Raw genomic sequence first — 55,703 nt, 5'->3', positions numbered from 1 at the left:
TATTGCGAGAAAATTGCTCACTATTGCTTTTGCTGTGCTTAAATCCAACCGACCCTACTCCTCTACCATTGCATTTCCTTCTTGACTGCGCCCTTTAACTGGCATACCGGACTTTGATCCGGTATCCAGCTAGGACAATGTGCCCCTTAAACTACAAGTCACTCCATAGTACTATTGTCCCTGCTGGATACCAAATCCAGTTTGGTATGACAATGGAGTAGAAAGTAAGTAGTTAAGCTAACTGGTCATCCATTGTTTACTGCGGAGGGTTGTTACGCTTTTTCACCCAAAACTCAAAGAGCTTAACTGATGTGGCTATTATTAAAGGGTACTAGTATCTTTCAATAACTAGTGTATTTTCTCATTATGAAAAGTCTTTATGTCTGAGAAATTTATCAACATTGCCAGTAAAAATATTCGAGATATTTTGGACTTATCAATTAAGTTTCCACGGGATGGTAGTAATAAGGCATTGGTAATCTATGATACCAATAATGGATTAACTAATATTTTGCTTACTGCTTATCGTCAGGTTTTACCAGAAGCAAAGTTTGTGGATTTTGATACTGTGGATAAACCGAGGATTATGGCTGAGTTTGATCAGCTACAGCCCAATGACTTAGTGGTAATGATTCAAACTTCTAATTTTAGATTGGATGATTTTCGTATTCGTATTCATCTATTTGCTAAAAAGTTGAAGGTGATTGAACATATGCATTTATATCGCAATGATCCGGCGGTATGGGATGTGTATGTGAACGCTCTAGAATATGATGTTAATTGGTTTTTGCCTATTGCTAACAAAATTAAGCAGCAATTAGAGCTAGCTAAAGAATTCAAACTCATCTCTCTTGATAGTGAGCTGATCGTTACCGGAGGCTTAGAGAGTCCTAAATTAAATGTCGGAGATTATACTGGTATGGAAAATATTGGTGGCACTTTTCCGATTGGCGAAATATTTACCGAAGCAAAGAACTTTGCCGCCATGAATGGCGCTTTTTATGTCTATGCTTTTGCCAATCAAGATTTTTCAATTAGTATGCATGAACCTTTTCGAGTAGATGTTAAAGAAGGTTTAGTCGTGGGAGTCGGGGACAATGCTCCTCAAGGATTTAGGGATATCTTGGAGTTAATCAAGCGCTTTGAACGGCCACTGATTCGGGAAATAGGTTTCGGACTCAATCGCGCAATTACGAAAGAGCGCTATTTAGGAGACATCACTGCTTTTGAACGAATTTATGGTATGCATTTGTCTTTGGGAGAAAAACACAGCGTGTATAAAAAAACTGGTATCAAGACCAATAAGTCAAAGTTTCATGTTGATCTCTTTCCCGTACTTGATTCAGCAAGCGCTGATGGCCAATTGATTTTTGTTAATGGTCACTATGTTCTGTAGTGAGCAGGACCAACCTGGCTGCTAATTTTTGTTTTCTATTTAATTACAGGGATATAGATTACAGTGATTGATCATAAGCTCTGTCAGGAGAGAAGGTTCTGTAACGGATTTTAATTAGTATCAAACAGAGCAAAATTAGTACTACATATAAGGCAGGATAGAAATAAAGTGGTAAAGAGTAGGTGTCGAGATTGACTCGTAGGTAAGAATTGAATAAGCGGAATACAGAAAGGCCTGTGAGAAAAATGAGCATAGTAATACCATCGGGTTGCTTCTTTTTTAACAAGCCAAAAGCGGCTGTGCTTAAGAGTATAGCTGCTACTAGTTCATAAAGCTGTGTGGGATGTACCGGGGCTACTTCGAAGTAATTACCTTGATCGGTGATTTGATCAATATGAGCTGGACTGAGAAAGGGGAATGTTATGCCCCAAAAGCTATCAGTTTCTTTACCGAAACAACAACCATTGAGAAAACAACCAATACGCATGGTTGCAATACTGAGGCCCAAAAAGGGAATACAGGTGTCCCCTAGCTTGTAGGTATCTAATTTGAATAGGCGACAGCATATAAGTCCACTGATGACGGCGAATACTATACCGCCATAGAGAGAGAATCCTGAAGCGGAAAAGGTTAACAATTTGCTTGGTTCCTGAATATAGGCTGATAAGTTTACTAAAGCGTTCAAAAGCCTGGCACCTATTACAGCTGCTAGCAGCATAATCAGTAATGTAATTGCCACTTTTGTACCATTGAAGCCGCGCTTAATGGCGAAGAATAGAGAGCCAATTACACCAATGATAGCTGCTAGTAAAAAGAATAAAGTATATGCTCCAAGATCAAGAGGATAATTGAAGGGTGAAAAATGAAGAGTAAAGGGAAACATGCTGGTATAGCTGAGGCTAAGGTTGGATTTTCTTAGCTGCTTTTGTGTTGCCAAAAATCTTTATCCCCTCACCTTGATAATTTATCTCTATTGGGCCGGAGAGTGAATAAGCATTGTCTTCTTGGGTAACATTCATACGGATAGTCGTTTTTGCTCCACTTTGTTCGAATGAGCCGCTGATCACACCGTCGACATAGGTAAATGGCACTACCTGAGCCTTTTTGTCTTTAGCCCCTTTCATAGTCATGGTGCCACCATGATCACTCGTAGGGGTTAGGGTTATACTCATAGGATTTATTTTACCTTTTTCTTCTTCGAGTAGGGCAATGTCGCATCCTTCCTCTTTTGCTGCTCTTCGTGCTTCTGGAGTGGCCTCTATTTCGGTGATCACCATTTGGCCTTGATCCCAACTACCAGCTAAATCTTTCAATTCAGGAAAGCCCCCGGGCAAATTGGTACCGTCAATATAGTCTTTGATTTTATCTTTCACCGCATTTTCGGCACCATCGCCTACGATATTGTCAAAGTAATCTTTTAAGATATTAAACCCAGCTCGTCCGCCTTTTTTAATCAAGTTTTCTGTAGCAAATGCTTCTAAGTCCTTAGTAAAGTATTCTTTAATAGAATTGGTGATAGCTTTACTAACAAAGTCTTTGTATGATTGGCCACCACTAGTTAAATTTGCGCCTAATGTACCAGCGGCATTTTTAGTGAAATTAGCAAACTTGGCTTTTAGTGCTTTGCTGGATTCTAGTAGCATGTTTTCTACTACCTGCCGGGCAATTGCTTCTAGGCGTAAATTAATATAGCGATCCAATTGTGCTTGGGTTAGTTCACCAAAGGCTTGTTTGAATTTCACTAAGGCAGCAAACTCTTCTTCAGCTCCTTTTTTCATGATTTTGTTAAAAGTGTTTTTCATATAATTAAGGCCTCCTTCGGCTAGGATTGGGGCAGCCTCAGCACCACCTGCTATCGCTTGAGAGCCTTTCCCGATTAGCTTAGAGCCACCGACAAATGACAGTCCTACATCCAATGTGCCTTGGACATAATCACCTGCGGTAGAGCTTTTATTAGCTAATTTGTAAATGCCTTTGCCGAAAGTAGTGAAGAGATCGACGGTGAGGCCGGCAGTTTTACCTACTCCCCAACTAGTCCAGCCCTTACCAAATACTTTTTCTGCCTTATTGGCAGCAGTGCTTTCCGCGCCTTTTTCCGGTGCCTCTAAATACTCTTTTGCTGTATTGAGTACGGCTACTCCTGATATCCCCTTTTGGTAATTGTCATAGATTTTATTCATGCCCTTGGCAAAACTAGCATTAATTTCTTTATTATTAACATTGTAATACATGTCTACGGCTAAATTCATATAGCCACTAGTTAGGGCATTGGCCATGTCTAGGGTGATGCCAACGGTGGTTTGAGCTGCGCCATAAACTTTTTTTGCTCCTTGCCAAGTCAAGCCAGCTACTTTCTTACCTCCTTGATAGGTTGCTTGTAAAGCTTTCTGGGCAGTAGCAAGGTAACTATTGCTATCGGCATATGCCTGGGGTAATAAAGAAGAATTGCTTGCCAATTGGCCAATGTCTAAGAACTCTTGCTTATCCATGCTTAAGGCTACTGTTTGGAGATCTTTGCTAAATGTTTCAAATAACCCAGCATAATCTTTGATGAATTTTTGGTCTTCAGTAGAGAGTTGAGCATTTGCCGGGATGGTCGCTATTTTCTCCTTCAGATCAGTAATATTTTCTTGGATGAATTGCAACGAAGCAAGGCCAGTATAATAATCCACCGTCTTGATTTGCTTAACTACAAAATCAATTGCTGTGATTTTCTCATTGATGCTGGTCAAAGCATTGTTGAGGTCAGCAAGCTTCTCTAATTGGCGCTCATATTTTGTCCAAGCAACGGTGATAGCTGTTTTACTAGATCCTTTAAAAAGTTCATGTAATTGCCAACTTGTGCTCATTAAGTAATCTAAGTCATGCACCAGGACGTCAGCGAATTGTAGGGCCAGTTCAGTTTTTTGATATTCAAATAATGCTTTAGCTAGGGGATTATCATCAGAACTAGTGATGCTCTGATAGCTCACTAATAAACTTTCTTCTTTTACTTGGTATTGGACATATTGTTTAGCGATATCTTTAGCAAAGTTTTTTAGTTTTGGTTCCTCTTTGAGTGCGCTATCAATAAATTCTAAATAGCCATTTTTGAACTCTTCTAATTGATTCTTTAGAGTTTCTGTTTGACTGAAAAGTTCATGAGTCAGTTTGATTGCTTCGCTTACTTTTGCTTTTTTCTGTTCATTCAAATCTTGCAAGCTGGGAATATGCAAAGGTTGGGCGCCAAGATAATAAGGACTAGCTGCTGCTAACGTGGCAAATGTATCATTTTGAGTGAATGGATCAGTCTGACCATAATCAATATCATAGTTAAAGCCGATTTGATCGGTCTTTGTTTCTTTAGGTGGTTGATCAGAACCACATCCTGTCAGTGCCACTAAAAAACTGCCCAGTAACACGGTGGCTAAGGTTTTTTTGATCATATACCAAATTGTTATCAACTTCTGCTCATAAGTAGCATAGTGTTGCTCACTACTGCAAACATTTTCTCTATACAAATGCTTGCTTTGGTATCGTTGAAAATTCTCTATTGACTTCTCACCATCGTCCTGTGTTTTAATTGGGTTAAGAATTTAAGCCAAGCTATGAATAGTCATGAAGTTGTTGCTCAAATAAAAGCGCTCAGTTTGGCATTTGGCCAGTATATTTTGGTCGGCGGTGGTGTGCTAGCTATCCATCATATTCGTGAAACTAAAGATATTGATATCGTGGTAGTACCAGCTCTTTTTGAGCAGCTAGCGATGACTTGGCCTTTAGATCAAGAATATGAAAGAAAATGGCAGAGAAAAAGATTGAAAAAGGGGGAGGTTGAGATTTACCCGGACTTATATTTAGAAAAACAAAGTTTATTTATTAATGTGGCAATATTGATCAAGCAGGCTGATATGGTTGAAGATTTACCACTACAACCGTTAGAACATTTAATGATGTGCAAATTAGATAGTGCCCGAGAAAAGGATTTGCAAGATGTAGAGTTGATTAAAAAGTATCTCGAACGAGTAGCTGCATGATGTGGTCTAGGTAAGTTTTAGCTGTTGGCAAAAATAGATTGCTTTTGTTTGATTGCTGATAGTAATCTGCCAATAAGTAAATTTGTTATGAATCGATTAGTTTCCTCAAACCCTTCCCAAAATTATCTTCCCCTTGGTGAAGTAGCAATCTCAACTCCAGAAGAAATTAAACAAAAGGTGGCAGCAGCCCATCGGGCTCAGCATCTTTGGTATGCATTGGGTGTGGAAAAGCGAGTTGAGATATTAGGCAAAGTAATTGCTCATTTTGCTCAAGATCAAGAAAGGCTTGCTCTCCTGATGGCTCAAGAAATGGGCATGCCTCTGAAAGAGGCGCGGAGTGATATGACTTCTGGCATAGCATATTTCAACTCTTATTTAGATACAGCAGCAGCCTATTTACAAGAATGCATTACCTATGAGACCGCAAGTGAAATTCATCAGGTTTATCATGAACCGTATGGAGTAGCCGCTGTTATTGTGGCTTGGAACTTTCCTTTCTCAAACTTTGTCTGGCAATGTGGTCAAAATCTCGTGGCTGGTAATACCGTGGTATTCAAATGTTCTGAAGAGACCCCTTTGTTTGGCAAGGAAATAGAAAAAGTTCTTACTGCTGCATTACCATTGGGAGTATTTAATGAAGTGTATGGTGACGGTATTGTCGGTGAATTATTACTGCAAGAAGATATTAATTTAATTTGTTTTACCGGCAGTTCTAAGGTTGGATGTTCTGTTAATCAATTAGCGGCACAACGCCTTATTTCCACTGTTCTTGAGTTGGGTGGTTCGGCACCAGGTATTATTTTCGCTGATAGTGATATTGATGCAATCAAAGATACGGTATTTCTCAATCGATTCACCAACTGTGGTCAAATGTGTGATGCTTTGAAGAGATTGATAGTGCATGAGAGTAAAGTGGCGGAAGTAATTGCTAAGCTTGCCGCTATTATCAATACTAAGCAGATTGGCGATGCTGCGAATGAGGAAACTGATATCGGCCCTTTGGTGGCCAAGCGTCAACTTGATTTACTAGAACAACAAGTGGCTGATGCGATTGAAAAAGGAGCAAATGTAATTGTTGGGGGCAAACGGCCTGAAGCTTTTGCTGGTGCTTATTATCAACCAACCTTGCTGACCAATATCACATATGAGATGCGAGTCTGGCGAGAAGAAGTGTTTGGTCCTGTTTTGCCGATAGTAACTTTTGCTACTGAAGAGGAGGCAATAGCCTTAGCTAATGATACGCCATACGGACTGGGCGCTTACCTATTTACTCAAGATTCTGCTAGATTTTTACGAGTAGCTCATCAATTGCAAACAGGTATGGTAGCTCAAAATAATCTGAGCTATGTCAATGTTCATAACCCCTTTGGCGGCTATAAGATGTCAGGTAACGGCAGAGAACATGCGCAGTTTGGCTTCAATAAAGTGACTCAAATAAAAGCAATTGCTAGGGAAAAATAAAGTAAATAGGTAATTAGTATTTTTAGCACCTAACTATTTATTATATGTACAAAGCGAAACCATGTTTGCACTGTCAAAATATGCCAACCTCAGATAGTGCCATAAAAGTTTTAGTGCTTAATGGCTCGTTAAAACATAGGCCTGAATTATCCAATACTGAAGAATTGGCGCAAGATGTGCTGAATTATATGGTGCCTTATCAAGTTGCTAGTGAGATTATTCGTTTAGCTGATAAAAATATTCCGGTAGGCTTAGGCTATAGAGAAAGTGATACTGATGAATGGCCAGAAATTGTTACGAAGATCAAAGCCAGCGATATCATTATTTTTGCCACTCCTATTTGGTGGGGAGGAAGATCTAGCTTACTGCAAAGAGTAATTGAACGGTTAGATGCTCTAGATGAAGAATATCATGCCGAAGGACGAAGTGCTTTGCTTAATAAAGTAGCCGGAATAGTGATTACTGGTAGCGAAGATGGGGCGCAGGCTACTTTGGCTGCAATTATGGAAGTGCTTACTTTTATGAATTTCACTTTGCCACCTGAGTGCTGTGCATATTGGGTGGGGGAGGTGGGCCAATCACCAGCAGAAGATCGGGCAAAAAGAATGGCCAACAAAGCAACTCAACATATGGCTAAAAACCTGGCTAGGAATCTTCTTTTTTATGCTCAACTACTCAAAAAACAGCCCATGTTACTAGGATGATAGGCAATGAAATCTTTTTAACAAATAAGTAAACGACTAGAAAGATAGGACAATGTTGATTCTGCACCCTCATTGAGATTTACTCCATGCTTTCCTAAGCCATCATAACAGCCACCGGTAACTTGATCATAAATTAGTTGACCAAGGAGATTTTCTCCTAAGAACCAATGAAACGCTCGATTGCATAGTTCTTGATAAAGCTCAATTTGGCTAATGGTATACATTGTTTTCAGCGCCTCAATCATGCTTGCTGTATCTTCTGGTTGTTGATCAAAAATTTGTCTTTTCCCTCCTCTTTGAAACCAGCCGTGTTGGCCAATTGGCATGTACATATTGTTTTTAAACGTATGAGCAATCAAAAAGTCTAATGTTATTTTTCCTATTTCCCAGTATTCTGCATTCTGAGTTACTGTGTAGCCACATAGTAGGGCTTCGGACAATAAGGCGTTTGAATAAGTTAAAATGGGTTCAAACCATTGCCAATCCGCAGTGTGATAGGTTTGGTATAGTTGGAGCAAATAGTCACAGTTAACTTGCAGTTGTTCAATCAGTATTGGATGAGGATGAAACTGTATTTGTAAGACTAAACTTTTGATCAAGAATGCCTTAGCTCTAGGCGATGTAAAAGCGTCAGCTACTAAGAAACTTTGTTCATACATTCTTTGTGCTTTTTTTTGCACCAGGGGACTCATATTGCTGCTAGTACCTGCGACAGCTAATGCGTAGAGAGTTCTCCCATTGGCATCATCAAGATTTTCTTGATTATTTTGTTGGCTGCTAAGTTCCCGATTTTGATTTACATAGTTCTCAAATTTATTATCGCTTTTCCGAACAAAGAGCAGAAAGTTTAAAAAAGTTAAAGCAGCTTCAAGAGTCACTGCTGACTTATTTTGTTGATAATGACGAACAGTGACAATCAAAGCGCGGGCATTGTCATCGACTGTATAACCAGAACTAATATCCGGCTCAGCCAATTGAGCGAATTGAATTATGCCAAAGTCATCAGTGAGTTTCATCAGGTGGTCTAGTTTGATTTCAGGAGCATGCTGCTTGTATTTATTTAAATAGATCGACAGCTTTTGAAATGTCTTCATGTAGGCAGTAGCAATATTGGGCCAAGTCATGGATCTGGTCTTAAAGTAAGCAGTTTTCCCTAGTGCTATTTGTTTCAGCGGATCTTGGAGCAGCGTTAGTAAAGCTGCTGTAATCTGCTGAGATTGCTTAAAGTCTACTAGTATACCTATGTCCGAAGTTATTGCCTCTTTTGCTTGTGCAAATGCAGTAGCAATTACTGGCCGTCCAGTTCCTAGTGCATAAGATAAGGTTCCTGATACCGCTTGATTGGGATTCAAGGGAGTAGCTAAATAAATGTCAGTGGCATTCAAAAACTGCAAGAGCTCATCAGTGGCTAAAAAGTGATTATGAAAAGAGACATGTTTTTCCAGACCAAGTTCTGTGATCTTATCAATCAGAAAGTTGCGATATGATTCACCTTCTTCTTGCAAAACTACAGGGTGGGTAACGCCAAGAATAAGATAATGGGTATTAGGAAATTGGGCGATAACTGCTGGTAATGCATCTAGTACATATTCAATTCCTTTGCTTTTGCTCAGTAGGCCAAAGGTGCTGAGCAAAACTCTATCTAAAGGTATTTGCAGTATTTTTTTCGCTTTACTACTAGCAGCAAAGGAGACTGGGTGAATGCCATGGGGAATAACTACAATCTTTTCTCGATCAATACCATATACTGTCTCTAATATATTACGGGATACGCTGGTCATGACTATTATACTTTGAGCCTGGTTAGCTAGGGTTTGGACTACGTACAAGAGGTGCTCATCAGGTTCAGGAAGTATCGTGTGAAAAGTAATAACTAGCGGTTTTTGTAAGATTTGAGTGAAGCGAAGGAGATAATCACCATACTTGCCGCCGAATAAACCAAATTCATGGTGAATGCTAACTAACTTAACCTGAGATAAAGCATTTAACTTTTGGGCAATTGCTGCATAATCAGCCTGCTGATTTTGGGCCAGTTGGTAAATAACTTTATCTGAGTAGCTCAGCTCGGGAGTGGATTCACTAGTCATGGCAATCACTTTTGTTTGTAGTTCGGGTGCAAATAATTGATCGAATGCTTGAAAGAGATCATTGCTAAAAGTAGCAATGCCGCAAGCACGTGGTGGAAAAGTGGTCAACGTGACTATCCAAGCATCACTTGATGGTTCTGTACGCATAGTAAATGTAAAGAGTAAATTCCCGGAAAATGTGAAACATTTACTCTCTGAGACAAAGCATATTACCATAAATTATGGTGTTGTGCTTGGTATTTAGGATATCGACTGAACACGCCAAAATTAGGTTCAGATAATGTATCTGATTAGTAACGATGCTCTCTATGCTTTCTGCGATTGATGATTTTTAGCCTGGTAAGAGATTTCATCAGCTCTCCTTTAGCATACATAGTTTCTTCTGCGGTTTGGACTGAGGACAATTCTTCGTCAGCTTGTTTGTAAGCCAATTCAGCCTGTTCCTGATTAGTCTGAGCTAGGTTTTCTGCTGTGTCAGCCAAGATATATACGGTATCATCTTTCACTTCTAAAAAACCACCACCAATAAAAAACTCTTTTGTTTCTTGGCTGGTATGGATACTTACTATGCCAGTGATCAGCAAGGCAACTATTGGTTGATGATGGGGAAGCACCGTCATTATGCCCTCTTCAGTTGGTATAGAAATAGAAGTAGTAGCACCTTCATAAATTGTTTCATCGATAGCAAGAATATGCAGATTCATAAGAGGCATTTACTTTTTCCGGGCATGAGCCTTTTCTTTTGCCATTTCAATAGAGCCGACCATATAAAAATCTTGTTCTACCAAGTCATCATGTTTGCCCTCAATAATTTCTTGAAAGCCGCGAATGGATTCGCTCAAGGGGACATATTGGCCACTAATTGAGGTGAAGGCTTCAGCAACAAAGAATGGTTGGGAAAGGAATTTCTGAATTTTTCTGGCGCGAGAAACTACTAATTTATCTTCGGCTGAAAGCTCATCAATACCGAGAATGGCGATGATGTCTTGTAAGTCTTTATATCTTTGCAGAATTCTTTGTACCCCACGGGCTACTTTATAATGATTTTCACCAACAATTTGGGGATCGAGTTGACGAGATGTTGAATCCAATGGATCTACTGCAGGATAGATACCTTGTTCAGTAAGAGCACGATTGAGTACTACTGTAGAATCAAGATGGGCAAAAGTAACCGCAGGTGCTGGATCTGTGAGATCGTCTGCTGGCACATATACCGCCTGTACTGAGGTAATGGAACCGTTTTTAGTGGAGGTAATTCTTTCTTGTAATTCACCCATTTCATGAGCAAGGGTTGGTTGATAGCCAACGGCACTAGGCATGCGACCTAATAATGCTGATACTTCTGAACCAGCTTGGGAAAAACGGAAAATATTATCGATAAAAAGTAACACATCACGCTTTTCAGCGTCTCGAAAATACTCAGCTACAGTAAGACCAGTGAGAGCAACGCGAAGACGGGCACCAGGTGGCTCATTCATTTGACCATAAACTAAAGCAGTTTTGCTCAATACTCCCGACTCTTTCATTTCCATATAAAGATCATTACCTTCTCGAGAACGTTCTCCTACACCGGTGAATACCGAATAACCACCATGCTCTTGGGCAATGTTGCGAATCAATTCTTGGATCAGAACAGTTTTGCCCACACCGGCGCCGCCGAAAAGGCCCACTTTGCCTCCTTTGGCGAAAGGACAGATAAGGTCAATTACTTTAATTCCGGTTTCAAAAATTTCAGTGGATTTATTTAAACTAATGAATTCTGGAGCTGATCGATGAATTGGCCAATGTTCTTTGCTTTTGATAGGGCCAGCTTCATCAACTGGTTCACCTAGAACGTTCATAATTCTGCCTAACGTTGCTTCTCCTACTGGTACTGAAATAGGTTTGCCAGTCGATTGCGCTTTCAGGCCACGTTTCAATCCTTCAGTACTGTCGAGAGCAATACCTCGAACAATGTGATTGCCAATATGTTTGTATACTTCTACACCAATACTTTTTTTATTGTGAGTAATATAAACAAGGTCAAACAATTTTGGTAAATCTTCTTCAGAGGGAAATTGAATGTCTATTATGGGACCAACAATTTGGCTAACTTTTCCAGTATTCATAGGAATAATTAATGATTATGGGAAACAATTTCAGCGAGCTCAGTGGTAATCGCTGTTTGTCTTTGCTTGTTGTAATCTTGAGTCAGTGCTGAGATCAGGTCATTGGCATTAGTTGAGGCTTGTTCCATTGCTACCATGCGAGCACTTTGTTCTGAGGCAATAGCGTCGAGAAGTGTTTGATAGAGGATTAAGTTTAGGTAATGGGGAAGCAATGACTGTTGTACTGCAGTTTTCGTCGGTTCGAATACATCCTCATGGGTTCTGCTAACTTTCATTTCTTTGGGTAATTGCAAGGGAAATAAAAGCGTTGAGTGTGGTGTTTGTTGAAACGTGTTAATAAACTTTTGATAAACCAGTACCACTTTTTCGACTTTGTACTTTATGAAACTGTCTTTGATTACTTGAACAATTGGTAAAATATCTTTGATAGTTGGTTTGTCCGAAAAATTCTGGAATGAAGCAATAATATCGTACCCCAGTCTTTTTAAAGTGGTGAAGCCTTTTTTCCCAATAGTGATGAGATGATGGCGAGGATTCGGCCCAGGATTAGCTTCAACAAAATATTTAATTAAGTTAGTATTATAACTACCACAAAGTCCTCGATCAGAAGTAAATATAATTGAAAGGGTGATGCCGGGTGAATAAATAGGAAATTCTGGTGGCTGTATTCTGTTTAGGCCGGCTTGATACATGAGGGTAATTAAATGTTCACGATAATTTTTAGTAGCCTGGGCTCTATCTTGGCTACGGCGCATTTTTGACACAGAAATCATTTGAATTGCCCGAGTGATTTTCCTCGTTAGTTTTACTGATCTGATGCGTCTTTTGAGATCACGTAAGGCCATAATTAACTATTAACAACAATAAAAGATTCACTTATCTCTAGTATCGCTTTTCTGAGAGTTGCTTCAGTAATAGTGGTGATCTCTTTCTTTTCTCGGATCTCTTTGAGTACGTTTGGCTGATTATTAGCTAATTCACGTAATAATGCTGCTTCAAATTCGCTAATCTTTTCTACTGAAATAGCATCCAAATAACCTTCATTAACGGCAAAGATAATTACTACCTGCTTTTCGGCAGTAAGTGGCGCATATTGTGCTTGCTTCAATACTTCAGTCAGTCGTTTGCCCCTTTCTAATTGTTTCCGTGTGGCAGCATCCAAATCAGACCCAATTTGGGAAAATGCTTCCATCTCGCGGTATTGGGCTAAATCTAGGCGCAATTTGCCAGCTACTTTACGCATAGCTTTAATTTGGGCTTTACCCCCTACTCGCGATACAGATAAACCTGCATTTACTGCTGGTCGAACGCCTGCATAGAAAAGGTCACTTTCTAAATAAATCTGACCATCAGTAATCGAAATAATATTGGTGGGGATATAGGCTGACACATCGCCACCTTGGGTTTCTACAATTGGTAAGGCTGAAATGGAGCCACCACCAAGAGCATTGGATAATTGGGCAGCGCGTTCCAGTAAACGGGAATGGAGATAGAAAATATCTCCTGGATAGGCTTCTCTTCCTGGGGGGCGTTTCAATAAAAGTGAGAGTTGACGATAAGCAACGGCATGCTTAGAAAGATCATCATAAATAACTAAAACATCTTTACCTTCCAGAGCAAAATGTTCGGCCATGGTGCAGCCAGCATACGGGGCTATGAATTGCAAAGAACTTGAAGTTGAGGCACTAGCATTGACAATAATGGTGTACTCCATCGCCCCACTTTCTTCCAAATGGCTGACGATACGAGCAATAGTAGAATCTTTTTGGCCAATAGCGACATAGACACAAATCATATCTTGGCCTTTTTGATTGATAATGGTGTCAATTGCGATCGCTGTTTTTCCAGTTTGGCGATCACCAATAATTAATTCTCTTTGTCCGCGACCAATTGGTATCATACTGTCTATTGCTTTGATACCCGTTTGTAAGGGGCGGTTAACTTCTTTGCGGTCAATAATACCCGGTGCCTTTACTTCTACAGCTCGATAGACTTTTGTTTTCACTTTTCCCTTGCCATCTAATGGTTCACCCAATGGATCGACGATACGGCCAATTAGTGGGGAGCCAACAGGTACGGAAAGTACCGTTCCGGTAGTTTTGACTTCGTCGCCTTCTTGCAAATTCTCGGCACTACCCAAAACAGCACAACCAACATGGTCTTCATTGAGATTTAAGACAATACCGGTAATACCATGAGGAAATAGTACTTGCTCACCAATCATTGCTTCTGAAAGTCCAGAAACTAGAGCAATACCATCGCCAACTTCTAGTATTTCACCGATATTGGCTGGCGCTTTATCGAGTTTGAGTGAGCTAATTGCTTGTTTTAGTTCTTTACTGATGCTTTCAGAAGAGATCATAATGAAGAGTCAAAGGTAGTAGAGGTGAACATTTGTTTAAATTGATCGAGTTGTTTTCTAACACTGTAATTCCAAGTGAAATTTTCTTGAGCGATGATAATTCCACCCAACATATCAGGATCAATATGGTATACAGCATAGAGGGACTTCTTGCTTTTTAGTAGTTCTTTATTGATGAATGCTTCGAGCTGTTTTTGTACTTTGCTACCGAGAGATTGTGCCAAAGTGATATCAATTACGGTCGTTTTGCCACTATTAGCCAGGATTTCACCGGTAATCCTAGCCTCAAGAGAAGTCCGCAAAATTGTCTCTTCTGCCAAAGCACTGGCTAAAAATAGCAAGGCGCCTTTAAGATATGCCGGACCTTTTATTTTCTTTAAAGTACGCAATTTTGTCTGTATGGGTATATGCTTATCACTGAGGAAAGAAAAAACTTTCTGATCATCAAGGACGGTGAAAATTATTTCTATATCTTTGATTGTTATCTCAGGAAAATGCTTCACGCATTGTTTTGCTAAGTCGCTTACCTTTAGCATAGTATTCAATGAATCTTAGTAGCTAATTCTTTCTCTAAAAGTTGAATTTGCTTTTTAGGCGTGCTGAGTTCTTGCTGTAACACTTTCTCAGCCAGCATTACTGCAAGCTCTGCGGTTTCTTGGCGAATGAGCGTGATTGCTGTGGCTGTTTGGCTTTGAATCTTAGCCTCAGCATCTTTAATTACTTTATCAGCCTGAGCTTTGGCCATTTCTATCATTTCACTGGCACTGCGACTGGCTGCTTCTTGGGCATGTTTAATAATGTGATCAGCTTCCTTTTTGGCCTGAGCGATATTGGCATGATACAGCTCTTCAGTAGCTTGTTTTATTTGCTCTATTTCTTGCCGTTCTTTTACCAGCTTAGCAATATCAGCTCTGCGAGTAAGCAGCTTACTTTGTAAAGGTAGAAAAAGAAAACGGCGTAAAAGTAGAAATAAAAGCAAGAAATTTACTAACTGGGCTATCAATAATGTCCAATTAATACCTAGCTTACTAAGTAATTCAGCCATAGTTACAGTTGGTATTAAGTGAATTTAAGGATCAGTGAGACAACAAGACAATAAATTGCTAATGCTTCAGCAAAGGCGAGAGCGAGCATCATACTGCCTTGTACTTTTGAGGCTGCTTCAGGATTTCGCCCAATAGCTTTCATGCCATTGCTGCCAATAAGGGCAATAGCTAAAGCTGGGCCGATTACACCAATGCTCATAATTACTGTAATTGCCAATTCGTCTGCCATAAATCAATGAGTTAAGATTTGGAGAGATTAATCTCTCTACTGCGAGTACTTGTTAAAAATACGCGCGGTAGAAGTATTAATGGACGTGACTCTCGGTGGCGGTGCGTAGGAATACTACAGTTAGCATGGTAAAGACTAATGCTTGAATCAAACCGGTAAAGAGCTCCAACCCTAAAAAGGGAACAGGTGCCAAAAAGGGAGATAGACCAGAAACAACTATCAATAATACCTCACCGGCGAAAATATTGCCGTAAAGACGAAAAGCAAAAGAGAATATTTTTACTATTTCTGAAAGTAGTTCAAGCAATCCGACAAAAGTATAGATGGGATTAGAAAGATTGAAAAACTTCTTGAAGTACTGGAGGCCTTGATATTTAAATCCATACCACTGAATAGCAAAAATAGAAATAAACCCTAATACTATTGTTTGATTAAGATCACTATTGGAGCCTCGGAGGAGGGGAATGAAGGTGTTGTGGCCATCATGCATTTCATAAATCCCAATAGAGCCGATTCCCGGTACCAAGCCTAACCAATTGCTGGTGACAATATAAACAAAAAAAGTGGCTACTATAGGTAGTACATCTGAGATCACTTTTTTATTGTCAATTACTGACTCGACTAAGTTGAGTAATTGTTCATATACCAGCTCGCAAAAATTTTGTAATTGTTCGGGAATATAGCTAGTTCTCTGGGGGAATAAATAAAGCATGCTGAGCAAAATAATAGCCAGGATAACATTTGTTAGCAGGGCATTGGTAATAGCGAAGCTACCCAACATAAAAACAGGTTCGGCTGCTAAGGAAATTGGCAGTGAATGGTCCATGACTTTGTTACTTTCATCGCTATTATAATTGATGAAAATTGATTTGCAATGTAAATAATCGCTGAAAGTTGCCTCAGTGTCCACAATAGGTTGCGCTACATTGAGTTTTTATGTACAAGAGCTTGTATTGAGAAGTGACATTACTTTCTTGTCTGATGTTGCGTGTTTTTAACTGAGTATTCTCTTGAGCAGGTCACGCCATAAACTAGAATCTTTCGGTGTACTAATTGGTACATCCATAGATTCCAAATCTTCAGGAGTCATTTCTCTTTGTATTTTCTTTATTGCCTGGCGGACATACTCAGTGTCCGCTGTAATTGGGAAATAGCGTAATTGAAAGTATGGCTGGTCAGTGATTGCGTATGTGACCATGATACCTAATGGGTGCTTAAAGTTAGGAAGCTGATTTTTTTGATCTGTTATACCTCGTTCAATGTTTTGTGGCTCAACATGAATACTGAGGCTTGTTTCCCCATCTGATAGTACTAAAGCTATACTGCCGATAACATGATCTCGACAAAATCTTTTTAGCTCATGACTTTGGCGGAGAGCAAAACAAAAAAGTGCTCGTTGTTCTGGGGGGAGTTGTTCTATTTGTTGAATTATTGGTGGAGGCAACGCTATTTCTAGCATAAGCTCTCCAGGTTGCTTGCGTATATTTTTCATAGGCTCCTTTTATTATACATTATTGACTCATTGGTATTAATCCCCTATCATTCAACCGTATGGTTAAATATGATCTCAATCTAGATTCCATTTTTAGTTCGCTTTCTGATCCCACTAGGCGAGATATTTTACAAAGGGTGGCTGATCGGGAATTGACAGTTGGCGAAATTGCTCAGCCGTATCAATTGTCATTGGCTGCTGTTTCTAAGCATCTCAAGGTGTTAGAGCATTCGCAGCTCATTGTGAAGCGACGCAAGGGGAAGAAACAATTGGTAAAGTTGTCTCCTCTAGCGCTCAAAAATGCAGCTCACTATTTACAAGAGTATCAAGCTCTATGGGAAAATCGATTAGATTCTTTAGCACAATTTTTAAACACTAACTAAATAATTGTATGGCAGAAAGTACAGGCGGTTCGCAGGCACTTGTTATCTCAAGGGTGTTCAATGTTGCTCGGGACAAAGTATGGCAGGCCTGGGCTGATCCTCAGTTAGTGATGCGCTGGTGGGGGCCGAAAGGTTTTACTGCACCAGTATGTAAAGCAGATTTCCGAGTGGACGGTAAATATCTCTATTGTATGCGTTCTCCTGAAGGAAAAGATTTTTGGAGTACGGGCATTTACCAGGAAATTGTACCGATGGAACGGATTGTATTTACTGATAATTTCGCTGATGAGCAAGGTAATGTGGTACCGGCTTCATATTATGGCATGGCAGATTTGCCTAATGATTTAGTGGTGACTATAACCTTGGAGGAAATAGAGGGAGATAAAACCAAATTCACCTTACGACATGAGGGGCTACTTGAAGGTGAAATGAAAGAGCAAAGCGCCGTTGGCTGGAATGAGTTCTTGGACAAACTTGCTGAAATTTTGAAATAGTTCTATTAGTTTATTGTTGGTTTATTTCTAATGAACTTTCTATGACACAACTCAATCCTTATTTGGCTTTCGCTGGTAATTGTCGTGCAGCTATGAACTTTTATAAAGAATGTCTAGGTGGTGAATTAATCATACAAACAGTGGGTGAGTCGCCAATGGATCAGCAAATGCCGGGTATGACTAGCAACAATGTGATGCATGCTAGTTTGACCAAAGATAGCTTAATTCTTTTAGCATCAGACATGATGGGCTCCGAAAAAGCGGTTCAAGGCAATACTATTAGTTTATGTCTCAATTGCAGTAGCGAAGAAGAGATTAATACTTTTTTCAAAAATCTCTCCGCTGGTGGTACAGTAACGCAACCTTTAACTGAAGCATTTTGGGGGGCGACTTTTGGCATGCTTACTGATAAGTTTGGTTTCAACTGGATGTTGAATTACATGAAAAAACCACAGTAGTAATCTCTAACTATGAAATACACAGGTAGCTGTCACTGTAAGCAGGTGCGTTTTGAGGTCGATGCCGAAATTGAAAAAGCGATGGCGTGTAATTGTTCAATCTGTGCCAAGCGCGGTAGTTTATTAGTCTTTGTTCCTGAAGAGAAATTCTCTCTCATATCTGGAGAAGATGTGCTGACTGATTATCAATTCGGCAAGCGTGTTATTCATCACTATTTTTGTTCCCTTTGCGGTATTTTATCTTTTGGTGCTGGTAGTGATGCTGAAGGGAAAAAGATGAGAGCGATTAATGTGCGTTGTTTAGATGATATTGATTTGGATCAAATTTCAATTCACCATTTTGACGGCAAAAGTCTTTAATTATTGAAAAGTACTTTGAGGAGTAAATCTGAAAGAAGATTTACTCCTCAGCAAGTATTATTTAATTGCTATTAGCTTTCGTTCTCGATTGTCTCCAGCTTTTGGCATTGTTAGTTGCAAGACGCCATTTTCATAATGAGCATCAATTTTATCTTCAGCTACTTTGCTCGGTAAGGGTATCCATCGTTCTATCCCACCGCTGCTAATTTCTCGGTGATAATATCTCTTCTTCTTTTCCTCTTTTTGTTCTTCTTTTTTGGCTAAGAGATGGAGAGCATTATCATCCACATCAACTTTTATCTGTTCTTTATCAAAACCAGGAATATTGATCTTGGCCATGATATTGTTGCCTTCTTCATAAATGTCGACATCGGCTGTGCCATTTTGCCAAGTTAAAAAGGGCGAATTATCAAAAAATTGACTAATATCTTGGAAAGGGTCACGCGTAATCAGTTTCATATTTTTTCACCTCCTTTCATAGAAAATGAAATTATATTTAGTTTCATTTTCTGCCAATGTTATTTTTGGGTCAACCAACTTTGGACGACATTGCTCCATGGCGATTTTGTTGATAATGTAGTTTACTAATTATTAGTAGTATGGCATTTGACTCTTATGAACATGTTGATAAGCCTCAGTCCTGGGATCAAGTGATGGCAGGATTGAAAATAAAAGTTGGGCAATATCCTCGGCCCAGGGGACCGCAACTACCTATATCGGCGCCAATTGATGAAGATACATTCAAGGCGATTTTTACTTTGCATGACGAAATTGTTGGCCAGTTAAGATATACAGAATTAGCACGGTTACTCTGGGAGAGAATGATCGTTCCAGACCAAGCTTTGGGTGCAGAGGTTTATGAAGATTTCCGTAATGGCATTGTTACAGGCTTGCGTCGTATGGCAATCAAAACTTGCGTGTACCCTGAAATGATTGAACATTTGGCGGAGTTTGTTGCTAGACATGGGACCACAATTGAAGAATTAGTGCTGTGGACGACTGGGGATATTGAAGCAGGTATACAGGCAGCAAAAGTAATGAACTCTAGGTTACCAACACATTTGGGTGCCATTTTGGCCAAAAATAAAATGGCTTTTCCTAAAGGTGTCAGTAGCATTATAAGCGCTCAAAAGCTTGATGCTTTGGGCGCTTATATGGATAGGCTGTTGGCTGAAAATGCTGGCAAGATCAAGTTGGTGGTAATTGAAGATTCTCGTAAAAATCTAGAGAGAATTAATAAGAATGTATTGCGGGGGCAAGGGATGCTCGATGCAGGTCATGAAAGATATCTTATGAGACAATCACGGATTCAAGTTGTGCCAGTATTTGCTTTGTATAGCGCTGAAGGCCAGAGGGCTAGAGAAGCTGCAGTTGAAGCAGATAATTTAATCGAATTTGAGCAGGAAATGACGTGTCTTAATGCCATTAACTCTCTGGGCGATTTATTAGAACCGCGTTTTGATGATATTTTAGCAGGTTCGAGACTACTGGTTGATTTTGATGGTGTTATGGTACGGAATGGACACGGAATGGATGGGACGCGTTTGCTTCGCGCTCAAGCTGTTTGGCCAGTTATAGTTCGGGCTTGTATGCAAGTACATGGATTCACTCAAACTGCTGCTGCAGCTTATATTCAGTTTTCTGCCAGGCGAATGCTTATTGATGTTGTGAGTAAATAGACATGGTTGTTGCTATGGCTCTTTTATTGTATATTTCTCATTCTTTGCACTAACTATGACAGCTGAAGACATACCAGTTTTTGAGGAACTACCAGAGGCGGATGAAGGACCTACACGGATAATGCTTATTCGTCATGCTCGTAGTGCTTGGAATGCCTTATCTCTTGATGGTAGGGCGCTTGCTGCTAGTGTTTTGGCTGAGCTTGGTGATGTACCTGATTCTGAAATTCCCTTAACAAGCACAGGTATAACTGAAGCATTACAAACAGGAAGAAAACTTTTCCTGGTAGCTACATTAGGTAAGTGGGATATTGCTGACGCTATACTGTATCGCTCCGACACCACACGAACAAGAGGTACTTTGCGTGAAATCCTCAATGGTTATTATGAAATGGCTGGCTGTGATATCCCCGATACCATCAAAGCTGGGGTAAAAGTTGATGATGGAGTAGCGGAGCGAGATTTTGGGGAAACAAAATCGTGGTCGATAGAGAGGATTCTGGCCACATACCCTCATTTTGAGGATGAAAGAACCAGAGATGGGCCATTCTTTTTTAGGCCTCCTTTAGGCAAAAGTATGGAGGATGTTGGTATTACCCAGGTTCGGCCTTGGTTATTAAGAGTAATGGAGCAACATAAAGACAAAACTGTTATTGCTGTTACTCATGGTGGACCTATTCATGTGGCTAGAGCTATTCTGGAAAGATGGACGAGAAAAGAAGCTAATGAAAGGCTAGAACCGTCACCTCCTAATTGTAGTGTGACTACCTATATTCATTCACCACAAGAGAAACGGTATGTGCTATCAGGTCTTCCTGAACAGGTTTATACCAGGATTGCAGTCTAGTTTGTAAAATAGGTATAGTGTGAACAGCTATTTCTAATTATTATGCCTGTAGTAATTATTACTAAAGGATTGCCGGGATCAGGGAAGAGTACTTGGGCAAAATCTATGCAAGCTCAATTTCCTGGTAAGTATATCCGCACCAATAAGGATGAGATTCGGGCTATGCTCCATCATACCTATAGAACAGAAGCCTCTGAGGCTATGGTGGCCAAGACACGTAATTGGTTAATATTAGAAGCATTGGCTCAAGGAAAAGATGTTATTGTCGATGATACTAATCTCAATCCAGAATATGAACGTACTATTAGAGCTTTAGTAGTAGGCAAGGCTACTGTAGAGATCAAAGATTTTACTCATATTTCTCTTGAGGAGTGTTTAGAAAGAAATAAAAAACGTGATCGTGTAGTAGAGGAAGAAGTAATCCGTAATATGTACGAGAGATTTATGCGAGATTCTTCTCAATCAATTGATTAAACAAGATTTACCCAATGAGGATTTTCTTGTTCTATCAAGTTTGCTTTTTTGTTTCTACTCCACCGTTTCAATTGCTTTTCTCGAGCAATAGCATCTAATGGTTGCTGGAAAAGTTCGAAATAGACTAATCGATAACATTTGTATTTTGCAGTGAATGAGTTTGGATGATAATTAGTTCTATGTTCCTCTATTCGATGATTAAGATTGTTGGTAACACCTATATAGATTACCCGTGATTTGCTGGCAATGATGTAAACGTAGAACATAAAGAAAGAGAATACTTTGAATATTTTAACAGATGGAAAATGAAAATCTGCATTTCCATCAGATCTCTCCACAAGGTCGAGATGACAATCGAGTGAGTTTGTTTAATCAACAATTTTGTCAGTTTCTGTTTGATAGAAAAGAACTTCTGGTTAGTTTTTAACCATTAGAAAATAATTGACAAATCAGTTAGGAAAACAATCTTGCTCCCACCGTCATCCCGACCTCGTGGAGGGATCTGATACTGATGGAGTCCATAAACAGACTTCCTTTAACACTAACAATGAACCATTCCCTTACCCAGCTGCTCCATTTATAAACTTTTTTACACAAGCCACTATCTCCGGAAATGTCTCCTGATGAATAAAATGTCCATTGGTCTCAAGTTCACATACCTCATCAGGCTGCAACTGCTTTTTGATATGCTGGAATTCTATTTGCGGGATAAGCTCATCGTTTTTTGAGTAAAATAGAGCAATCTTTTGCTGATGTTTTTTGATTTTCTGCCAATTCCATGGTTCATCATAAAAACCGCTAATCTTTTCCGACTCTAATCCTAAGTCTGTGTAACAAGGTGCAATCAAGATAGAGCCCCAGACTTTGTTGTATTCCGCATATCTGAGGGCGGCAACAGCTCCTGAAGACCAGCCAATCAATAGACTATGTTCATCCGCTTTGAGATAGTCTTTTAAGAAAGATAACCAGTATTGTTTCCTTGCTAATATTGAATCCGGAAAGGTTTCGAAAGTAGTGTGAATGTTTAGCTTGGTTAACTCAACTTTTAACCAAGGGGTCCAAGCAAAAGACCAATGCATTGCACCATTGCCATGGATGAAAATGATTTTGTTTGGCTTCATAGTAAGACTTTAAGTTACTACTTTTTGATAACACTTTTCGCAATAGATCCGTTCTGGTTGATCAGGAGCATAAGGTGTTTCAAATTGATGCTCACAGCGAGCAGTATGATCATGACCACTTTCTAGGCAATCACATTGTCTCGGCCAGAGCCGTCTTGGTAAACGTAATTTTAGTCGCTCTTGATAACGCACATCATGGCATACTCTGGGTAAGGGGATATTATGGGCTCGGTAGAACTGTAATTCTTGTTTCGTAATTTTGAAGAGTTTTCCTGAGCTAGCACATTGAACCACTTGTTGTAGTATTTCGTCTGTGACTTCTTGGATTGAAGCTGGCAATTGATTGGCTGTTAGTACTTGAGTGGCACTGGGCTTGGGAGCTTCATAGTCATTCCAATTAGCGCTCATTGTTAATGCCTCTGCTTTCGTTAATGGGAAATAATCTACAGCCAGAGATTCATTATACCCGTGCAAAGATACTGACATAGGAAAGAATTCTCCCCATTCACCAGTTGTTTTCATGTGCTCAATAATTCTGGGCACTAATTCTTCATATGCTTCCTTGCTATATTTTTTATTGAGAATGCAATATTGCTGATTCTTAATTCCGGCACAGCCAAAACAGTTACTGGCGGCGGAAGCTAGATAGGAATAAAAAATATTCTGACTATTAATGGTATAGAATGAGAAAAGGTTTTGATAAATGTTTGTGGCAGCCATTACTTCCAAGCACAGCTCAGCATTATAAGTATGTTCAATATCATAAGTGTCACGAATGCCGGTGGTGGAAATAGTATATTTGCTATCTTGATTACCATCACAGTCAAAAGCGACATGCGTATTGTGTGATCTGACCACAACATTTCCCGTACAATTCTCACTACCCATGAGAAAGGCATATTCTCTTGGTGCTGCTTGTATCCTTACTAAGAAGTCTTCTTTAAGTCTTTGGTAAGTCTCATAATTGCCTAAATCTACTTTTGCTAGCCGTTTTTCGAATTCTTCTTTCGTCAGTTGCTCATTATACCAACAGTACTCTTTATGTCGTAAATTGTAGCAACCAAAGCAATTGCTACAAGACTTACAGGCATACAAAAAAGCACTGTCTCGACAGTTATCACAATTGAGTAAAAACTTACTGTTATAACAACTCAATGAACCGATTAACTCATAGCCCATTTCCGAGCCAACTACAGCGGTGCAGTCCACACAATTTTTGGAACTATTGATAATATTGCTGTAATAACAATCTTCTGAGCTACCTGCATCAGAAAGCATATAACAGTTTTTGAGGCTAATCGTGCAATTTACATAATCACTATTTTCATTGCTCAAGGCATCATTAAGTAAATTAGGATGAGGAACTGCTCTCAATAACTCAGCATATTGGGCAAAAAATGGTCGCGAAAAATCAAAGTCACGGCCATATTCAGTACCGTCCCAGCTCTTATCCCACCATAGCTTTTGTTCATAAATAGTAATCGGCAAAGTGGGGGGAAACATAGCGACTAAAGGTTTACCTGTTTTAGCACATTTATTATTATAAAGAGCATGCTCATTACGAAACACCCAGCGTTTTCGCAATCTCTCCTCTGGAGATAGGCTTGGCGGCGGGATAAGATACTTCTTGCCATTAATCACAGGGCTCACTTTTTCATAAAAGAAGAGATCCTGCTCAGTGAGCGAGAATGGCTTTTTGCTAACTCGGCATTGTTTTTCCATAAATACAACTACTTTGCCTATAAAGTAGCTGTTACTTTTTCAACAAGCAACTGAAAAATATTATCAATGATCGGATTTTATGTTGATTTGGAACCTAGTCTATTTCTTCTATGGTAACGGTGCGGAAAATCCCTTTAATTGGGTATTTCTGCCACTTGTCGCTGCTGAGAGTTTCTACGAGTACTAATTCTCCTTCGGCACGAATCTTTTCACCGGTCATTAATTGAATAATGTTTTCTAATGGCGCTAAATCAAGAGCATAATAAATGCTATCAGAAGATTTGATCCCTTCCTGACAACCGATCTGTTTAGCTGAAGAATCTTTCAATGGCAGACATAGATACTCTCCTTGAATGGTTGTTTCTCGTTTTGCTTTAGGTATCTCACTTTGTTTGAGTGTACCTAGGATTGCGTCGATGTCATTAGCAGTTGTTATAGGCTGGTTAAGTCGTTTGCTAATATTAGTTAGTAATCGCTCTAGGCCAATTGCTGAAATGCCTTTGCTATCACTTTTTCGTGGCTTACTCCGATCTGCTAAAAAGTTTACTGTATTATTAGTTACTACATACTTTCCTCCATTCGCTTCTACGCCAATAAAATCTTGTGGTGAAATATTAGGAAAGGCCTCTTGCACCATGGCTGCCTCGAGTCCATTGACTGGCTGTTTACCTGAATGCTGAAAAATACCATTGCTTATTTGTTCAGTGAAGTAACTGGGCACGGGGGAATTTGATGAATCGGACCCAAAATCCCACAGCACTATCGCAATAGTACCAACAAAAATGAAGATGAACTCAGCAATGAAGAGGTATTTTCGATTCATAGTATGATGAGATTAAAGTTTCTTTTTCTGTTTTTTTTCAGGAAGTGTCGCTGCTATGCTTAATAGCAGCGCCGAAAGCTTCGAAGCATGGGAAAGTAAATATTTATTAGCAATATAGTGAGCCTTTGCTCCTGGATACGGCGAGCCCTTTTTGCCTACTTTTTCTAATGCACTACTAGCCGGCACTATCTTAACGTAAAGGATATCGTCACAGATCAGGGCAACTACTTTATTATCGGCATAGAGAGCATATTCGCCAAACATGGCGCGAGTAAAAAATCTGTCGCTGGGTACAAGTCGGTTGAGAATATCCTGTATGGTTTCTTTTTTTGTAGCCATAAAATATTCAATAGTATAATGAAGATGCCAATACTTTCATGATTGTTTAAGAACCAGTTGCTAGGCTAACAAGTATTATGTTTGTAGGCAATACTTAGGATATTGTGAAAGAAACAGATAGATGAAATCTATTGCCAGACTTTCAGTTGGCGTACTAAGCTGCTTCAGTTTTAAGTTTTTTTATTATGCAAGAATCTATAGTATTTACTGGTACAGTTGGTGAAGTAGTTCATATGCGCCAAGACAATGGCAAAGTATTTGAACAGTATCGTCGTTCTCCTGGAACTAGATTAATCATCGTTTCACCTGAAGGAAAAGTATTGCTTACGAAAGAGAAACGTCAGGAAACAAATTCTATTGATTTGCGCCTGCCTGGCGGAAAAGTGTGTGACACTATAGATCAGTATCGTGAGTTGCGGGCTAGCGGACAAGACATGGTGGCAATTGCAAAAGTTGCTGCTCAGAAAGAAGCTTTGGAGGAAACTGGTTTACACATTCAAAATCTTGCATTGGTGACCAGAGCTAGGGCTGGTGCGACAGTTGAGTGGGATTTATATTATTTCTTAGTGAGAGATTATGGTGTTACTGAGCAGGGACAAAAACTTGAGGAAGGCGAAGATATTCAAGTAACTTGGCTATCGGTTGCTGAAATTAAACTCGCTATAGCTAGTAACCAAATGCAGGAATGGCGAAGTGTGGGAGTTCTCCTGGGTTTGGTACTGCCTAAGCTTGAGACTGGTGCTCTTGCTAACTAAACAAGGCTATTTGCCTGTGGTCCATGGGATCAAAGACGACAGCAAATTTGTCACCAATGTGAGGAATTTTGACTCGAGAGACTAAAGTTTCCAAGCTGGTTTCGAAGGGAGGCTGTGTTTGAGAAGTTATTCTCACAGTTAATCGTACTATGTATTTAATATCTCCAGCGCTGACGCCGGTATCTTCAATGTTGATAATCTCTGCTTCTCCTTGCACACCACCATTTTGTAAAAGACTGTTGGCATCCATCGACTTCGGATAGACTAAAAGTTTGACCAAAATTAATACTAAGATGATAAAACCGATAACGCTGAAAATGACAATGTTTTCCTTTTCTGCTGGAGCTATATCGCTGTATTCTAGTCCAATCATGGTCGCACCATACAAAGCTGCTACCATGAGAATTACTAGAATGCCAAAATTGGCATTGGTTTTCATAAGTCAGGGGAATTATAGATAAGACATGGATCTAGATCATACTATAGCATCGATCAATTTCGATTATTCTCTATGGAACAATATGTGAACAGTCAACAATATCAGAGGCAGAACGGGTGCCAGCATACATCCCACTAGTGACGTAAACATATACAGTTGCTCTAGTCATAAACGGATTAGGAAAGGCACGATGATAGGAAGGTAAATCAAATGTTCTATGCTCGGGAACGCTGTCATCTATACCGTGATAATACGTGTAATACATATCGGGAGTGAATGTGCCATCCCCAAACTCCCAATAATAACGAAATTGCATATGAGAATTGTCTTCCATACCTTGCTGTATCCACACTTTTCCTGAATAATCTAGTCCTTCATTTCCTGTGTTGAAGTTGCAGCGTAGAGTGGGATCAATCACACTAATTTGTACATTTTGTGCTGGTGTTGAAACTACCGGTAATGGTGTGCTGGGTAGGGTGAAGTCAGGAGGAAAGAGAAATGGTGTTGTCGGACTGGCTGTTGGTGTTGATATCGCTGTTGGTGTCGGTGAAATAATTGCAGTGGGGGAAACAGTTGGTGTTGGCATCGAAGATGCAGTGGGCAGAACTGTTGGCGATGGGATGGCCACGGCAGGTAAAAGATCTGGTCTGTCACGATAGAAACGATACACCATTTCAGCTACTAATCCGCGATTGAGTAATTCATCTCGACGAATTGTATTACCTGGGAAAGCGTCTACTAATCCATGATCTAGCGCATATCTTGCGTAGGGGACATACCATGAGCCTGGTACAATATCAGAGTAACTGCTACCACTTGGTAAGGCATTTGTATTGATATGATTAGCTAACAAGAGCATCTTTAAAGCTTCAATCCGACTTACGGTTCTATCCATTCTAAACAGACCATCATCATAACCTCGCACTATTCCTTGTTGGACAGCCGCTTGGATATAGGCGGCAAAAACATGATTACTTCTCACATCAGGAAAAGGATCACCACTAACAAATGGTAGATTGGTCTCGCCAGCGGCGCGCATTAATATCTTCAAGATTTCTCCTCGAGTCACCGCATTTTCAGGACGATAAAGCCCATCAGGAAAGCCACTAATTACTCCGCGATCACGAAGAAAAGCAATGGCTGTGTAATTAGGATGGGCAGAAGAAACATCAGGAAATAATGCTGCTGATGATTGGGGAACAATACTGATGATAACCAGAAATGCTGTACACCAGCTCAACCATTTTTTCATACTTGATTAAGTAATTGAGCTTACCATAGCATGAGAAAAATTTACCCCCTATTGTTGTTTCCCTATTGTTGTTGACAGTAGCTTTTTCCTTTGGTCTTGGTAGTGAAATTGCTATTTAGAATTGATGGTAATTTTTACATCAATGCCCTTTTCTAAGTAATAAGCTCGCAGTGTTAGAAAACTCCAGCCCGCCATTAAACATGAAAGTATAATGGTAAGAATGACAACATATATTAAATAATCAGCTAACAATTGACCATAACGTGATATGCTAAAACCAAAAAGTAAGGCAGACCAACAAAGAATAAATAGTATGAGACGAGTCACTACTGGCCAGATAATATTATCCATAGAAATAATTTTTTATTGCATTAATGCTATCACAAGCTAAACCTGCTTGCCTAATGATGAAGAGTATAGGGGGGCCAAACACACATGTTGACTCTACAGATTGGTCAGTTATTAGTAAAAAACTGACCAGACTGTCTGCTGAGCATACTCACTCACTTGTCATCTCGACCTCGTGGAGAGATCTGATGGAGATATAGCCAATAAGCATTATCTCTGAAGATTATTTTGTCTCTCCCACTTCACACCATTCCCAACCAAGGTAAGTAGCTTCCAATCTACTAACTTAAAAATGAAACTTACTCAATTTTAACTAACGGTTTGAATGAATGTGCTGTGCAAAAGTAATGAAAATAGAAAGGCGGCTATCGGTAATAGAAAAAATAATTTACTTGGTTTGAATACTTTGGCGCCAAAAATATGGTAGTGATTATTGAGTTCTAAAGCTGTAATGATGACGCTGAGCCAAGATCCTCCGACCAATGCACTGCCCAAAATATCACTAGGATAGTGGACGCCAAAGTACATACGACTGAAGCCTACTAAGCTCACGGTGATGATATAGCCTAAGATATTTATTGCTTTTGACCAAAGCTTTTTGCTTGAACGTATCAAAAGATAGGTGATTAAACCAAAGAGCACTGTAGCAGTGAGCATATGTCCGCTAGGAAAACTAAAGCTATTTTCGGTAATGAATTGTAAAGCAATATCAGGTCTCTGGCGGCCGATAAGATTTTTGAGCCAAAAGATACTTTCCCCACTACCCAATAAACCAATAGCAAAAATTAGCGTAGTAAAATATTGTTTGGTATAGAGGCACAATAAGATTGTGAGTGCCGATAAGAAGATGGCAGTTTGAGAATTAGCCAAGAAAGTAATGAAGCTGAAAAAGAGTGTGCTATAAGGATTTCGCCACGGTTTTATCGATTGTAAGACGGTATTGTCAAAAGTATCCCAAGTGCGGTGCAAAGAGACATGCTCACTGAGTTCCGCAAAATATAAAAGGCCGATGAGAGCGAAAGATAGTCCTAAAGTGAGATAAAGACCTATGGGCTTTTTGGCGGATAACAACCATTTCTTAAGCTTTCGCATATACTGGTAAATAAGCATAGCTACCTTACCAAGAAATTCTATGGATGATAATTATTATGTTCGACTGTACTGACGCTGAATAGCTGAGATCACTCTGTTTGGCGGAACAAATAAAACTACATTAGCAGTTTTTTTTTCAGGCAAGTAGCCCTTTTCTTGTGCTCCCATGAGTGCTGCTGTGAAGGCATCTGGATTATGCGCTAATCTTTTTGCTGCCGTTGTTTCGCCCAGTATGCGCATGACTAGTGATCTGCAATCCATGGTGCTTCCTAGTACCGCAGCAAGTCGTTTCGAATCTAAGTGACTTAAGTTAAGTATAGTAGCAAGCATTACCACATCATCCAAAGTTTTTGCTGGGGAGGATAGATAACTTGTCTGACTAAGCTTTTCTGCCAATTCCGCAGGGCCAAATCCCTTTAGTAGGGCCCACACGTCACGTTCCGTGGTATCAGCTAAATGCGGTTGTAATTGATCTTGCAATTGTTCTTCATCAAGATCGCCACGATACATAAACTTCCCTAAAGTAATTAATTGACTCTCTACCTCTGCTCTTTCTTCGGCCACCAATATCCCGCCAATTACATCCATAACCGGATCTGATATGTCCGCGTCATTTTCCAGAAGAAACTGATCTAATTTGTGACAAAGTTCAGGTGAGAAAATACTTTCAAAGTACTTTTTCCAAAATAAATATGCCACGCTTACGCCCGCTAGGCCCTGTTTTGCTAATATTTCTTTTTGCCAAAAGCGATGAAAGGAGGAGAAGGTTGTTTCTCTATGCTCTTTCTTCTGATCTAGAGGTAAATGATCCCATAAAAAGGTGTTTGCACTATGGAGCTGATCTAATAAATTCCTATGAGCTTTCCTAGTAATCAGTCGCAAACCTTGGCGACGAATAGTGCTGAGCTCTGTTCTAGCTAGGAATACAGCAGTATCAATGACAAATGCTGGATCTTGTTCTGCGACCGGAGGCGGGACTTCAGTTAGCCCCCACTCATGTTCCAAGACATGGTGTATATGCCATCTTACGTCTCGGCTAATTTGGAAGTGGCGTTTTTTAAGATTAGGAAATTGAGGATATTCAGTTTGGATATCGCGCCATAAGGCTGGTACAGCAGCTTTTACTTGTCTTTGAACTGGGCGGAACCAGTAGGCAATATTATCAATTAAGTCACGAGTGTCGACTAATTTATCTATCTCATCTCGATATACAGACCTCATAAGTAATTAATACAATAAGGCGAGATCATAGCCTAATACTATCTAAATACAAGTAGCCAGTTATTTTTTTGCGGTGGCATTCCAAAGCATAAAGAATATTGCCTTGAGCATTTGAGTGATATGCTGATCCTCAATTAAAATTGCCAGCTTGGCTTTTGGCTGCCAGAAAATAACTTTGTTAGCGAATATGTGAAAGGAGCTAATAAATGCGCTGTCAGTGTCCAGTATTCTGGTGTCACGTAACTGCTTTTTATCATTTCTTCTCAGTAAGTAAGCCTCGCTGCTTTCTAAAAGCAAGGCCTGAATATGGATACCTGCCTTTACCCTTGCTTTCATCCACTTTTCTTGATTGGTCCACGTGACGCATTCAATAAAGTCTTCAATAGAGCCAAAGTAAAGCATAGAGCGCTTTTCTTCTTCGGCAATTGACATTAAGAGTTCGAGAAATTCATCTGAGCCACTAACCATTTTTACTTTAGCTCCACCATTTCCTTGATCAAACTGACTGATAAGCTCAGGAAGTACCTTGATAAAATCGTGTTCAATGGTAGTGATGGTGTTTTTATTGTCGCGTACCTTTTGCAAAATAACTGAGGGGGAATTGAGCTGTATCCGTGTGTCACCAGTAATTGCTTTTTCAAAATGTAACAACTCGTGTTCTTCCAGTTCACCAATGAGCTTATAAAGGTGGGGGCGAGAAATGGAAAGCTCTTTTGCTATTTGACTTAAGTTTCTATCAGCTCTTTGCAAGAGTTTGAGATAGACTGCTCCGGCAACAGTGGACACTCCTAGTAAGTTGAGAGCGAGCAGGATGCTTTTGGGTTCGGTCATTATTCTTGAGTGTAAACGTACTCTTTACACTATAGCTTAAAATGACTTGTAAATAAACAAAGGTACTGCAACATGTGCCCATTTGAGCTAGTATGAGATGTTAATGATTAATCTATGATAGAGCTTGTTGATTGCCATGTTAACTCATTGCCACTATTGGCTAAACCCGATACCGAAAGTGCGCTAGTTTATTTAGAGGGAGCTTTTGTGGATCCCACAATTACTAAAGAGAAGTTATTGCGACTACAGCAAATGGCAGGAGTAGATATTATTGGGGTTACTGGTCGCAATGCACTTAGAGATGGGCGAAGATATTGGTGCAAAGTTGAAGCTGAGCTTAAAGATTGGCGGCCAGCCCCAATGCCACTGAATGAAGCTGATATTGTGGCAGCAATTGAGGCTGTTCTTGGATTAGAAAGTAAATTGAGAAAGGTGTATCGCAAATCTGTTTGGCTCGGCTATAGCCAAGGAGCGATAGTGGCTTTATTGGCACAAATGGAGGCTCCGAATCAACTAAGCAATGTTGTTGCCATTTGTCCTGGTACCGTTACTAATAGGCATTTTCATCGGTGTGTCGGTTGTTTTACTTCACTCGTTGTTGCTGATGAAGACTTATATTGTGATGGCAAGATGCGTGAAGAATTGGCAAGTAGTTTGGGCGTAGATGCTATTTTAGTAAATCAACATAGGCATGCCTGGTCTGAAAGACTTGCTTGTGTGGCTGTGAAAGAAGCTGCGCAGTATTTGAACCACAAATTATGATCTATCACTATGACCTTGAATAGCGACGCAACTAGGGTGAACTATAGCTTTCTCATTTAATAGTGCCGCCCCATAAATTCACGTTGTTATCTAAGTACCTTAGTAAGTGTTTATAGGTACTGCAGGTCGTCTTGAGTTTGAATCTTAGTAATTACGACTTCCATCGTCTATATGCTCGCGCAATACTCTTTCTGATCCTGCGTTGAAAGACTGTGAAGTAATGGCGAAGGCTATTCGTATGTACTATGTCGCAATATGTTTGCATGCTCGTTAATTGTGGGTGGGATATAACAAAATGTGGGATTTCTCGAGATAGAACATGTTGATTTCGGGCGGCAACTTGTAGTTGGGCGATATTCATCTGAGAAGCTGTTTGCCAAGCATTTTTTTCATCTTCATAAATATCATACATAGTTGCTCGTACTATCCCTATATATGATTCATCAATTCCAGGTAACAGAGCCTCTATTTCTATTTGTGCTTCTTGCGGAGTAATTACTAGTGTTAAGGCATCTTTTGCATTGATGACAATTTCTATTTTTAGACCACAGATACATTCTAGTTTGGGTAAGGCTAGTCGAACCATATAACAAATTCCCAGGTCTAATCCTGTTGGTGCTACTGGCATGGGTTTTCTTTGTTCTTCTAATATTTGTTCAATTACTTCCTGGAGACAAATGGGCAATTCCCCAATTTGTCTTTGCATATCTGGCGGCAGCAAACTCTCAATGAGTGGATAACATTCAATAGCTTCTTTTGGCTGTTGCGTCATATCAGGAAAAGACTTTAAACTTAGCTTTTGTAATAATATTGCTCACATCGATCCAATAAATATCTTTGTTTTCAGCATTGATATACACATCCATTGTCTGGGGTAAGTAGTCTTGCGGATCTTGATGTAAGACAGTGCTTAAGAAAGTGTAAGTACGCTTCTTTTGCGCATCAAACCAACTATATTTTATTTGATAGCCAATTTCAGTTTCAAAAGATTTACTTGTATGGCTGATTTGTTCAACGCCAATAACTTTCGCTAATACTTTTTGTTTTTTGGCGCCCAACCATATTGGCAAGTCGAAATGTTCTTTGCCCCAGCCATGGACAAAAACACTGATCAGTAAAAGTCCACATATGCTGCCAAAAAACAGCATAAGATAAAAGTTCTCAGTGCTGAGCGGGAGCATAAAGTAGAGAGATTAGAAGAATCTGGTCAATGGTCTATGCCTATTCTGTTTTAAGGCAATCATTAGCCGCAGCCCGTGCTTGTAAAGAGCCTAACAACTGATCAACATATTCAATACATGCTCGTAATACCTTGCTGCTAGTTCTTATTAGTACCACATGTTCGCGCTGTTTGACTGGGATTGCGGCATTTTGTTGCTCACGAAGTTCAGCTAGTTGTAATTCAACTTCAAGTTTTGCACGAGCTTGCTGTAGATCAGTAATGTCTCTCACATTAACATATCCAATAGCGTCCATAAGACTAGCATACCTTGGTGCTCGCGCAGAACGCTCTACTACTGCTCGTACCTTGGCTCTGATTTTTCCGGGAGAAACTTCCGGTGTCGTTCTTGGTTTGGGAGATACTACAGCAAGTTTTGTCATAAACGATGTTACTATTTCGGTTATACTCTGAACTATCTTTTTGCTCAAGTTAAAAAATGGACTTATCTGTTTCGCTCTATAGCATCAATAATTGGCACACCTATTCTATCTGCAGTGTCCGCGCATGATTTAGCAATCAATCCTGTTCCTGCAATACCCAATAATAATGCTAGGGCAACTCGCACTCTTCGTTGAGTTGGTGTTAATGAAGGTTGTCTATCTATAGTTGTTGCTAAGGCAGGCAGTGTGTATTGTGCTGGTTGAGGTGGCTTTTGGCTACTACTATCTCGCTCATTCTGCATGGCTACTTCGTACCAAGGAGCTTCTGGATGTGCTTGATGATATGGCGTTTCAATTGATGTCGCATCGAGAGCATCATCTGGTCTTCTTGCTGGGCCCTCGCTCTCTACAGCTAGAATTCTTTCAGCTAATGCATCAGGAGTGCCATTCAGCCAACTTCCATCCCTTATGTTTTGTCTGGCTAAGGTCGACCAGGTAACATCTGGATGTGCTGTGGCATCAGCAGTTTGCACGAGAGTGGCATCAATGGCGTCAGCACTCCTATCTCTAGCGGCTTTTTCAAGTATAGCAGTAGCAACGTTCTCGTCTAATGGCGACTGTTTTACTGTTTGATCAGGAGTGTGCATAGTGTTTGCAGTATCAATAGCGCCTCCAGTGAGTGCAGCTGCTCTAGCCCGAGCTTCTGCTTCACCATGATCAGGAAACTCTCCCTCAGCATAGCCTACTTCTTCAAGCACTGTGAAACCATCATGGTCCTCAGGTCCGCCTTCCTGCAATCGACTAGTCATAGAGTTTTTAGATAAAATGACAAGGCACTATACCCTATTTCTCAAAATCTGACAAAAGTCCCCAAGCGTGTATCACTCTCATATTACTTCTCTAAGTTATTGGCCCTAACTCTCAATTTCTGCCTCCTGCCCTCTGACTTCTGCCTTCCCCAAATTGTCTAAACTACCAAAACTCACTACACTTGCTCTGATCTAATAGTTGCTATGGCTTCACTTTTTCGGCATTTCCGGTTACTTACCCTGTTATTTTGTTTAGGCAATGTAGTACTTGCTCCAACAGCAATGGCGGCAGTTTCTTATACGCCCCAAATTACTGTTGAACTCCAGGAAAATGGTAAAATCAAACTTACCGAAAAGTTTATTCTTGATGGTGCTGGTACCCGCATATTGCCTACATATTATGAAGTGAAAGGGAATAAAAGAAGTGACATTATTATTACTCCAATTGAAGTTACTGATGCTCAAGGAAATAAAGTACCTTTTAAAAGTAAGACAGACATTATTCGTAATGCTAAGCAGATTGACATTGGTCCAGCGACTAACAGTAAAGATATTACTCTCACCTATACCGCTAGCTTTTCGGGGCTAAATAGCTCGGTTGTCAGAGATTTTGTTTGGCCGTTTTATCAAACTAATACTGCTGGAGATCTGCCTCGATCCACAGTAATTATACCGCAAACTTGGCAAGAAAAAGGTGCTAAGGCTAGTGTTGAGCAATTAGGCAGCGGTTTATCCTTAAAAGTATATATTCCAGTTCTAGCAGACAGTCTTGCTACTACTCAAAAGCCAGCGGTTTCTGCGGCTCCAATACTAAGAAAAGTGGTAAGCGATTGGTATATCAAAGAATATGAAGTGCATTACACCTTAAATCCAGATGCTTCGCTGCATGTAGAAGAAAAGATTCTGGCTGACATTGGTAACGTGGCAGATAAGCATGGTATCTTTAGAGTTTTGCCTACACGTTATCGAGCCCAAGACAATCAATTTATCTCTGCTCCGGTTACTTTGCAGTCAATTACTGATTTTGCTGGTAAGGCTCATCCTTATACCACTATTACTAATTGGGATGATCATACGGTTACTTGGCAAATTGGTGATGCCAATGTGGCTGTGCAAGGAGAGAATCAATATAAAATTGTTTATGATGTGAAAAATGTGATTCAAACTCAGGATGCTAGTCATGATGTATGGCAATGGAATATTGCTGGGGCCTTTTGGGATTTGAAAATCGATCATTTCAAGGCCTATATTAATTTTCCTGCAGGAATTTCTCAGGCTAATGCGCAAATTAGTGCTGAATATGTCAAACCTAATGCTACTTTGCCCGCTAGTATGCAGCAATTTCTTACCACTACTTGGGAAGGTCCGCAGAGATTACAAGTGGAATCAAAAACCCAATTGGTGGAGCGTACTGGTGTGGCCCTAAAAGTGACTTTGCCAAAGCTGATTTTTGTTTCTTATCAGCCTTCTTTATGGGATACATATAGTTCATATATGTTTTGGTTATTACCATTATTGGCCCTAATTATTGCTTTTTTACTGTGGTATACATGGGGCAGAGATGATGCAGTGAATAAGTCTCTTATGGTGGAATATAGCCCGCCAGAAAACTTGTCTCCTGGTGAGCTGGGACTGCTTGAGCATCGAGGAAGATGGAAAAATCATTTTTTAACTGCCAATATTTTGCAGCTAGCAGCTAAGGGGTATATCACGGTATCTGCCATCGGTGAGAAACATTGGTGGAGCAAGCAAAAGGTATATATGGAAAGGACTGCTAAGAGTGGCAAAGCTACTATGACTTCTCAGGAAAGTGCCTTAATTGCTGATTTGATGAGTTGCCGTGTGGCCAATGAAATTGGCCCAGGGGTTACATCTGATGAATTGGCTTTAGGTTTGCGCACAAAATTATCACTGATTGAGGAGCGTATGTTGAAATCATTAGCAACCAAGAAATATATCAGTGCCCAAAAAGATAATTTTAAGCTTGCTTTTTTGTTTGCTGGTATTGCTTTGATGGGGCTGGGATTGGCCATGCTTTATTTCCATTTGTTTATTAGTGTCGGTCTACCACTTCTAGCTGCTGGCGCTATCTTTCTGCTCTTTAGTCCTTTTATGGTACAGATTACCCCTGAGGGGGCTGAAATGCTCTATCAGGTAAAAGGCTTCAAGCAATTTATGCTTCAGGCTGAGCAGTACCGTCAAGTATTCCATGAAAAAGAAGGTTTGTTTATGGAATTATTACCTTATGCAGTGGTATTTGGTATTACCAAGCTTTGGTTAAATAAATTCAAAGAGATTTTTCACGATACTAATCTCCCTTATTATACAGCCAGTGTCTTTGGGGATTTCAGTCATATGAATAGTGTAATGGGTAATATCAACTCTATTAGCAGCTCTATTTCTAGCAGCATTAGTTCTGGTAGCGGCGGATCGGGTGGAGGCGGGGGCGGAGGTGGTGGTGGAGGCTGGTAAGAAAGAATTGGGCTTTATTCTTGCTAGCGATCTATTAGATCAACTTTTCAAAAATACTGGTCGATCTTCATTGCTAATTCCTAGGCCATCTAATCGTCTTACAATATTTGCTTTTTGTACTAAAGCTCCACCAGTAGTTAAGGGGAAAGAAGATATACCTAAAGCGCGCGCAATATTGATAATCGTTCTTCCTTTCGCATCCTCAAGACGTTGGTGGAAGGCCCTTTTATCTCTGGGTGGAGCGTTCTCAGCTGGTTTAATCATATTGTTTTCTAACTGTCTTGCTATACCGAGAACTGCCATTACTTGGCGTAAAGTTTGTTCTCTTATTGATTGCTCAGTCTCAGTTTGTTTTCTTAATGCGTCAGCTCTTTGTGCCTCTAATGCAGCCGCTGCTGCAACTACTGCTGCAACTACTGCTGCTTGGGGCTTAAGAGGAGTGTTGGGCCTGGAAACTACACTTGGTGCTGATGGCCTTGCATAGTAAGTAACTGGTGAAGTGCTACGAGGATGTGTTTCAGATGATACTATTGCTGGGGCTGATGGGGTAGGGGAAACCGCAGGGGATCTTTCTGTTGCTGCTTGCTTTGAAGCTGTTTTTGCTAATTTTTTTCTCTTGCTTTTGCTGAGAGCTGAAGATCCTTTAGTTACGGCTAGAACTTGTCCTTCTGTAATGGGTGTTCCAACTATCTTTACTTTTGGAGAATCAATTTTTGGTTGTTCAGGTTCAGCAATAATTTGGGGTGTTGAGGTATCTAATGCAACACTTTTGTTCATGCCAGTTGGAGCTGTTGTCAGTGGGAGCGGGGAGGCCTCTGCTGGAACTTGGTTTTGTGGAGGTTCTGGTAGCGCTCTTAATGCTCGTGGCTCAAATGACAAAGCTTGGATTGCCGCTCTACGAACAGGTGCTGCACTACCACTGCTCAGTGTGCTGATTCCTTCTACCGATCTACACATAAAATAAAAAGTAAGTTAATAGGCTATCAGAGCTGTATCAGTCTGGCAAATGCTGCGCGGTCTTCACGAATAATTGCCGTTCTTGTGGTTGCCATTGCATGCTCCAATCGCCCTATAGCATCGCGCATCTTTCCAATGATGCCTAAGTCAGCAAGCTTGGTAGCCTTAGCATACTCTCCGCCCAAAGTTGTTAGCATTGCTTCATGTTTTGCTACACCACTTTTCCAGTTACGATCACCTTGGTGTTCATCATAGATCCACGTTGATGATCTGATTGTATCTGTTAATTCAGATTCAGCTATAATTGCATCCACTCTTTTTCTAAAATGAGCAAAACTGTTATGCCATCTACCATGGTATACATAGTGTGTGGCCCCTGTTCCGATCACCTGATACAGATCGAGATCTCCCAAATGACGGCGACCTTGCATGTCAGTTCTGCCTATTGCTCTGGGCATATCGTATGGCAAGTCTCCAATCTTTCCTCCAGCATCATAAAGCATCACTCTGCCACCAGTCTCATCATTATGTGATTTGGTCATAAATGCTCCTGGTTTTAGATCAGGACAAAACTCGCTACCAAAAATCATTGCCGTCCCTACAGTGCGGGCTATTTCCTCTGGCCATCTGCCAGAAATAGTTATTTGTAAGTCGTAATCATTGTCATCAATTATTCCTTCAAGTTTCAGATAAGTAAGGAGAAGCTTGATGTCGATAGGACATCCTGGTGGAATTACTAGCGTTTTATTAGCATTATGCAAACTGAAATGGGTGCTATCGATGTTGAACTTTTTTTGCAAAATCCTGATGATATCGGGCGATAATTCTTTAAACACGTGTAGTTTCGCTCCCACAGGTAACCGTCCGGCTTTTTTCTCTCGTTCTAAGCGAATCTCACGTAAAGTCTTTTGTATGTTTATCGCGTTTGGTCTTGTACCTTGAGCTTGAATGAGCCGATGTAAAAGCACTCTATTTCTATTGGTAATACCAGTGAGTAATGCATGTACTCTTAAATTTTCTGTTATGGTTCTATTTAGATCAGTTATGCTAATAGGATCTTTTCCCTCTGTGTATGCCTCTATCAGTTGGCAAGCAATATCTGTTACCCCACTTGCTGTCGCCAACTTTTTACAGTCTGTCCTGCTAGTTTGACTTTTTACCCCATTACAAATGAGGGCCGTTGTGAAAACCGGAAGACCAGCCTTTTCTATCAATACAGAGGCAACATCAGCTAATGGATCATCTCCATCTATTGGCGACATTGCTGCAAGTTGAGGGAATCTTTTTTCTAGAGTGGCAAAATGCTTGGTGTCGGGCAAAGTTGTAGCTAGAGCTTCTCCTGCGGACATTTTCCCTACCACAACCAATTCGCGAAATACTAGATACCGTGCTCCCAATGTTACCATTGCTGTGGGTTCTAGTTTATCTGGTACTGCGTTATTGTCAGTGACCAACTCTTTGGGTTTTCCTAATATGTCATCAGGGGGCAGGCTAAATACTGTAGTGATATCGTCTCCAGATGCGATGCCAATGGAGAGGAGAACACGATAAGCACGGTATAATGTGTTGCGTAGAGGATGGGCGGCAATTACCCCCAAGACCCTATGATGAGCGGAATGTTCAGGAATGCTGCCCTGGTTATCAGGGGCAGTTTTCCTGACAAAAAGTTCAACGTATGAATGGGTAAATAGGCTCAAAGCCTGATCAACACCGGCAGCATCACACTTGCTTTGAGTTGTTTGGTCCAGAAGTACATCCATTGCTTTAATTATTTCAGCAACTGGTTTACTGGTAGCACTGATACAACCATATTCAAAAAGCTCTCGGGCTCTTGATGGTGTCATCTGGGCAGATCTACTTTGCAAATACTCTCCCCACGCATCAACCCAGTTAAGTATTTCAGGCTCTTGGCTAGCTAATACATAACCATATCTGTCTACTTCCAACCAGAAAAGATTGGGATTAATTAACTCAGGAAACTTTTTATGCCAGCGGGCAATATTGGCCATGTAGACGCGCCCTGAATAACTGGCCCGATATTGAATATTGTAAACACGAGAGATTGTCTTGACTGCAATCTCTGGAGGTAAACAAGCATCACCAATATCTTGAATACATTGTCCGACCCCGCTTTCATAGCGTTCGTCCAGGTAGTAGCTATGTTTGAGTATTTCATAGAGTGCAATTCCTAATTGGGGATACCTTCGGTAACTAGTTAAAAGCTCTCTGATTGCTTGGTCACTATATCTTCTTGCTGTGTGGCGCAGATCACAAACTATACTGCCCAGTGGATGTCGTCTTTGTTCATAATTATTCTGTCCAAATGTAGGACAAAAGACTTCTTCATTAGAAGGCTCGTGATTTTGCAATAAATAGGTTGTAAGTTCAATTAAATCCGTATCAAAGGTTTCACAAGTGCGCCCCCCAATAACTTTAATCTCATATGCCATATTTCGGTAAAAATTCTCTCGTATTGGCCCAGCTGGCAACTTTTCCGTATATGCTTTACAGGAGATAGTAAAGTCAGCCAGTGCTCTGGTCCTTTTTTTGAGAGCATCGGGACTTCTATCGATATCATCAGGACTGAAATGATGATCAAACGCCTCGGCAAGCATATGCTGAGTTAAAAAGAAGCAGCACTATACGGCTCTTCATCGGCCAGGTAAAGACCTGTTTAGCATTAGCTTTTCCTCTTGGCATGGTCAATCAAGTGAATTGCATGTTCAAAATCCATGGCTTCTTTCACATGACCACCATTGATAAACATAATAGTGTCTGCTGCTTTGATCGTGTTGAGACGATGAGCAATGATTACTTTGGTAGTACTTGAGGGGAGTTTTTCGATCAGCTGATTAAGTAATTGTTCGGTAACTGTGTCGACATTGGCAGTGGCTTCGTCGAGAATAAGTAGTTCTGGTTTCCGCAAGATAATACGAATAAATGAAATTAATTGTCTTTGGCCAAGGCTGATGTTTTCAGTTTGAATAGTAGCGTCCAGACCCTCAGAAAAACGGTTGATAAAAAGTTGCAGTCCTTCAGCTGCTAATAAATCTTGTAGCGCTTGATTGGTGACATGACGCAACTTCTTATTGCCATAGCGAATATTGTCGCCCAAAGTGCCGCTAAATAACAAAGGTTCTTGAAGGATAACGCCAATGATTTCAGCAATCTCATCAGGAGTGAAGCTGCGAATATCTCTACCTTTGAGATAAATAACTCCTTCAGTGGGATCGTAGAGCCTAGTCATTAGGCTCGCTAAGGTACTTTTGCCACCTCCAGTAGGACCGACTAGAGCATATGTTTTCCCTCGGACTAGCGCGAAGCTCACATTTTCTAGTACTTTTTGTTCTTCAGTATAGCCAAAGCTGACTCGTTCTACCTGCAGTATTGTGTTGTTACTTGATTGGGACTTTATTTCTGGCAGTACTTTCAGGTTGCTTTCTAAAATAAGAATGGCATTTACCCTTTGCCAGGAAGCTAAGGCTACCTGGATGTTGCCAATAATAGTGCCGAGGATACGTAAGGGATCATAAAACTTTTGAGCGTAGTTTAAGAAGGCAATTAGCACACCAATAGTGATGGTTTGATTGTTGATGAGGATGAGACCATAGACTAGTACTAGCGCTTGAGCGATGATGCCGGCACTGTCATAAATTGGCTTATAAATACTATTAGCAAAGCCCGCTGTATTGCTAGTAGTAAATACATTTTGATTAAACTCATTGAGCTTGTCGATAAAATATTGTCTTTTGTTGAAGGCGACAATGACTTTGAAATTACTGAGGCTTTCTTGGATTTGACCAGAGAGAGCACCAGTAGCAGCAGCACTGCCTTTATTATGTTCTTGTACCCAATTTTTAAACAGAGTGGATAAACCAATAATGAATAAGGTGCTCAAGAGCATTACGAGGCCCAATTGCCACTGGAAAATAAGGACGAAGATACCAATGCCCAAAATAAAAAAGAAATTGCCCAAGAAGCGCATAATGCTTTCCGAGAAGAATTGATTGAGTTTGTCGGTATCGCTATTGATCCGGGCAGTTAAATCACCAATTTTATTTTGTTGAAAGAAACTTAAGGGTAGACTTTGTAGTTTATTGAATAAACTGGTGCGCAAATTGTACAGCATGTTTTGGGAAACAACGCCCATCAGTTTCATTTGTAAATAACTGGTACCAAGGCCGATGAGATACAGTAGTATCAGGCTCATAATTAAAGTGGCCAGGCCTACCAGGTCTTTTTGTACAATATACGTATCGGTAGCTAAGCCAATAAGATAGGGAGTGGCTATATTAATAATCGAATTTAAAATGACAATTGCTAAAGCCCAAACCATTTTGATTTTATCTTTACCTAGATAACTCAAAAGGTCTCGAGCACTTTGTTTAAATGTTAAATGACTGGTAGAAGAGAGTTGGTAGTCCATAGATTATGATTCGGAGCTTTTCTGAGACTCGCAAATTTGTTTATACTCTAAAGAAGTTGCTAATAATTCTTGATGTGTGCCGGTGCCGATTACCTCGCCTTCCATTAGGACAATTATTTGATCGTAGTGTTCAATAGGAGCAATTTTTTGTGTGATTGAAATCAGGGTGATTGCTGGATAATACTGTGCTAAGTCATGCAAGATTGCTTGCTCAGTAGCCCGATCTACGCGTGCAGTAAAATCATCCAAAAGTAAGATTTTGGGATTCAAGGCTAAGGCTCGAGCTAGCATTACTCTTTGCTTTTGACCTCCGGAGAGATTGCTGCCTCTTTCACTAATGGGTGTGTCTAGTCCTTGAGGGAGAGATGCTATCAAATCATCTAATTGGGCAGTTTTAATTGCTTTTTCTAGTAATTGGGGATCAGTATTTTCAGTAAGCTGAATATTTTCCCGTAAAGTAGTGTTGAGAATCAGACTGTCTTGGAACACTAGGCCAATAGCTTTCATTAAATGATCTTTTTGATAGTTGCTAATTGGTTCTCGATCAAGCAGTATTTGCCCAGTTTCTGCTTTAATTAAATCAGCAATGAGGTAGAGTATTTGCGTTTTCCCAGCAGATACTGGACCAATAATGGCATTTTTACTGTGAGGCTTAATCGTAAAAGAAACACTTTTGAGAATTTTTTTATCGCCATAGCTCAGTGAAACCTGATCAAAAGTAATTTTGCCTACAATATTTTTAATCAGGGTGCCATTTTTTTCTTTAGTCTCAGCATTGAGTACTTCACTGATACGCTGCCAAGAAATAAATGCTCTGGTAAGGGTGCTGCTCATGAAGGCGATAATAAATATAGGTACTATCATCATATTGGCGTAAGTAAAAAAGGCAGCAAAGCTGCCTAAACTGAGTTCGCCACTAATAATGCTTTGACCGCCATACCATAGGATTAGCAGTACCATGCCATTGCCTAATAAGTTAATTACTGGAAAAAGTGCGGCAATGCCATTGATTATTGCTAAACCAGTTTTTCTACTAGCACTATTAGTTTGTTCAAATTTGAATACTTCTTCTTGAGTAGAATTAAGGACACGGACCAGACTGGCAGCGACAATGCTTTCATTTACTATTTTATTGATTCTTTCTAGGTTTTCTTGGCCTACTTTGAAAAGCTTCGCAATCCGACCAAAAATAAAGAAAAAGGTAAACGCAAGTAGTGGAATTACACTGAGGGTAATGAATGCTAAGCGAACATGAATACTAAAGAGACCAATGGCGCTACCGATCAAGATAAATAATGCTGAAAGGATAGCGACTACTCCTTGAGAAATGAGACTTTTTACACTATCGACATCGCTAGTCATGATAGTGAGCAAGCGCGGTACGCTCACTGTGCTTACATAATGAAATGATTGGGTCGCTAACTTCTTGCTTATTCTGGCACGCAAATCAAAGGCCGCTTTTTCAGAAATATAATTTGCCAAGGCTAATTGGGCCAAAGTGATTAAGCCAATAATCAGTGCTATACCAATCAATGTTGCTAATACTGAACTGCTATTATACTGGCCAGTTTGTTGGTATTGGTCGATATATTGGCCAGTAAGTGTCGGTACTATCAATCCTAAACCATTGGCTGCAATTGTGAATAACAATAATACGACAATTAGTTTAAAAAAGGGTCTAAAGGCACTAGCAATAGAAGAATTCTCTGGCTGCATATAAAAAGGTAACAGACGCAGTTTACTGATTTCATCATTTTATTGAAAGCGGAAAATCTAGCGGCATGTTTGTCATAAAATTATTGTCACTGTCAATGAAACGTAGTATCGTTACTTAGTTCACAAGATATTAATCACATCGCTATGAAGAAGCTTATTGTTGCTCTCATTATTGCTGCCGTATTTGGTGGTGGATGGGGATTATTGTATTACTTCATTGGTTAAAACTCAGTGATCAAGGATAGCAGGCGGGAGTTTTTGCTGTAGTGAATTTCACTTGTATCTTTAATTAACGAAACTTAGGATAGGGATCGTTAATTAATTGTATGAAACAATGGGTCTTAGACTTTCTACCAGTAAATCGCACTGAATTTATAGCAATTCAGTCTGGTATAAAGAAAATAGAGGTTCGTGCTTGTGCCCCTAAATATGCTCTTATTGCAGCTGGAGATGAAATTATCTTTACAGTGGAAGATGATATTTTTGTTAAAAAGGTGGCTACAGTGAAAAGGTTTGTTTCTCTGGAGGCAATGTTTGCTGGTATTTCCTATCAAGAAATACAGCCGTATGCGCCGAGTTTACCGGCAGCTATTGAAAAGTACGCCACTTTCCCCCAATATCCAGAAAAGATTGCTCGATATGGTCTTATTGCTATTTATCTAGAGTAGGTATGGGGAGAAAAAAACACCTTCGCTTGGAGGAAGTGAAACATTTGCCTAATGTCCTGCACACTCCTTTTGAACCTAGAGAAAAATATTTTAAAAACTCTTTACCTGTTACTTTGGAGTTGGGTTGTGGTAAGGGAGAATACGTATTGGCGCTGGCGCAGAAGTATCCTGAACGTAATTTTATTGGTATTGATAAAAAAGCCGATCGTCTGTGGTACGGAGCCCAAAAAGCATTGGCGCTCAATTTGCCGAATGTTCTTTTCATGCGATTACCGATAGAAAAGTTAGCCGAATATTTTGGCGCTCAATCAATTGCTGAAATCTGGCTTACATTTCCTGATCCTTTTGCTCGAAGAGATGAGGCCAAGAAGCGGCTAGTTGCTAAGCACTTTCAGGATAGCTATCAGAAAGTGCTGATCCCAAAAGGCGTAATGCATTTGAAAACTGATAATGAACAGTTGTTTGCTTATGCCCAAAGTATACTAGAGAGCTTACCTGCCAATGTCTTACAGTGTTTGCCCAATGTATATAGCCTAGATCCGGTGCCAGACTATTTATTGGTACAAACTACTTTCGAACGTAAATACTTGCAGATTGGTAAAAAAATAATGTATATTTCTTGGCAATTTTAATTATTGTCAAGAATGCTTAAGATTACTGAGAGTGCCACTGGGCATCATGGGGCAATAGACAACTTAGCAAGAGAAGCTACTATTTGGCGGCAAAGTAGAGCAGCCATGCGAGAAGCTATGCTGCTGAGATTATACGAAATGACCTATAATATTGAAGGTTGGCTTGATCAAATAGATAGTATACTGAATAATTTGATGGGCAAGGCACTCAATCTAGTGGAAACAGCTGAACTTGGCCTATTAGCTGCTGAACTCCAACGGATTTATTTAGCATTATCTACTGATCTAGATGAACTTTATGGCCAATATAAACCGATAAGTATTATAGAGGTTGGTAGTGAACTGGCCGCTAGTAAACTTCATCCAACTAGAGCTGAAATGTGGCAAAAGTACAGTCAGCGTTTGGCAGAAGCTGCTAGCAAACTCCGAGCGCTCGTTGAAAAGCGAGCAATTGCGGTGACTGCTGATGTTGATAGCTTCTCATTGTTAACTGAAGCTGCTACATCTGTTTTAAAAGTGCGAGCATTATTGGCTCATTACTTTGAAATTGCTTAGTTGAAGAATAACAGTGGTTACTGCCCGCTTTTCGCTAAGCATTATTTGTAACTATGCTTTTTTGTTAGTAGCATGGTAGAGACGAAATATCATTATGTCTCTATTACTGTTGCGCCAGACATTGATCGCTAAGGCTAATCAGAAACGGGCTCAAGTGTCTCTGCGTTTCTTTAAAACTGGCGAGGGAGAGTATGGTTATGGTGATCAGTTTTTGGGACTAACGGTACCTGAGCAAAGAATAATTGCGAACGAATTTAAGTATTTAGCTCCAGCTGACATAGATGATCTGCTGAATTCCAAATGGCATGAAGAGCGACTAATTGCCCTTTTTATTTTGATTTATCAGTTTGCTAAAGGTGATGAGCCAAGACGAAAAGAAATTTACCAATACTATTTAGCTTCCACGGCATTTATTAATAACTGGGATTTGGTAGATAGCTCTGCAGCTAAGATTGTGGGCCAATATTTATTGAATAAGCCGAGAGATATTTTGTATGTCTTAGTGAAATCTCAAATGCTTTGGGAAAGACGCATTGCTGTAATTGCTACGTATGCTTTCATTCAACGGGGCGATTTTGGTGATACCGTATCTTTAGTAGCAGCATTGCTGCCTGATAAGCATGATCTGATCCAAAAAGCATGTGGCTGGATGCTCCGTGAAATTGGTAAAAAAGATGAGCAAGCATTAGAAGCTTTTCTGCAAAAGCATTATCAAGTCATGCCTAGGACAATGCTACGATACGCCATTGAGAGATTACTTCCGGAAAGGCGGAAGCAATATTTATCAGGAGAAGTTTAAGCTGGATCAGCCAAAAAATAAATTTCCTCCCCAATGGCGGTGTTTTCGGGGGTGCCAGGCATGATGAGTGTACAATCTCTTGGTGCTCGGTATGCTTGATTTTCATCTTTACCTATCAGCTGGTCATTTTTGAGCGGGGTGAGATTTTCCCAAGGATAGACATAATTAAATTGCTTGCTATTGAGTTTTACGACATCAAAGAGATGATAGAGCTTCGGGGTGATCTGAGAACTAATTTCATGCTCAATAAATTGATGCACGGCACAAAATTGTAACAATGATTGATAAGCTATTTCCCAAGTAGTCATTGCTTGACTTTGACCACATTCCAAAGTCAGGCTAGGCACATTATGTTGATTGCCAAAGCTCTCAGTATCTCCACCAAGATCTACACCAGTTAAAGTATTCCAGCCGACAACGATATGCTCAATATTTAACTTTTGGGCTTCTGCTAAAACTTGTTTTTCGGCGAATAAGAATGGTTTTGTGGGGCGACTAGTAGAATGAATATCAAGAAAAAAATCAGCCTTTTTGATTAATGGCTTGAGTTCATGAGCCCGATCGCATTCGTATCCGTTCTCATAAGTGATATCATCGCGAAAAAGACGATTCAGGTTTTTACTCAAGTAGCGTTTATTTTCAACTAAGCCTTTTTCATTGGCAATCACTAAAGTTAATGTTCCAGATTTGAGTGGCAAATTACTAGTAGTTAATTCAAAAAGCAATCGTCGAATTGCTAAGGCACCACAGGGTTCATCTCCATGTACAGCGCCGAAGACTAAAAGATTGGCTCCAGGTTTTTCACTTTCGATACGTACAGCACCTGAGATATTAAGTCCAGTTATTTTCATACATTAGCTTAAGTGACTTTTTGCCTCCATAATCATACGATAGGCTGAGCGAGCATCTTTCGCTATGGCGATATGCATACTCCACATGCCTTCTAAGTGACATATTGGAAATACTCCATGTTGCCGATCATGGTCATAAGCAATTTCTTTTCTACATAATTTTTCCCAAGCGCCTTCTACTGATAAATGATGCGGCATTTCTAATGTAGCCCAAGCTTTACCAGGTGCAAAATATTCTGACCAATACTTAGGAACATGAGCGCCTGTATAACGGCCAATATTGGGATCAACTAGAAAAGCTTTTCCTCGTGCCAATAAAAAGTCGAAACCTCCGGGGCCTTTGTGTCCTTTTGTAGCCAAAATATGCAGAGCTGCCTGTGCTTGTCTTTGGGCGTCAGAAGCGAAGCTAGCAGGAGATAAGCCAGGGACAACATTCCCTTCCCAATGAGTGCCATTAATTATTTGAGCCGTTGGTTCCCCAATAATGTGTTGACCAATAAACTGTAATGAACAATTGACTTCTTTGCCATCGTCATCAGTGTCCAATGGTAAACAGGCTTCCAAGACAAATGGACCAGTAGGCCAGGTATAAGCCGCCACTTCTACTAAAGTGTTTACTTTTTGGATACCTTCCCCAGTAGAACCATGGGTAGGCTTAATGATCATCTCTTGTATGCCTTCTTGGCGCAATCGCTCGAAAGCTTGGACTAGATCTTCTTGAGTGTCGCAAATATACCCTTTAGGAATATTGATACTACCATCTCTAGTCTCTAGCAAAGCAGGCTCTTTTGGCCGAGCAATATTCCTATGTAACACAGACTTGTTCCCATAGCGACTAATAAAATCTTCATCGTCACCAATGTGGTCAACATCCGTTTCTATTATTTGATTGCGCCAAGTGTGAAATGGTCTATTGGCGCGATATGGGGCAATGGTTGTGCCTCTACCATTTCTCAGGTGGGTAGCGATGACGGCTCGGACTTCATGAAGTAAAGATGCGTTAATATCATCATCTAATAAATATGCTTTGTCTGCAGTATAAAGGGTATGTAACTTTTGCCGGGTATATTGACCAAGCGTGTGCTCTAAAAAAGTAATATGTGCTCTGATTGCTGAATGATCAGGGACAATTAAGGTTGTGTGGGGGCGCAGGGCAGCAGCAGCCCACCTACCCGGTATGTAATATTTATCAAAAGGATCTTGATCAGCGGCAAATTCAGGTATTGAGCTTTGCGCTACTATAGTGTGTCTTCCCGGAGCGAATAACATATTGAGATTTGAAAGTTACGCTCTGTATGTAGCTTAAAATGGTTACTAATTGTACTTTTTTGATAAAAATGATTATTATTAACAAAGTTTGTTACAAGTATAACAATGATTAGAATTAGCTCTGCAGTGAGAGACATTGTGCAAAAAAATCCTGTGTTACAGTTTGGCTTAACTTATAAAGTATTAAATCTTACCCAAGCAGCTCAGTATATTAGTCCTTTTGTTTCCGTGCGCACCAAGAAATCAGTGCGCACAAGCGCCTTGGTAATGGCATTATCTAGATTGCAGAAAGAGTTAATTGCCAAGGGACCACAGACTCATGATCTTACTATTGAGAATTTGGCTATTCATTCTGATCTGTGTGATATTACTTATTTGAAAAGTGATAAGGTTCATAATTCGGTGCAGCATTTGTACCAGTCAGTACAAAAAGAGAAAGGTTTTATCACTATCACGGAGAGTACTACGGAAATTACCATCATTACTGATCGTCGCTTTCAAGAGATGATCACCAGTAGCATTCCTGAAGCACCAACTATTCTCATTGAAAATGTTTCAGCTATTGGTGTGAAGTTTCATCGACGGTATATTGAATTTCCAGGGATGATTTATTTTTTAGTGCAGCAAATTACTCTGCAAAATATTAATATTGTTGAAATCGCTTCTACGGGTACGGAACTGATTATATTTGTCGCCCAAGAAGATACCAAGTTGGCTTTTGATACGTTATTCAATCTTTTTTATGGGAAATGAGTGTTAGAAAAAATGTATTGATGAAGAAGTTAGCACTTTATCCGTGGCTTAATCAGGGGAAATGCTCTATGCTGTTGGCAGATTTCCTAATGCCAAATTCATTCTATGTCTATTAAGTTACTTTCTTGGAATGTAAATGGTGTCCGTGCGGTAGCAAAAAAGGGCTTCTTTGAGTGGTTGGAGCAAGAAGATCCCGATATTCTTTGTTTACAAGAAACGAAGGCCCATGTAGAGCAGTTGCCGGGAGCCTTAGTCCATCCCATTGGTTATCAGACATTTTGGAATTCAGGTGAGCAGAAAGGATATAGTGGTGTGGCTACGTTTACCAAAGAACCTCCGCTTTCTAATACTAGCTTTTTGGGCTATTCCATTCTCGATGCTGAAGGAAGAATTATTATGACTGAGTACCAAAATTTCTTTTTATTTAATGTCTATTTTCCCAATGGTGGCCGGGGAATAGAGCGGTTAAGTTATAAGCTTGAGTTCTACAAAGCGTTCCTTCATGTAGTGCAAGATTTTCGTAAAAAGGGTAAAGGAGTAATTATTTGTGGTGATGTAAATACTGCTCATCAAGAAATAGACCTTGCTCGGCCCAAGGAAAACGTAAATACTTCTGGTTTTATGCGCATAGAAAGAGATTGGCTGGATGAGCTCAGTAGTAAGGGCTTCTATGACACTTTTCGCCTCTTTCATCCCAATGAGCCAGATAATTATACTTGGTGGGATATGAAAACTGGGGCACGCAAAAGAAATGTGGGCTGGAGAATTGATTACTTTTGGGTAAGTGAGGAGCTGAAGTCTCAGGTAAAAGATGCATATATTCGTTGTAATGTTCTCGGCTCCGATCATTGTCCAGTAGGAATAGAATTGGAATTATAAAATCTAGAATCTAAAATCTAGATTCTTTAAGCTTTTGTTTTTATGCGTTTTCTCGCAACTTGTACCTTCGGTTTGGAAAGTGTGCTCAAAAAAGAGATCAAGAATCTTGGTCTTTGGTATGAAGAAGTGGGAGACGGTTACGTCGCTTTTTCAGGAGAAGAGCAGGCGATGAGTATTGCTAATCTCTGGTTGCGTACTGCAGATCGAGTTTTTTTAGAATTAGCGACATTTCCAGCACACACTTTTGAAGAGCTATTCCAAGGCGTATTTGCTTTACCATGGTCTCAATATATTGCCTTAGAAAATTCTTTCCCAGTATTAGCAAAGAGTAGAAAGTCTCAACTTTCTAGCACACCCAGTTGTCAAAGTATTACTAAGAAAGCAATAGTAAAAAAGTTACAAGAGCATTATCAGATTGAGCAATTCATGGAATCAGGTGCTGAAGTTGGCATCCATGTCTGGCTGCTCGATGATCAGGCTAAAGTGTTACTAAATACTTCTGGCGCCGCTTTACATAAGCGTGGCTACCGAGATACTCAAGTAGCAGCGCCCTTGAAAGAGACTCTAGCAGCAGGATTAGTATATTTAAGTGATTGGGACCAACATCAAGCTTTATATGATCCATTCTGTGGTTCCGGTACTATTCTTATTGAAGCGGCAATGTTAGCCAAGAATATTGCTCCTGGTTTACTCCGTACATTTGCTTTCGAACAATGGTCCTGGCCCAATAAAACATTGTTAGTACAAGCAAGAGCAGAAGCTCAAAATAAAAAGTCCGACAAATCTATTCACATCAGAGGCTCCGACTACGATCCCGAAGCCATTGCAGCCGCTAAACACTCTGCATCACTAGCCAATGTCCCGGAAATCACCTTCGAGGTGGCTGACATCCTCAATTCGGAATTCCGAATTCAGAATTCCGAATTGATCTTAACTAATCCTCCCTATGGCCATCGCTTAGGAGATGAATATGAAGTGCGAGAGATTTATCACAAATTAGAAAAAGTGTATCGTGATTGCATGCAAGCGCGTTGGCATATCTTCACTGCATATCCTGATATTGAGCGCGACTTTAAAAAACAAGCAAAGCGGAGAAAACTTTATAATGGTGGCATCCAATGTTATTTGTACAGTTTCTAATTACTGCAAAGCCACTAGCTGTCTTTCAGTATCCAATAATCTGACTAATCTCTGTTGCATGGTAGCAATATCTTCTTGTCTTCCTATCCAATAAGCTACCTCAGTAGGATTCTGCTGATACCAACTTCTACTTTGTCGCAGCCTGATTAATTGTGCATTCGCGTGTTCTTGACCATTGGCAACTAGTATTTCTAAGTGGGTAATAGTTCTATCTAGCTCAGGTGTGATGTCCTCGGTTAATTGTCTGATAATAGCTAATCCATTGTCAGGCATTCCCAAAAAAGTAGCAGCTTCAGTCTCTAGGGCATGGAGCTGTCTTTGTAAAATAGCAATTTCCCGCGCTAGCGAAATAGAAGCCGTGAGCCGCGCTCTTACTGCTAGTTGGTAACCATTTACTTGGGCTTTGATAGCTGGAACCAACAGTAAACTTCGGATATGTGCTTGCACTGATTTTTCATTAGGCACTGACCCGTTGGTGGTGATAGCTAGAATACCGCGTATTTCTGTGTCAGTAAGAATACTGTTACCTGTTAGTGCTAATAATGCTTCTGGATCTACTAATGCCTCACGGGTATTCGGTGGCATTGAAATGCTTGCTCTAGCCATAGGGAACTATTAGTACTTCGCCAAGTCACTTCGGATAGTGTGTTCGGTTTTTCGTGCAAAAGCAAGGCGTCTTGCCAACTCGTCAATCTGTGATTGAATAGAGAGTAGGCTTCGATAGGTTTGTAATTGTTGTTGAACGAAAGGACTGCTCTCTGCTTGTTCCATAAATGCAATATCATCATGTTTAGCCTTCCATGGTAAATATGCAGTCAATCCACCCAATGGTATTGGTTCATCATCTAGTCTTTGCCGTTGGACTTCAAGGGGGGAGTGATTCGCCTCAGTCAAATGCGTACCCTCATTAATTAATGTTTTTGTAGTTAAGTTATACAGTCGTTTCAAATCTGCCAGAGTTAAGGGGCCTTTGGCAATGACACTTTCATGCTCTGCTTGTACCCGCTTTAGCTGATCAATTCCGTTTACTAGTTTGTCTATTGTCGAGTTAACTATTATTAATCTATTTTCTAATGCCTTCATTACGCTAATTATTTTACTGATGGCCCGTCTGGTTTGTCTTGGCTCCAGTGCTAGACGAAAGGTTAATGGGCCAGTTTCGCTTAAATCTTTTACTCTCTGGACTACTTCAGCAGGAATTACGGCAACATTCGCGTAGCGACTGCTGGCATAAGCTCCTTTGATCTCAGGGTCAAGCCATTGGGCAGCTTCTAATGCTTGAAGCACCAATTCCCATTGTTCGTCATTTGGCATTTCATTCGCTACATGATCCAGGAAGGTCCATTGTGCTGGTCGCTCTGGTGTGTTTCGAGGTGTGTTCATTGTGGTTCTTTGGTTGCTCGTTTCTGCTGTATTTCCTGTAAGCGCAATTTGCTTAGTTCATGAACTATTTCGGCATATTCTTTATCATGCAGCATAGCATGCTCCATTCGTCTCATTGCTATTCGCTCACTTTGTTCCTGTTGTTCAATATAGTTTTTTTCTAAATTGTATAAATCGCGATGAATCTCTTTGATATGATTAGCCTCCAGCGAAGACTTGACTACTACATAGTCTGCGCCTTTGCTAAATAGGCTAAAGCCTTCACGTCCAGTATTAACTGCCGCAATATAAATGGGTTTCTTGGGTTCAGGGGATTCCTTTAGATAGTGCAGCAAGGCTAAATTGTCTTCCATATGTGGTAACAGAGAGATAATGAGATCAGCTTTAGTAGCATTGAGGGTGGTAAATAACTCTTCATCTTGAACATCACCAAAAATGCAATTAATGCCCTTTTGACTAAGCTCATCGATCACTTCGGGATCATGATCTACCACAATAAATTGCTTATTACCTTTGGCTAAAGTATCTAACAATTGATGGCCGCCACTACCACAGCCTAAAAGAATAATATGATCGAAGAGATTAGATGGGGTAAGCTCAGCAATATCTTTTCCTTTATGCATTCGGGGTAACTTTTCTATCAATACTTTACAAAATACATAAAGCCTTTGCTGATACTTCATCATGTAGGATGAAATTGATATGGTGATAATGGCTACCATACTAATAATGCTGACAATAGTCTGATCCACATGGCCCAGCTTTGCTCCCAGGGTGATGAGAATAAAAGAAAATTCACTGATCTGAGCAATGGTAATACCCGTAAAGAAACTGCTACGACTGTCGAAACCTAAAAGTCGCATAATCACAAGGACAATCAAAGGATTACCAATAATAACAAAAGCTGATAGTGCCAAGAGCGGTAACACTATGATGCTTAGCTTGGTGAAAATCATACCAGCACCCAGGGTGACAAAAAATATGGTAATAAAAAAGTCACGAATAATTCTACTTTTGGCACTAATTTCTAGGGCATAAGGCAAATTAGCTAGGCTCAATCCTGCTAAAAATGCGCCCATTTCTCGAGAGAATCCCATTGCTTGAGCTGCTAAAGCAATGCCGAAACACCAACTCAAACTGACTAATATCAATAACTCTTGAGAATGAGCAATGCGATGATAGAAAAAAAGTAAAGGTTTTTTTAAAATAATGAAAATAATTGCTGCCAATCCTAGTCCTTTGGCCAACAATAAGCTGAAATCTAAAATAAAACTATCGTTGGTGTGAGTTCCTAAACTGTTGAGAAAAACTAGTACCAATACAGCCACAAAGTCTTGTACCAGCAAAATACCGATAGCCATTCTGCCGTAGAGCGAGCTGAGTGTCTTTTGATCAGAAAGCAGCTTTACACAAATAGCAGTACTACTAAGTGTTAAGGCGACGGCAATGTAGGCACTGGCAAGCATTGAGAAGCCAAATCCCAGGGCAATGCCCCAACCAGCTATACCAGTAAAGAAAATTTGCGCAAAGCCTACCTTGAGAGCCTTTTTCCCCAAGCTGCGAATTTTATCAATATTAATTTCAATTCCCACTAAAAAAAGCATTAACATAATGCCAATTTCGCCGACCACATGAATAAACTCTGTATCGGTGATCAAACCAAGACCAAAAGGCCCAATTGCGATACCAGCTAATAAATACGCTAAAACTAAAGGTTGTTTAAAAAGGTAACCTACTATGCCACCAATTGCAGCTGCTCCAATGATAATGCCTAATTCAACTAAGATAGACATGCGATATGCTAATTATCTGACGCTATCACATTTATTCTTGCAGACCCTCTATATCTTACCTTAAGTGAAACCAAGCTTAGACCCATAATAAAATTTACTACCGCCGAGATTAAGACAGGCCACAATTGAAACTGTAAAGCATATACTAGCCACAAAGCTGCACTAGTTGTAGTCAAAAACAACATTCCCCAAGCAATATCTGTTAGCTGTTTACTTTTGTAAGCAGCTAACACTTCAGGGATAAGCTGGATTGAGCCTAAGATACTGGCTATGAAGCCTACCACTTCCCAATGAATCATACTTATATTTTTGTTTCTTACCATTGTACCATTTTTGTTTGGTTGGTGGCTAGTATATGTGCTGTTTGCTAAAAACTGAGGGATTCTGAATATGCTTGAGCAGATATTGTCTACGAACAATATCTCCATCAGATCCCTCGACTGCGCTCGGGATGACAAATGAGTGAGTTTGCTCAGCAGACAGTCCTGTCAGTTTTCACCTTAGCAACAAATAACTGACCCATCTGCTCAGTTAACAACTCTCCCCCAATTGTCATACCAGATCAAAGTCCGGTATGCCAGTTAAAGGGCGCAGTCAAGAAGGAAATGCAATGGTAGAGGAGTAGGGTCGGTTGGATTTAAGCACAGCAAAAGCAATAGTGAGCAATTTTCTCGCAATAATAATTAGCGCTTCCCGATGTT

59 protein-coding genes are annotated in these 55,703 nt (G+C 40.1%); 21 read left to right on the top strand and 38 right to left on the bottom strand.

All coding sequences use genetic code 11. The annotated features are described in order from the left end of the window. The first annotated feature begins 379 nt into the window (after positions 1-379). The gene (locus tag HY817_02340; GenBank protein ID MBI4836077.1) at positions 380-1,396 is read left to right on the top strand and encodes a hypothetical protein; all 1,017 of its coding nucleotides are present in this window, start codon (positions 380-382) and stop codon (positions 1,394-1,396) included. A gap of 58 nt (positions 1,397-1,454) precedes the next feature. Here the strand turns inward: HY817_02340 and HY817_02335 are convergent, their stop codons facing one another. Next, positions 1,455-2,279, bottom strand: a complete 825-nt coding sequence (locus HY817_02335) for a prolipoprotein diacylglyceryl transferase (protein MBI4836076.1) — start codon at positions 2,277-2,279, stop codon at positions 1,455-1,457. 16 nt (positions 2,280-2,295) lie between these two features. After that, a complete protein-coding gene (locus tag HY817_02330) occupies positions 2,296-4,821 on the bottom strand; it encodes a hypothetical protein (protein ID MBI4836075.1) in 2,526 nt (841 codons plus the stop codon). Positions 4,822-4,983: 162 nt separating this feature from the next. On the opposite strand from HY817_02330, the gene HY817_02325 reads away from it, so the two are divergent. From HY817_02325 to HY817_02315, 3 genes are all read left to right on the top strand, one after another. Further along, positions 4,984-5,409, top strand: coding sequence for a hypothetical protein (locus tag HY817_02325; protein ID MBI4836074.1), 426 nt, complete (start codon positions 4,984-4,986; stop codon positions 5,407-5,409). Positions 5,410-5,496: 87 nt separating this feature from the next. After that, on the top strand, positions 5,497-6,870 hold the full coding sequence (locus HY817_02320) for an aldehyde dehydrogenase family protein (protein ID MBI4836073.1): 1,374 nt from the start codon (positions 5,497-5,499) through the stop codon (positions 6,868-6,870). A gap of 80 nt (positions 6,871-6,950) precedes the next feature. Continuing rightward, a complete protein-coding gene (locus tag HY817_02315; GenBank protein MBI4836072.1) occupies positions 6,951-7,574 on the top strand; it encodes an NAD(P)H-dependent oxidoreductase in 624 nt (207 codons plus the stop codon). Between the two features lie 17 nt (positions 7,575-7,591). On the opposite strand, the gene HY817_02310 is transcribed toward HY817_02315, so the two are convergent. The 10 genes from HY817_02310 to HY817_02265 all read right to left on the bottom strand — a co-directional run bounded on the left by HY817_02310 (position 7,592) and on the right by HY817_02265 (position 16,898). Continuing rightward, complete coding sequence (locus HY817_02310; protein MBI4836071.1) at positions 7,592-9,808, bottom strand: glycosyltransferase; 2,217 nt, start codon at positions 9,806-9,808, stop codon at positions 7,592-7,594. Between the two features lie 143 nt (positions 9,809-9,951). Then, on the bottom strand, positions 9,952-10,365 hold the full coding sequence (gene atpC, locus HY817_02305; GenBank protein MBI4836070.1) for an ATP synthase F1 subunit epsilon: 414 nt from the start codon (positions 10,363-10,365) through the stop codon (positions 9,952-9,954). 9 nt (positions 10,366-10,374) lie between these two features. Next, complete coding sequence (gene atpD, locus HY817_02300) at positions 10,375-11,769, bottom strand: F0F1 ATP synthase subunit beta (protein MBI4836069.1); 1,395 nt, start codon at positions 11,767-11,769, stop codon at positions 10,375-10,377. Positions 11,770-11,777: 8 nt separating this feature from the next. Continuing rightward, positions 11,778-12,614, bottom strand: a complete 837-nt coding sequence (atpG, locus tag HY817_02295; protein MBI4836068.1) for an ATP synthase F1 subunit gamma — start codon at positions 12,612-12,614, stop codon at positions 11,778-11,780. 2 nt (positions 12,615-12,616) lie between these two features. Continuing rightward, complete coding sequence (locus tag HY817_02290; protein MBI4836067.1) at positions 12,617-14,134, bottom strand: F0F1 ATP synthase subunit alpha; 1,518 nt, start codon at positions 14,132-14,134, stop codon at positions 12,617-12,619. Then, positions 14,128-14,667 (bottom strand): F0F1 ATP synthase subunit delta, encoded by a 540-nt coding sequence (locus tag HY817_02285; GenBank protein MBI4836066.1) that lies wholly within the window; start codon positions 14,665-14,667, stop codon positions 14,128-14,130. The genes HY817_02290 and HY817_02285 overlap by 7 nt, the downstream gene beginning before the upstream one ends. 5 nt (positions 14,668-14,672) lie before the next feature. Further along, on the bottom strand, positions 14,673-15,176 hold the full coding sequence (atpF, locus tag HY817_02280) for a F0F1 ATP synthase subunit B (GenBank protein ID MBI4836065.1): 504 nt from the start codon (positions 15,174-15,176) through the stop codon (positions 14,673-14,675). Positions 15,177-15,190: 14 nt separating this feature from the next. Continuing rightward, entirely contained in the window at positions 15,191-15,406 is a 216-nt protein-coding gene (locus HY817_02275; GenBank protein ID MBI4836064.1) for an ATP synthase F0 subunit C, read from the bottom strand. 76 nt (positions 15,407-15,482) lie between these two features. Next, a complete protein-coding gene (gene atpB / locus HY817_02270) occupies positions 15,483-16,232 on the bottom strand; it encodes a F0F1 ATP synthase subunit A (protein MBI4836063.1) in 750 nt (249 codons plus the stop codon). Between the two features lie 168 nt (positions 16,233-16,400). After that, complete coding sequence (locus tag HY817_02265) at positions 16,401-16,898, bottom strand: hypothetical protein (GenBank protein MBI4836062.1); 498 nt, start codon at positions 16,896-16,898, stop codon at positions 16,401-16,403. Between the two features lie 59 nt (positions 16,899-16,957). Here HY817_02265 and HY817_02260 point away from each other — a divergent pair, with 59 nt between their 5' ends. Genes HY817_02260 through HY817_02245 form a run of 4 tightly spaced genes read left to right on the top strand, consistent with a single transcriptional unit; the run spans position 16,958 to position 18,593 of the window. Next, positions 16,958-17,281, top strand: a complete 324-nt coding sequence (locus HY817_02260) for a winged helix-turn-helix transcriptional regulator (GenBank protein ID MBI4836061.1) — start codon at positions 16,958-16,960, stop codon at positions 17,279-17,281. Between the two features lie 8 nt (positions 17,282-17,289). Beyond that, a complete protein-coding gene (locus HY817_02255; protein MBI4836060.1) occupies positions 17,290-17,775 on the top strand; it encodes an SRPBCC domain-containing protein in 486 nt (161 codons plus the stop codon). Between the two features lie 41 nt (positions 17,776-17,816). Next, the gene (locus tag HY817_02250; GenBank protein MBI4836059.1) at positions 17,817-18,233 is read left to right on the top strand and encodes a VOC family protein; all 417 of its coding nucleotides are present in this window, start codon (positions 17,817-17,819) and stop codon (positions 18,231-18,233) included. Between the two features lie 12 nt (positions 18,234-18,245). After that, complete coding sequence (locus HY817_02245) at positions 18,246-18,593, top strand: GFA family protein (protein ID MBI4836058.1); 348 nt, start codon at positions 18,246-18,248, stop codon at positions 18,591-18,593. A 57-nt stretch (positions 18,594-18,650) separates the two neighbouring features. Here the strand turns inward: HY817_02245 and HY817_02240 are convergent, their stop codons facing one another. After that, entirely contained in the window at positions 18,651-19,052 is a 402-nt protein-coding gene (locus tag HY817_02240) for an Hsp20/alpha crystallin family protein (GenBank protein MBI4836057.1), read from the bottom strand. Positions 19,053-19,192: 140 nt separating this feature from the next. On the opposite strand from HY817_02240, the gene HY817_02235 reads away from it, so the two are divergent. Genes HY817_02235 through HY817_02225 form a run of 3 tightly spaced genes read left to right on the top strand, consistent with a single transcriptional unit; the run spans position 19,193 to position 21,593 of the window. After that, positions 19,193-20,272, top strand: a complete 1,080-nt coding sequence (locus HY817_02235) for a hypothetical protein (protein ID MBI4836056.1) — start codon at positions 19,193-19,195, stop codon at positions 20,270-20,272. Positions 20,273-20,327: 55 nt separating this feature from the next. After that, a complete protein-coding gene (locus HY817_02230) occupies positions 20,328-21,119 on the top strand; it encodes a histidine phosphatase family protein (GenBank protein MBI4836055.1) in 792 nt (263 codons plus the stop codon). 42 nt (positions 21,120-21,161) lie between these two features. Then, positions 21,162-21,593, top strand: a complete 432-nt coding sequence (locus tag HY817_02225; protein ID MBI4836054.1) for an AAA family ATPase — start codon at positions 21,162-21,164, stop codon at positions 21,591-21,593. Here HY817_02225 and HY817_02220 read toward each other — a convergent pair. From HY817_02220 to HY817_02200, 5 genes are all read right to left on the bottom strand, one after another. After that, positions 21,590-21,859, bottom strand: a complete 270-nt coding sequence (locus HY817_02220) for a GIY-YIG nuclease family protein (protein MBI4836053.1) — start codon at positions 21,857-21,859, stop codon at positions 21,590-21,592. The two genes, HY817_02225 and HY817_02220, sit on opposite strands and share 4 nt — an antisense overlap. 294 nt (positions 21,860-22,153) lie before the next feature. Next, complete coding sequence (locus tag HY817_02215) at positions 22,154-22,714, bottom strand: alpha/beta hydrolase (GenBank protein MBI4836052.1); 561 nt, start codon at positions 22,712-22,714, stop codon at positions 22,154-22,156. Between the two features lie 9 nt (positions 22,715-22,723). Next, a complete protein-coding gene (locus tag HY817_02210) occupies positions 22,724-24,436 on the bottom strand; it encodes a hypothetical protein (GenBank protein ID MBI4836051.1) in 1,713 nt (570 codons plus the stop codon). A gap of 94 nt (positions 24,437-24,530) precedes the next feature. Then, positions 24,531-25,259, bottom strand: a complete 729-nt coding sequence (locus HY817_02205; GenBank protein ID MBI4836050.1) for a hypothetical protein — start codon at positions 25,257-25,259, stop codon at positions 24,531-24,533. Between the two features lie 12 nt (positions 25,260-25,271). Then, positions 25,272-25,598, bottom strand: a complete 327-nt coding sequence (locus tag HY817_02200) for a TfoX/Sxy family protein (GenBank protein ID MBI4836049.1) — start codon at positions 25,596-25,598, stop codon at positions 25,272-25,274. A 185-nt stretch (positions 25,599-25,783) separates the two neighbouring features. Between HY817_02200 and HY817_02195 the strand changes: the two genes are divergently transcribed. Continuing rightward, positions 25,784-26,353 (top strand): NUDIX domain-containing protein, encoded by a 570-nt coding sequence (locus HY817_02195; GenBank protein MBI4836048.1) that lies wholly within the window; start codon positions 25,784-25,786, stop codon positions 26,351-26,353. Here HY817_02195 and HY817_02190 read toward each other — a convergent pair. The 6 genes from HY817_02190 to HY817_02165 form a co-directional block, all read right to left on the bottom strand. Beyond that, a complete protein-coding gene (locus HY817_02190) occupies positions 26,346-26,792 on the bottom strand; it encodes a hypothetical protein (GenBank protein MBI4836047.1) in 447 nt (148 codons plus the stop codon). The two genes, HY817_02195 and HY817_02190, sit on opposite strands and share 8 nt — an antisense overlap. Before the next feature lie 70 nt (positions 26,793-26,862). Then, entirely contained in the window at positions 26,863-28,044 is a 1,182-nt protein-coding gene (locus tag HY817_02185) for an S-layer homology domain-containing protein (GenBank protein MBI4836046.1), read from the bottom strand. A 111-nt stretch (positions 28,045-28,155) separates the two neighbouring features. Then, positions 28,156-28,395 carry a hypothetical protein gene (locus HY817_02180; GenBank protein ID MBI4836045.1) on the bottom strand — a complete coding sequence of 80 codons (240 nt, stop codon included), beginning with the start codon at positions 28,393-28,395 and terminating at the stop codon, positions 28,156-28,158. 306 nt (positions 28,396-28,701) lie between these two features. Then, positions 28,702-29,484 carry a phosphatase PAP2 family protein gene (locus tag HY817_02175; GenBank protein MBI4836044.1) on the bottom strand — a complete coding sequence of 261 codons (783 nt, stop codon included), beginning with the start codon at positions 29,482-29,484 and terminating at the stop codon, positions 28,702-28,704. A 54-nt stretch (positions 29,485-29,538) separates the two neighbouring features. Next, positions 29,539-30,705, bottom strand: a complete 1,167-nt coding sequence (locus HY817_02170) for a hypothetical protein (GenBank protein ID MBI4836043.1) — start codon at positions 30,703-30,705, stop codon at positions 29,539-29,541. 60 nt (positions 30,706-30,765) lie between these two features. Next, positions 30,766-31,536, bottom strand: a complete 771-nt coding sequence (locus HY817_02165; protein ID MBI4836042.1) for a hypothetical protein — start codon at positions 31,534-31,536, stop codon at positions 30,766-30,768. Between the two features lie 114 nt (positions 31,537-31,650). On the opposite strand from HY817_02165, the gene HY817_02160 reads away from it, so the two are divergent. Continuing rightward, positions 31,651-32,298: a hypothetical protein gene (locus HY817_02160; protein MBI4836041.1), complete on the top strand. Its 648-nt coding sequence runs from the start codon at positions 31,651-31,653 to the stop codon at positions 32,296-32,298. Between the two features lie 151 nt (positions 32,299-32,449). Here HY817_02160 and HY817_02155 read toward each other — a convergent pair whose 3' ends face one another. The 4 genes from HY817_02155 to HY817_02140 form a co-directional block, all read right to left on the bottom strand. After that, positions 32,450-33,070: a hypothetical protein gene (locus HY817_02155; protein MBI4836040.1), complete on the bottom strand. Its 621-nt coding sequence runs from the start codon at positions 33,068-33,070 to the stop codon at positions 32,450-32,452. A gap of 1 nt (position 33,071) precedes the next feature. Then, positions 33,072-33,479 (bottom strand): hypothetical protein, encoded by a 408-nt coding sequence (locus HY817_02150; protein MBI4836039.1) that lies wholly within the window; start codon positions 33,477-33,479, stop codon positions 33,072-33,074. Between the two features lie 40 nt (positions 33,480-33,519). After that, the gene (locus HY817_02145; protein MBI4836038.1) at positions 33,520-33,900 is read right to left on the bottom strand and encodes a hypothetical protein; all 381 of its coding nucleotides are present in this window, start codon (positions 33,898-33,900) and stop codon (positions 33,520-33,522) included. Positions 33,901-33,962: 62 nt separating this feature from the next. After that, the gene (locus tag HY817_02140) at positions 33,963-34,709 is read right to left on the bottom strand and encodes a hypothetical protein (protein MBI4836037.1); all 747 of its coding nucleotides are present in this window, start codon (positions 34,707-34,709) and stop codon (positions 33,963-33,965) included. A 204-nt stretch (positions 34,710-34,913) separates the two neighbouring features. On the opposite strand from HY817_02140, the gene HY817_02135 reads away from it, so the two are divergent. Then, positions 34,914-37,181 (top strand): DUF2207 domain-containing protein, encoded by a 2,268-nt coding sequence (locus HY817_02135; GenBank protein ID MBI4836036.1) that lies wholly within the window; start codon positions 34,914-34,916, stop codon positions 37,179-37,181. Between the two features lie 39 nt (positions 37,182-37,220). Here HY817_02135 and HY817_02130 read toward each other — a convergent pair whose 3' ends face one another. The 4 genes from HY817_02130 to HY817_02115 form a co-directional block, all read right to left on the bottom strand. Then, positions 37,221-38,138 carry a hypothetical protein gene (locus HY817_02130; protein ID MBI4836035.1) on the bottom strand — a complete coding sequence of 306 codons (918 nt, stop codon included), beginning with the start codon at positions 38,136-38,138 and terminating at the stop codon, positions 37,221-37,223. Positions 38,139-38,164: 26 nt separating this feature from the next. Next, positions 38,165-40,753, bottom strand: coding sequence for a hypothetical protein (locus HY817_02125; protein MBI4836034.1), 2,589 nt, complete (start codon positions 40,751-40,753; stop codon positions 38,165-38,167). A 65-nt stretch (positions 40,754-40,818) separates the two neighbouring features. Beyond that, a complete protein-coding gene (locus tag HY817_02120) occupies positions 40,819-42,564 on the bottom strand; it encodes an ABC transporter ATP-binding protein (GenBank protein ID MBI4836033.1) in 1,746 nt (581 codons plus the stop codon). A 3-nt stretch (positions 42,565-42,567) separates the two neighbouring features. Continuing rightward, positions 42,568-44,280: an ABC transporter ATP-binding protein gene (locus HY817_02115; GenBank protein ID MBI4836032.1), complete on the bottom strand. Its 1,713-nt coding sequence runs from the start codon at positions 44,278-44,280 to the stop codon at positions 42,568-42,570. Between the two features lie 326 nt (positions 44,281-44,606). Between HY817_02115 and HY817_02110 the strand changes: the two genes are divergently transcribed. From HY817_02110 to HY817_02095, 4 genes are all read left to right on the top strand, one after another. Then, positions 44,607-44,948 carry a hypothetical protein gene (locus HY817_02110; protein MBI4836031.1) on the top strand — a complete coding sequence of 114 codons (342 nt, stop codon included), beginning with the start codon at positions 44,607-44,609 and terminating at the stop codon, positions 44,946-44,948. A gap of 2 nt (positions 44,949-44,950) precedes the next feature. Continuing rightward, positions 44,951-45,580 carry a tRNA (guanosine(46)-N7)-methyltransferase TrmB gene (gene trmB / locus HY817_02105; GenBank protein ID MBI4836030.1) on the top strand — a complete coding sequence of 210 codons (630 nt, stop codon included), beginning with the start codon at positions 44,951-44,953 and terminating at the stop codon, positions 45,578-45,580. 12 nt (positions 45,581-45,592) lie between these two features. Continuing rightward, a complete protein-coding gene (locus HY817_02100) occupies positions 45,593-46,135 on the top strand; it encodes a hypothetical protein (protein MBI4836029.1) in 543 nt (180 codons plus the stop codon). A 94-nt stretch (positions 46,136-46,229) separates the two neighbouring features. Continuing rightward, positions 46,230-46,934: a DNA alkylation repair protein gene (locus HY817_02095; protein MBI4836028.1), complete on the top strand. Its 705-nt coding sequence runs from the start codon at positions 46,230-46,232 to the stop codon at positions 46,932-46,934. On the opposite strand, the gene HY817_02090 is transcribed toward HY817_02095, so the two are convergent. Beyond that, a complete protein-coding gene (locus tag HY817_02090; GenBank protein MBI4836027.1) occupies positions 46,931-47,785 on the bottom strand; it encodes a succinylglutamate desuccinylase/aspartoacylase family protein in 855 nt (284 codons plus the stop codon). The two genes, HY817_02095 and HY817_02090, sit on opposite strands and share 4 nt — an antisense overlap. A 3-nt stretch (positions 47,786-47,788) precedes the next feature. Beyond that, positions 47,789-49,054, bottom strand: a complete 1,266-nt coding sequence (locus HY817_02085; protein ID MBI4836026.1) for a hypothetical protein — start codon at positions 49,052-49,054, stop codon at positions 47,789-47,791. 105 nt (positions 49,055-49,159) lie between these two features. Between HY817_02085 and HY817_02080 the strand changes: the two genes are divergently transcribed. The 3 genes from HY817_02080 (at position 49,160) to HY817_02070 (ending at position 51,826) form a co-directional block, all read left to right on the top strand. Next, positions 49,160-49,807, top strand: coding sequence for a hypothetical protein (locus HY817_02080; protein ID MBI4836025.1), 648 nt, complete (start codon positions 49,160-49,162; stop codon positions 49,805-49,807). Between the two features lie 105 nt (positions 49,808-49,912). After that, the gene (gene xth, locus HY817_02075; protein ID MBI4836024.1) at positions 49,913-50,686 is read left to right on the top strand and encodes an exodeoxyribonuclease III; all 774 of its coding nucleotides are present in this window, start codon (positions 49,913-49,915) and stop codon (positions 50,684-50,686) included. A 42-nt stretch (positions 50,687-50,728) separates the two neighbouring features. Then, a complete protein-coding gene (locus tag HY817_02070) occupies positions 50,729-51,826 on the top strand; it encodes a class I SAM-dependent RNA methyltransferase (protein ID MBI4836023.1) in 1,098 nt (365 codons plus the stop codon). Here the strand turns inward: HY817_02070 and HY817_02065 are convergent, their stop codons facing one another. From HY817_02065 to HY817_02050, 4 genes are read right to left on the bottom strand one after another with little or no spacing between them, the layout of a single operon-like run. After that, on the bottom strand, positions 51,827-52,432 hold the full coding sequence (locus HY817_02065; GenBank protein ID MBI4836022.1) for a hypothetical protein: 606 nt from the start codon (positions 52,430-52,432) through the stop codon (positions 51,827-51,829). A 9-nt stretch (positions 52,433-52,441) separates the two neighbouring features. Further along, the gene (locus tag HY817_02060; GenBank protein ID MBI4836021.1) at positions 52,442-53,209 is read right to left on the bottom strand and encodes a hypothetical protein; all 768 of its coding nucleotides are present in this window, start codon (positions 53,207-53,209) and stop codon (positions 52,442-52,444) included. Further along, complete coding sequence (locus tag HY817_02055; protein MBI4836020.1) at positions 53,206-55,002, bottom strand: cation:proton antiporter; 1,797 nt, start codon at positions 55,000-55,002, stop codon at positions 53,206-53,208. The genes HY817_02060 and HY817_02055 overlap by 4 nt, the downstream gene beginning before the upstream one ends. An 8-nt stretch (positions 55,003-55,010) precedes the next feature. Then, positions 55,011-55,301 (bottom strand): hypothetical protein, encoded by a 291-nt coding sequence (locus HY817_02050; protein ID MBI4836019.1) that lies wholly within the window; start codon positions 55,299-55,301, stop codon positions 55,011-55,013. Positions 55,302-55,703 lie beyond the last annotated feature (402 nt).

This window comes from Candidatus Abawacabacteria bacterium (assembly GCA_016207805.1).
Lineage (GTDB): Bacteria > Patescibacteriota > Gracilibacteria > RBG-16-42-10 > RBG-16-42-10 > JACQZO01.
This window is presented reverse-complemented; position numbering and strand designations above follow the sequence as displayed.

What these genes read in the sequence shown, in the direction of transcription:
- HY817_02340 (MBI4836077.1), top strand. Translation starts at nt 380, where the DNA reads ATGTCTGAGAAATTTATCAACATTGCCAGTAAAAATATTCGAGATATT.
- HY817_02335 (MBI4836076.1), bottom strand. Translation starts at nt 2,279, where the DNA reads ATGTTTCCCTTTACTCTTCATTTTTCACCCTTCAATTATCCTCTTGAT.
- HY817_02330 (MBI4836075.1), bottom strand. Translation starts at nt 4,821, where the DNA reads ATGATCAAAAAAACCTTAGCCACCGTGTTACTGGGCAGTTTTTTAGTG.
- HY817_02325 (MBI4836074.1), top strand. Translation starts at nt 4,984, where the DNA reads ATGAATAGTCATGAAGTTGTTGCTCAAATAAAAGCGCTCAGTTTGGCA.
- HY817_02320 (MBI4836073.1), top strand. Translation starts at nt 5,497, where the DNA reads ATGAATCGATTAGTTTCCTCAAACCCTTCCCAAAATTATCTTCCCCTT.
- HY817_02315 (MBI4836072.1), top strand. Translation starts at nt 6,951, where the DNA reads ATGCCAACCTCAGATAGTGCCATAAAAGTTTTAGTGCTTAATGGCTCG.
- HY817_02310 (MBI4836071.1), bottom strand. Translation starts at nt 9,808, where the DNA reads ATGCGTACAGAACCATCAAGTGATGCTTGGATAGTCACGTTGACCACT.
- atpC (MBI4836070.1), bottom strand. Translation starts at nt 10,365, where the DNA reads ATGAATCTGCATATTCTTGCTATCGATGAAACAATTTATGAAGGTGCT.
- atpD (MBI4836069.1), bottom strand. Translation starts at nt 11,769, where the DNA reads ATGAATACTGGAAAAGTTAGCCAAATTGTTGGTCCCATAATAGACATT.
- atpG (MBI4836068.1), bottom strand. Translation starts at nt 12,614, where the DNA reads ATGGCCTTACGTGATCTCAAAAGACGCATCAGATCAGTAAAACTAACG.
- HY817_02285 (MBI4836066.1), bottom strand. Translation starts at nt 14,667, where the DNA reads ATGCTAAAGGTAAGCGACTTAGCAAAACAATGCGTGAAGCATTTTCCT.
- atpF (MBI4836065.1), bottom strand. Translation starts at nt 15,176, where the DNA reads ATGGCTGAATTACTTAGTAAGCTAGGTATTAATTGGACATTATTGATA.
- HY817_02275 (MBI4836064.1), bottom strand. Translation starts at nt 15,406, where the DNA reads ATGGCAGACGAATTGGCAATTACAGTAATTATGAGCATTGGTGTAATC.
- atpB (MBI4836063.1), bottom strand. Translation starts at nt 16,232, where the DNA reads ATGGACCATTCACTGCCAATTTCCTTAGCAGCCGAACCTGTTTTTATG.
- HY817_02265 (MBI4836062.1), bottom strand. Translation starts at nt 16,898, where the DNA reads ATGAAAAATATACGCAAGCAACCTGGAGAGCTTATGCTAGAAATAGCG.
- HY817_02260 (MBI4836061.1), top strand. Translation starts at nt 16,958, where the DNA reads ATGGTTAAATATGATCTCAATCTAGATTCCATTTTTAGTTCGCTTTCT.
- HY817_02255 (MBI4836060.1), top strand. Translation starts at nt 17,290, where the DNA reads ATGGCAGAAAGTACAGGCGGTTCGCAGGCACTTGTTATCTCAAGGGTG.
- HY817_02250 (MBI4836059.1), top strand. Translation starts at nt 17,817, where the DNA reads ATGACACAACTCAATCCTTATTTGGCTTTCGCTGGTAATTGTCGTGCA.
- HY817_02245 (MBI4836058.1), top strand. Translation starts at nt 18,246, where the DNA reads ATGAAATACACAGGTAGCTGTCACTGTAAGCAGGTGCGTTTTGAGGTC.
- HY817_02240 (MBI4836057.1), bottom strand. Translation starts at nt 19,052, where the DNA reads ATGAAACTGATTACGCGTGACCCTTTCCAAGATATTAGTCAATTTTTT.
- HY817_02235 (MBI4836056.1), top strand. Translation starts at nt 19,193, where the DNA reads ATGGCATTTGACTCTTATGAACATGTTGATAAGCCTCAGTCCTGGGAT.
- HY817_02230 (MBI4836055.1), top strand. Translation starts at nt 20,328, where the DNA reads ATGACAGCTGAAGACATACCAGTTTTTGAGGAACTACCAGAGGCGGAT.
- HY817_02225 (MBI4836054.1), top strand. Translation starts at nt 21,162, where the DNA reads ATGCCTGTAGTAATTATTACTAAAGGATTGCCGGGATCAGGGAAGAGT.
- HY817_02220 (MBI4836053.1), bottom strand. Translation starts at nt 21,859, where the DNA reads ATGTTCTACGTTTACATCATTGCCAGCAAATCACGGGTAATCTATATA.
- HY817_02215 (MBI4836052.1), bottom strand. Translation starts at nt 22,714, where the DNA reads ATGAAGCCAAACAAAATCATTTTCATCCATGGCAATGGTGCAATGCAT.
- HY817_02210 (MBI4836051.1), bottom strand. Translation starts at nt 24,436, where the DNA reads ATGGAAAAACAATGCCGAGTTAGCAAAAAGCCATTCTCGCTCACTGAG.
- HY817_02205 (MBI4836050.1), bottom strand. Translation starts at nt 25,259, where the DNA reads ATGAATCGAAAATACCTCTTCATTGCTGAGTTCATCTTCATTTTTGTT.
- HY817_02200 (MBI4836049.1), bottom strand. Translation starts at nt 25,598, where the DNA reads ATGGCTACAAAAAAAGAAACCATACAGGATATTCTCAACCGACTTGTA.
- HY817_02195 (MBI4836048.1), top strand. Translation starts at nt 25,784, where the DNA reads ATGCAAGAATCTATAGTATTTACTGGTACAGTTGGTGAAGTAGTTCAT.
- HY817_02190 (MBI4836047.1), bottom strand. Translation starts at nt 26,792, where the DNA reads ATGAAAACCAATGCCAATTTTGGCATTCTAGTAATTCTCATGGTAGCA.
- HY817_02185 (MBI4836046.1), bottom strand. Translation starts at nt 28,044, where the DNA reads ATGAAAAAATGGTTGAGCTGGTGTACAGCATTTCTGGTTATCATCAGT.
- HY817_02180 (MBI4836045.1), bottom strand. Translation starts at nt 28,395, where the DNA reads ATGGATAATATTATCTGGCCAGTAGTGACTCGTCTCATACTATTTATT.
- HY817_02175 (MBI4836044.1), bottom strand. Translation starts at nt 29,484, where the DNA reads ATGCGAAAGCTTAAGAAATGGTTGTTATCCGCCAAAAAGCCCATAGGT.
- HY817_02170 (MBI4836043.1), bottom strand. Translation starts at nt 30,705, where the DNA reads ATGAGGTCTGTATATCGAGATGAGATAGATAAATTAGTCGACACTCGT.
- HY817_02165 (MBI4836042.1), bottom strand. Translation starts at nt 31,536, where the DNA reads ATGACCGAACCCAAAAGCATCCTGCTCGCTCTCAACTTACTAGGAGTG.
- HY817_02160 (MBI4836041.1), top strand. Translation starts at nt 31,651, where the DNA reads ATGATAGAGCTTGTTGATTGCCATGTTAACTCATTGCCACTATTGGCT.
- HY817_02155 (MBI4836040.1), bottom strand. Translation starts at nt 33,070, where the DNA reads ATGACGCAACAGCCAAAAGAAGCTATTGAATGTTATCCACTCATTGAG.
- HY817_02150 (MBI4836039.1), bottom strand. Translation starts at nt 33,479, where the DNA reads ATGCTCCCGCTCAGCACTGAGAACTTTTATCTTATGCTGTTTTTTGGC.
- HY817_02145 (MBI4836038.1), bottom strand. Translation starts at nt 33,900, where the DNA reads ATGACAAAACTTGCTGTAGTATCTCCCAAACCAAGAACGACACCGGAA.
- HY817_02140 (MBI4836037.1), bottom strand. Translation starts at nt 34,709, where the DNA reads ATGACTAGTCGATTGCAGGAAGGCGGACCTGAGGACCATGATGGTTTC.
- HY817_02135 (MBI4836036.1), top strand. Translation starts at nt 34,914, where the DNA reads ATGGCTTCACTTTTTCGGCATTTCCGGTTACTTACCCTGTTATTTTGT.
- HY817_02130 (MBI4836035.1), bottom strand. Translation starts at nt 38,138, where the DNA reads ATGTGTAGATCGGTAGAAGGAATCAGCACACTGAGCAGTGGTAGTGCA.
- HY817_02125 (MBI4836034.1), bottom strand. Translation starts at nt 40,753, where the DNA reads ATGCTTGCCGAGGCGTTTGATCATCATTTCAGTCCTGATGATATCGAT.
- HY817_02120 (MBI4836033.1), bottom strand. Translation starts at nt 42,564, where the DNA reads ATGGACTACCAACTCTCTTCTACCAGTCATTTAACATTTAAACAAAGT.
- HY817_02115 (MBI4836032.1), bottom strand. Translation starts at nt 44,280, where the DNA reads ATGCAGCCAGAGAATTCTTCTATTGCTAGTGCCTTTAGACCCTTTTTT.
- HY817_02110 (MBI4836031.1), top strand. Translation starts at nt 44,607, where the DNA reads ATGAAACAATGGGTCTTAGACTTTCTACCAGTAAATCGCACTGAATTT.
- trmB (MBI4836030.1), top strand. Translation starts at nt 44,951, where the DNA reads ATGGGGAGAAAAAAACACCTTCGCTTGGAGGAAGTGAAACATTTGCCT.
- HY817_02100 (MBI4836029.1), top strand. Translation starts at nt 45,593, where the DNA reads ATGCTTAAGATTACTGAGAGTGCCACTGGGCATCATGGGGCAATAGAC.
- HY817_02095 (MBI4836028.1), top strand. Translation starts at nt 46,230, where the DNA reads ATGTCTCTATTACTGTTGCGCCAGACATTGATCGCTAAGGCTAATCAG.
- HY817_02090 (MBI4836027.1), bottom strand. Translation starts at nt 47,785, where the DNA reads ATGAAAATAACTGGACTTAATATCTCAGGTGCTGTACGTATCGAAAGT.
- HY817_02085 (MBI4836026.1), bottom strand. Translation starts at nt 49,054, where the DNA reads ATGTTATTCGCTCCGGGAAGACACACTATAGTAGCGCAAAGCTCAATA.
- HY817_02080 (MBI4836025.1), top strand. Translation starts at nt 49,160, where the DNA reads ATGATTAGAATTAGCTCTGCAGTGAGAGACATTGTGCAAAAAAATCCT.
- xth (MBI4836024.1), top strand. Translation starts at nt 49,913, where the DNA reads ATGTCTATTAAGTTACTTTCTTGGAATGTAAATGGTGTCCGTGCGGTA.
- HY817_02070 (MBI4836023.1), top strand. Translation starts at nt 50,729, where the DNA reads ATGCGTTTTCTCGCAACTTGTACCTTCGGTTTGGAAAGTGTGCTCAAA.
- HY817_02065 (MBI4836022.1), bottom strand. Translation starts at nt 52,432, where the DNA reads ATGGCTAGAGCAAGCATTTCAATGCCACCGAATACCCGTGAGGCATTA.
- HY817_02060 (MBI4836021.1), bottom strand. Translation starts at nt 53,209, where the DNA reads ATGAACACACCTCGAAACACACCAGAGCGACCAGCACAATGGACCTTC.
- HY817_02055 (MBI4836020.1), bottom strand. Translation starts at nt 55,002, where the DNA reads ATGTCTATCTTAGTTGAATTAGGCATTATCATTGGAGCAGCTGCAATT.
- HY817_02050 (MBI4836019.1), bottom strand. Translation starts at nt 55,301, where the DNA reads ATGATTCATTGGGAAGTGGTAGGCTTCATAGCCAGTATCTTAGGCTCA.